The 54,601-nt window shown below is 67.8% G+C and carries 60 protein-coding genes and 2 riboswitches (1 of these 62 only partly in view); of the genes, 31 read left to right on the top strand and 29 right to left on the bottom strand.

Annotated elements, in window-relative coordinates:
• Both AB4070_RS05585 and AB4070_RS05580 read right to left on the bottom strand, forming a co-directional pair.
• Positions 1-856, bottom strand: partial view of a hypothetical protein gene (locus tag AB4070_RS05585; protein WP_441979245.1) — the 5' portion only. 56 nt of this gene lie to the left of the window's left edge; 856 of the gene's 912 nt are visible here — the first part of the coding sequence; the start codon lies at positions 854-856; the stop codon falls past the left edge of the window.
• Positions 853-2,118 carry a winged helix-turn-helix domain-containing protein gene (locus AB4070_RS05580; protein ID WP_441979244.1) on the bottom strand — a complete coding sequence of 422 codons (1,266 nt, stop codon included), beginning with the start codon at positions 2,116-2,118 and terminating at the stop codon, positions 853-855. Before AB4070_RS05580 ends, AB4070_RS05585 begins: the two co-directional genes overlap by 4 nt.
• Positions 2,119-2,205: 87 nt before the next feature.
• On the opposite strand from AB4070_RS05580, the gene AB4070_RS05575 reads away from it, so the two are divergent.
• Positions 2,206-3,402, top strand: coding sequence for an AI-2E family transporter (locus tag AB4070_RS05575; RefSeq protein WP_046749629.1), 1,197 nt, complete (start codon positions 2,206-2,208; stop codon positions 3,400-3,402).
• Positions 3,399-4,628, top strand: coding sequence for a threonine ammonia-lyase (gene ilvA, locus AB4070_RS05570; RefSeq protein WP_046749628.1), 1,230 nt, complete (start codon positions 3,399-3,401; stop codon positions 4,626-4,628). Before AB4070_RS05575 ends, ilvA begins: the two co-directional genes overlap by 4 nt.
• A 70-nt stretch (positions 4,629-4,698) precedes the next feature.
• On the opposite strand, the gene greA is transcribed toward ilvA, so the two are convergent.
• Complete coding sequence (greA, locus tag AB4070_RS05565) at positions 4,699-5,187, bottom strand: transcription elongation factor GreA (RefSeq protein WP_045262727.1); 489 nt, start codon at positions 5,185-5,187, stop codon at positions 4,699-4,701.
• 97 nt (positions 5,188-5,284) lie between these two features.
• Positions 5,285-5,671: a DUF4307 domain-containing protein gene (locus tag AB4070_RS05560; RefSeq protein ID WP_441979243.1), complete on the bottom strand. Its 387-nt coding sequence runs from the start codon at positions 5,669-5,671 to the stop codon at positions 5,285-5,287.
• 67 nt (positions 5,672-5,738) lie between these two features.
• Here AB4070_RS05560 and AB4070_RS05555 point away from each other — a divergent pair, with 67 nt between their 5' ends.
• A complete protein-coding gene (locus tag AB4070_RS05555) occupies positions 5,739-6,032 on the top strand; it encodes a hypothetical protein (RefSeq protein ID WP_441979242.1) in 294 nt (97 codons plus the stop codon).
• A 7-nt stretch (positions 6,033-6,039) separates the two neighbouring features.
• On the opposite strand, the gene trhA is transcribed toward AB4070_RS05555, so the two are convergent.
• Positions 6,040-6,771: a PAQR family membrane homeostasis protein TrhA gene (gene trhA / locus AB4070_RS05550; protein WP_441979241.1), complete on the bottom strand. Its 732-nt coding sequence runs from the start codon at positions 6,769-6,771 to the stop codon at positions 6,040-6,042.
• Between the two features lie 97 nt (positions 6,772-6,868).
• On the opposite strand from trhA, the gene AB4070_RS05545 reads away from it, so the two are divergent.
• From AB4070_RS05545 to AB4070_RS05530, 4 genes are all read left to right on the top strand, one after another.
• Complete coding sequence (locus tag AB4070_RS05545; RefSeq protein ID WP_046749846.1) at positions 6,869-7,648, top strand: isoprenyl transferase; 780 nt, start codon at positions 6,869-6,871, stop codon at positions 7,646-7,648.
• A gap of 41 nt (positions 7,649-7,689) precedes the next feature.
• A complete protein-coding gene (locus tag AB4070_RS05540) occupies positions 7,690-8,820 on the top strand; it encodes an aminotransferase class V-fold PLP-dependent enzyme (protein WP_441979240.1) in 1,131 nt (376 codons plus the stop codon).
• Between the two features lie 158 nt (positions 8,821-8,978).
• Entirely contained in the window at positions 8,979-10,361 is a 1,383-nt protein-coding gene (locus AB4070_RS05535; protein WP_046749845.1) for a PhoH family protein, read from the top strand.
• 488 nt (positions 10,362-10,849) lie between these two features.
• Entirely contained in the window at positions 10,850-11,452 is a 603-nt protein-coding gene (locus tag AB4070_RS05530; protein WP_441979239.1) for a DUF559 domain-containing protein, read from the top strand.
• A 170-nt stretch (positions 11,453-11,622) separates the two neighbouring features.
• On the opposite strand, the gene AB4070_RS05525 is transcribed toward AB4070_RS05530, so the two are convergent.
• From AB4070_RS05525 to xseA, 5 genes are read right to left on the bottom strand one after another with little or no spacing between them, the layout of a single operon-like run.
• On the bottom strand, positions 11,623-13,017 hold the full coding sequence (locus AB4070_RS05525) for a class II fumarate hydratase (RefSeq protein ID WP_441979238.1): 1,395 nt from the start codon (positions 13,015-13,017) through the stop codon (positions 11,623-11,625).
• Positions 13,014-13,700 (bottom strand): carbonic anhydrase, encoded by a 687-nt coding sequence (locus tag AB4070_RS05520; protein ID WP_441979237.1) that lies wholly within the window; start codon positions 13,698-13,700, stop codon positions 13,014-13,016. Before AB4070_RS05520 ends, AB4070_RS05525 begins: the two co-directional genes overlap by 4 nt.
• Complete coding sequence (locus tag AB4070_RS05515) at positions 13,697-14,341, bottom strand: DUF4245 family protein (RefSeq protein WP_441979236.1); 645 nt, start codon at positions 14,339-14,341, stop codon at positions 13,697-13,699. The genes AB4070_RS05520 and AB4070_RS05515 overlap by 4 nt, the downstream gene beginning before the upstream one ends.
• Entirely contained in the window at positions 14,338-14,577 is a 240-nt protein-coding gene (locus AB4070_RS05510; RefSeq protein WP_441979235.1) for an exodeoxyribonuclease VII small subunit, read from the bottom strand. The genes AB4070_RS05515 and AB4070_RS05510 overlap by 4 nt, the downstream gene beginning before the upstream one ends.
• Positions 14,578-14,613: 36 nt before the next feature.
• Complete coding sequence (xseA, locus tag AB4070_RS05505; RefSeq protein ID WP_441979234.1) at positions 14,614-15,891, bottom strand: exodeoxyribonuclease VII large subunit; 1,278 nt, start codon at positions 15,889-15,891, stop codon at positions 14,614-14,616.
• A 93-nt stretch (positions 15,892-15,984) separates the two neighbouring features.
• Here xseA and AB4070_RS05500 point away from each other — a divergent pair, with 93 nt between their 5' ends.
• From AB4070_RS05500 to AB4070_RS05490, 3 genes are all read left to right on the top strand, one after another.
• On the top strand, positions 15,985-17,037 hold the full coding sequence (locus AB4070_RS05500; protein ID WP_441980547.1) for a 4-hydroxy-3-methylbut-2-enyl diphosphate reductase: 1,053 nt from the start codon (positions 15,985-15,987) through the stop codon (positions 17,035-17,037).
• Positions 17,038-17,039: 2 nt separating this feature from the next.
• Complete coding sequence (locus tag AB4070_RS05495) at positions 17,040-17,831, top strand: IclR family transcriptional regulator (RefSeq protein ID WP_441979233.1); 792 nt, start codon at positions 17,040-17,042, stop codon at positions 17,829-17,831.
• A 235-nt stretch (positions 17,832-18,066) separates the two neighbouring features.
• Positions 18,067-18,621 (top strand): DUF6264 family protein, encoded by a 555-nt coding sequence (locus tag AB4070_RS05490; RefSeq protein ID WP_441979232.1) that lies wholly within the window; start codon positions 18,067-18,069, stop codon positions 18,619-18,621.
• 97 nt (positions 18,622-18,718) lie between these two features.
• Here AB4070_RS05490 and fbaA read toward each other — a convergent pair whose 3' ends face one another.
• The gene (gene fbaA / locus AB4070_RS05485) at positions 18,719-19,747 is read right to left on the bottom strand and encodes a class II fructose-bisphosphate aldolase (RefSeq protein ID WP_441979231.1); all 1,029 of its coding nucleotides are present in this window, start codon (positions 19,745-19,747) and stop codon (positions 18,719-18,721) included.
• Positions 19,748-19,932: 185 nt separating this feature from the next.
• Here fbaA and glpX point away from each other — a divergent pair, with 185 nt between their 5' ends.
• Together glpX and AB4070_RS05475 are read left to right on the top strand one after the other, a co-directional pair.
• Positions 19,933-20,919 (top strand): class II fructose-bisphosphatase, encoded by a 987-nt coding sequence (gene glpX, locus AB4070_RS05480; RefSeq protein WP_183152278.1) that lies wholly within the window; start codon positions 19,933-19,935, stop codon positions 20,917-20,919.
• Between the two features lie 180 nt (positions 20,920-21,099).
• Positions 21,100-21,384, top strand: coding sequence for a hypothetical protein (locus AB4070_RS05475; RefSeq protein WP_441979230.1), 285 nt, complete (start codon positions 21,100-21,102; stop codon positions 21,382-21,384).
• 34 nt (positions 21,385-21,418) lie between these two features.
• On the opposite strand, the gene AB4070_RS05470 is transcribed toward AB4070_RS05475, so the two are convergent.
• Positions 21,419-22,708: a DNA recombination protein RmuC gene (locus tag AB4070_RS05470; RefSeq protein WP_441979229.1), complete on the bottom strand. Its 1,290-nt coding sequence runs from the start codon at positions 22,706-22,708 to the stop codon at positions 21,419-21,421.
• Between the two features lie 67 nt (positions 22,709-22,775).
• Complete coding sequence (locus AB4070_RS05465; RefSeq protein ID WP_441979228.1) at positions 22,776-23,378, bottom strand: 3'-5' exonuclease; 603 nt, start codon at positions 23,376-23,378, stop codon at positions 22,776-22,778.
• A gap of 59 nt (positions 23,379-23,437) precedes the next feature.
• Here AB4070_RS05465 and AB4070_RS05460 point away from each other — a divergent pair, with 59 nt between their 5' ends.
• Positions 23,438-24,178: a class I SAM-dependent methyltransferase gene (locus AB4070_RS05460; protein WP_441979227.1), complete on the top strand. Its 741-nt coding sequence runs from the start codon at positions 23,438-23,440 to the stop codon at positions 24,176-24,178.
• A gap of 72 nt (positions 24,179-24,250) precedes the next feature.
• Positions 24,251-25,324, top strand: coding sequence for a redox-regulated ATPase YchF (ychF, locus tag AB4070_RS05455; protein WP_058631893.1), 1,074 nt, complete (start codon positions 24,251-24,253; stop codon positions 25,322-25,324).
• Here the strand turns inward: ychF and AB4070_RS05450 are convergent.
• On the bottom strand, positions 25,321-26,256 hold the full coding sequence (locus AB4070_RS05450) for an NAD-dependent epimerase/dehydratase family protein (RefSeq protein WP_441979226.1): 936 nt from the start codon (positions 26,254-26,256) through the stop codon (positions 25,321-25,323). The genes ychF and AB4070_RS05450 overlap by 4 nt on opposite strands.
• 115 nt (positions 26,257-26,371) lie before the next feature.
• Here AB4070_RS05450 and AB4070_RS05445 point away from each other — a divergent pair, with 115 nt between their 5' ends.
• The gene (locus tag AB4070_RS05445) at positions 26,372-26,989 is read left to right on the top strand and encodes a TetR-like C-terminal domain-containing protein (protein WP_441979225.1); all 618 of its coding nucleotides are present in this window, start codon (positions 26,372-26,374) and stop codon (positions 26,987-26,989) included.
• On the top strand, positions 26,986-27,669 hold the full coding sequence (locus AB4070_RS05440) for a type 1 glutamine amidotransferase domain-containing protein (RefSeq protein WP_441979224.1): 684 nt from the start codon (positions 26,986-26,988) through the stop codon (positions 27,667-27,669). The genes AB4070_RS05445 and AB4070_RS05440 overlap by 4 nt, the downstream gene beginning before the upstream one ends.
• A gap of 32 nt (positions 27,670-27,701) precedes the next feature.
• On the opposite strand, the gene AB4070_RS05435 is transcribed toward AB4070_RS05440, so the two are convergent.
• A complete protein-coding gene (locus tag AB4070_RS05435; RefSeq protein WP_441979223.1) occupies positions 27,702-28,379 on the bottom strand; it encodes a hypothetical protein in 678 nt (225 codons plus the stop codon).
• Positions 28,380-28,475: 96 nt separating this feature from the next.
• Between AB4070_RS05435 and AB4070_RS05430 the strand changes: the two genes are divergently transcribed.
• The 6 genes from AB4070_RS05430 (at position 28,476) to AB4070_RS05405 (ending at position 32,886) form a co-directional block, all read left to right on the top strand.
• Entirely contained in the window at positions 28,476-30,137 is a 1,662-nt protein-coding gene (locus AB4070_RS05430; RefSeq protein ID WP_441979222.1) for an ABC-F family ATP-binding cassette domain-containing protein, read from the top strand.
• A complete protein-coding gene (locus AB4070_RS05425) occupies positions 30,134-30,688 on the top strand; it encodes a GNAT family N-acetyltransferase (protein ID WP_441979221.1) in 555 nt (184 codons plus the stop codon). Before AB4070_RS05430 ends, AB4070_RS05425 begins: the two co-directional genes overlap by 4 nt.
• A 149-nt stretch (positions 30,689-30,837) precedes the next feature.
• A complete protein-coding gene (locus tag AB4070_RS05420) occupies positions 30,838-31,104 on the top strand; it encodes a DUF4190 domain-containing protein (protein ID WP_441979220.1) in 267 nt (88 codons plus the stop codon).
• 74 nt (positions 31,105-31,178) lie between these two features.
• The gene (locus AB4070_RS05415; RefSeq protein ID WP_441979219.1) at positions 31,179-31,700 is read left to right on the top strand and encodes a hypothetical protein; all 522 of its coding nucleotides are present in this window, start codon (positions 31,179-31,181) and stop codon (positions 31,698-31,700) included.
• A 151-nt stretch (positions 31,701-31,851) separates the two neighbouring features.
• Entirely contained in the window at positions 31,852-32,193 is a 342-nt protein-coding gene (locus tag AB4070_RS05410) for a hypothetical protein (protein WP_441979218.1), read from the top strand.
• A gap of 117 nt (positions 32,194-32,310) precedes the next feature.
• A complete protein-coding gene (locus tag AB4070_RS05405) occupies positions 32,311-32,886 on the top strand; it encodes an alpha/beta fold hydrolase (RefSeq protein WP_441979217.1) in 576 nt (191 codons plus the stop codon).
• Positions 32,887-32,900: 14 nt separating this feature from the next.
• On the opposite strand, the gene AB4070_RS05400 is transcribed toward AB4070_RS05405, so the two are convergent.
• From AB4070_RS05400 to AB4070_RS05385, 4 genes are all read right to left on the bottom strand, one after another.
• Positions 32,901-33,245 (bottom strand): helix-turn-helix domain-containing protein, encoded by a 345-nt coding sequence (locus AB4070_RS05400; RefSeq protein WP_046749603.1) that lies wholly within the window; start codon positions 33,243-33,245, stop codon positions 32,901-32,903.
• A gap of 62 nt (positions 33,246-33,307) precedes the next feature.
• The gene (locus AB4070_RS05395; protein WP_441979216.1) at positions 33,308-33,973 is read right to left on the bottom strand and encodes a hypothetical protein; all 666 of its coding nucleotides are present in this window, start codon (positions 33,971-33,973) and stop codon (positions 33,308-33,310) included.
• A 122-nt stretch (positions 33,974-34,095) separates the two neighbouring features.
• Positions 34,096-34,395, bottom strand: coding sequence for a Fe-S cluster assembly protein HesB (locus AB4070_RS05390; RefSeq protein ID WP_045262755.1), 300 nt, complete (start codon positions 34,393-34,395; stop codon positions 34,096-34,098).
• 107 nt (positions 34,396-34,502) lie between these two features.
• Positions 34,503-34,961, bottom strand: coding sequence for a GNAT family N-acetyltransferase (locus AB4070_RS05385; protein WP_441980546.1), 459 nt, complete (start codon positions 34,959-34,961; stop codon positions 34,503-34,505).
• A gap of 154 nt (positions 34,962-35,115) precedes the next feature.
• On the opposite strand from AB4070_RS05385, the gene AB4070_RS05380 reads away from it, so the two are divergent.
• Complete coding sequence (locus AB4070_RS05380; RefSeq protein ID WP_046749600.1) at positions 35,116-35,661, top strand: Dps family protein; 546 nt, start codon at positions 35,116-35,118, stop codon at positions 35,659-35,661.
• A gap of 31 nt (positions 35,662-35,692) precedes the next feature.
• Here AB4070_RS05380 and AB4070_RS05375 read toward each other — a convergent pair whose 3' ends face one another.
• Positions 35,693-36,220, bottom strand: a complete 528-nt coding sequence (locus AB4070_RS05375) for a DUF6328 family protein (protein ID WP_441979215.1) — start codon at positions 36,218-36,220, stop codon at positions 35,693-35,695.
• A 69-nt stretch (positions 36,221-36,289) separates the two neighbouring features.
• Between AB4070_RS05375 and AB4070_RS05370 the strand changes: the two genes are divergently transcribed.
• Positions 36,290-36,493: a hypothetical protein gene (locus AB4070_RS05370; RefSeq protein ID WP_441979214.1), complete on the top strand. Its 204-nt coding sequence runs from the start codon at positions 36,290-36,292 to the stop codon at positions 36,491-36,493.
• A gap of 2 nt (positions 36,494-36,495) precedes the next feature.
• Here AB4070_RS05370 and AB4070_RS05365 read toward each other — a convergent pair whose 3' ends face one another.
• Positions 36,496-37,107: a 1-acyl-sn-glycerol-3-phosphate acyltransferase gene (locus tag AB4070_RS05365; protein WP_441979213.1), complete on the bottom strand. Its 612-nt coding sequence runs from the start codon at positions 37,105-37,107 to the stop codon at positions 36,496-36,498.
• Positions 37,108-37,202: 95 nt separating this feature from the next.
• On the opposite strand from AB4070_RS05365, the gene AB4070_RS05360 reads away from it, so the two are divergent.
• Positions 37,203-37,349: a hypothetical protein gene (locus AB4070_RS05360; RefSeq protein ID WP_170224175.1), complete on the top strand. Its 147-nt coding sequence runs from the start codon at positions 37,203-37,205 to the stop codon at positions 37,347-37,349.
• A 34-nt stretch (positions 37,350-37,383) separates the two neighbouring features.
• On the opposite strand, the gene AB4070_RS05355 is transcribed toward AB4070_RS05360, so the two are convergent.
• Positions 37,384-38,862: an MDR family MFS transporter gene (locus tag AB4070_RS05355; RefSeq protein ID WP_441979212.1), complete on the bottom strand. Its 1,479-nt coding sequence runs from the start codon at positions 38,860-38,862 to the stop codon at positions 37,384-37,386.
• 164 nt (positions 38,863-39,026) lie between these two features.
• On the opposite strand from AB4070_RS05355, the gene AB4070_RS05350 reads away from it, so the two are divergent.
• Entirely contained in the window at positions 39,027-41,084 is a 2,058-nt protein-coding gene (locus AB4070_RS05350; protein ID WP_441980545.1) for an ABC transporter ATP-binding protein, read from the top strand.
• Between the two features lie 59 nt (positions 41,085-41,143).
• Here the strand turns inward: AB4070_RS05350 and AB4070_RS05345 are convergent, their stop codons facing one another.
• From AB4070_RS05345 to AB4070_RS05315, 7 genes are read right to left on the bottom strand one after another with little or no spacing between them, the layout of a single operon-like run.
• On the bottom strand, positions 41,144-41,917 hold the full coding sequence (locus AB4070_RS05345) for an SDR family NAD(P)-dependent oxidoreductase (RefSeq protein WP_441979211.1): 774 nt from the start codon (positions 41,915-41,917) through the stop codon (positions 41,144-41,146).
• Between the two features lie 26 nt (positions 41,918-41,943).
• Positions 41,944-42,891: a glycosyltransferase family 2 protein gene (locus AB4070_RS05340; protein ID WP_441979210.1), complete on the bottom strand. Its 948-nt coding sequence runs from the start codon at positions 42,889-42,891 to the stop codon at positions 41,944-41,946.
• A 22-nt stretch (positions 42,892-42,913) separates the two neighbouring features.
• On the bottom strand, positions 42,914-44,050 hold the full coding sequence (locus tag AB4070_RS05335; protein WP_441979209.1) for a cysteine desulfurase family protein: 1,137 nt from the start codon (positions 44,048-44,050) through the stop codon (positions 42,914-42,916).
• A gap of 5 nt (positions 44,051-44,055) precedes the next feature.
• On the bottom strand, positions 44,056-44,907 hold the full coding sequence (nadC, locus tag AB4070_RS05330) for a carboxylating nicotinate-nucleotide diphosphorylase (RefSeq protein WP_441979208.1): 852 nt from the start codon (positions 44,905-44,907) through the stop codon (positions 44,056-44,058).
• Positions 44,907-46,448 carry an L-aspartate oxidase gene (gene nadB / locus AB4070_RS05325; RefSeq protein WP_441979207.1) on the bottom strand — a complete coding sequence of 514 codons (1,542 nt, stop codon included), beginning with the start codon at positions 46,446-46,448 and terminating at the stop codon, positions 44,907-44,909. Before nadB ends, nadC begins: the two co-directional genes overlap by 1 nt.
• Entirely contained in the window at positions 46,445-47,782 is a 1,338-nt protein-coding gene (gene nadA, locus AB4070_RS05320; RefSeq protein ID WP_441979206.1) for a quinolinate synthase NadA, read from the bottom strand. The genes nadB and nadA overlap by 4 nt, the downstream gene beginning before the upstream one ends.
• The gene (locus AB4070_RS05315; RefSeq protein WP_441979205.1) at positions 47,779-48,495 is read right to left on the bottom strand and encodes an NUDIX hydrolase; all 717 of its coding nucleotides are present in this window, start codon (positions 48,493-48,495) and stop codon (positions 47,779-47,781) included. The genes nadA and AB4070_RS05315 overlap by 4 nt, the downstream gene beginning before the upstream one ends.
• Before the next feature lie 268 nt (positions 48,496-48,763).
• Between AB4070_RS05315 and AB4070_RS05310 the strand changes: the two genes are divergently transcribed.
• Genes AB4070_RS05310 through AB4070_RS05290 form a run of 5 tightly spaced genes read left to right on the top strand, consistent with a single transcriptional unit; the run spans position 48,764 to position 54,177 of the window.
• A complete protein-coding gene (locus tag AB4070_RS05310) occupies positions 48,764-50,452 on the top strand; it encodes an ABC transporter substrate-binding protein (RefSeq protein WP_441979204.1) in 1,689 nt (562 codons plus the stop codon).
• A gap of 42 nt (positions 50,453-50,494) precedes the next feature.
• Positions 50,495-51,490 carry an ABC transporter permease gene (locus tag AB4070_RS05305; protein ID WP_441979203.1) on the top strand — a complete coding sequence of 332 codons (996 nt, stop codon included), beginning with the start codon at positions 50,495-50,497 and terminating at the stop codon, positions 51,488-51,490.
• The gene (locus AB4070_RS05300; protein ID WP_441979202.1) at positions 51,483-52,460 is read left to right on the top strand and encodes an ABC transporter permease; all 978 of its coding nucleotides are present in this window, start codon (positions 51,483-51,485) and stop codon (positions 52,458-52,460) included. The genes AB4070_RS05305 and AB4070_RS05300 overlap by 8 nt, the downstream gene beginning before the upstream one ends.
• Positions 52,457-53,308 (top strand): ABC transporter ATP-binding protein, encoded by an 852-nt coding sequence (locus AB4070_RS05295; protein ID WP_441979201.1) that lies wholly within the window; start codon positions 52,457-52,459, stop codon positions 53,306-53,308. Before AB4070_RS05300 ends, AB4070_RS05295 begins: the two co-directional genes overlap by 4 nt.
• Positions 53,305-54,177 carry an ABC transporter ATP-binding protein gene (locus tag AB4070_RS05290; protein ID WP_441979200.1) on the top strand — a complete coding sequence of 291 codons (873 nt, stop codon included), beginning with the start codon at positions 53,305-53,307 and terminating at the stop codon, positions 54,175-54,177. Before AB4070_RS05295 ends, AB4070_RS05290 begins: the two co-directional genes overlap by 4 nt.
• A gap of 184 nt (positions 54,178-54,361) precedes the next feature.
• Positions 54,362-54,456: riboswitch (glycine riboswitch) on the top strand.
• A 1-nt stretch (position 54,457) separates the two neighbouring features.
• Positions 54,458-54,556: riboswitch (glycine riboswitch) on the top strand.
• Positions 54,557-54,601: the final 45 nt, after the last annotated feature.

Below are 54,601 nucleotides of genomic sequence, written 5' to 3'. Positions count from 1 at the left end.
TCCAGGAGTCCGTGCGGTACGTCGTCGTCCGCTCGGCGCCGTCTGCGCCCGTCCCCGTCACGGTGACCACCAGCACCCCGCCGTCCGCCGTGAAGCCTGTCGGGGTGAGAGTGACGGCGGGAGTCTCCTCGACCCGGTAGCGGAACTCCTCGACGTCACGGAACTCCGTCCCCCACGGGATGCGCAGTCCGCACCCCTCCGGCACCTCGGTCCCGGGAACGGTGCAGGCTTCGACGATGTCGTCCACGTCGTCTTGAGCGACCGCCGTCGCCTCCGGGCGCAGCGTGGCATCGACCACGGTCGTGACCTCGGCGGCGGGCATGACCGTCACCGCGCTCTCGCCTTCGAGCAGCGTCGACGGCGCCGCAGAGACCGGGTACATCGCGGGGAGGAGAGCAACCTCTTGCCCTGTGGGGAGAGCGGCGGTGCCGATCGCGACGGAAGCACCGACGGTCGAGTCGACGGTCACGCTGCCGAGTCCCGAGGAGTCGACACGCCACCGGCCGTCGACCATGTCGAGCGCGAGCACGGCGTCGTGGAGGTCTCCATCGAGCTCGAACGAGACCTCCGCCGCCGCCGCCGTGCTGCCGCTGCCGTGTCGCACACGCGTGACCTCAGGGTCTCGGACCAGCGCGCTCGCGGCGTCGAAGGCGTCGAGTGCGGCCTCCGTGACGACGATCCCGGTGGCCTGCACGGCATCGGCATCGCCGGACTCCAGGGCCCGGAGGTATTCGAGCGCTGCTTCCTCCGGTGTGGTCGACCGCGCGGAGGATTGCCAGAGCCACACCCCTGCGGCGAGGAGGACGACGACGACCGCGGCGCCGCCGATCACCCAGCGCCGCCGGGCCCTGCTCATGCGGGACTCTCTCGGGGATGCAGGTGGCGGCGCACGGCCGGACCTGTTTCCGTGCCCGAGGCCAAGGCCGCGTGAAGCGCCGCGGTGGCGTCACCCCAACCGGACACCGAGATGTGCTCCAGACCCTGCCAGGCGGCGGCGAGTGCGAGTTCACGGGCGATCGGCTCCGCGTCGCCGGGATGGGCCTGCGGCTCCCACCAGGCAGATTGCACCTGCAGCGTCGATGTGGTCCGATCGGCCTTGAGGTCCACCCGCGCGACGATGCGGTCGCCGACGAGTACCGGCAGGGAGTAGTAGCCGAATCGGCGCTTCTCGGCCGGCACGTAGATCTCGATGCGATAGTCGAGGTCGAACGCACGGAGCGCCCTGTCGCGGAACCACACCACCGGGTCGAACGGCGTCAGGATCGCCGCCGTATCGACCCTGCGGGGCAGCACAGCATCCTGATGTCGCCAGGCGGGGAGAGGGCGCCCGCCGCGTTCCCAACCCCGCACCTTCACCGGGATCAGCTCACCCGAATCCACGAGCTCGGCGATCGAGCGGGCGACTGCGGCGCGGTCGCGAATGCGGTAGTAGTCGGCGAGATCCGACTGCGTGGCGACGCCGCTCGACCGCGCCGCGCGCCGGGTCAGCTCGAGGATGGCCTCGGCCCGGGACACCTCTCGTGAGCGGATGGCGTCGGGGATGACATGCTCCGCCAGCGCGTACGTGCGCTCGAATCCGCGCCGCCCGCTGATCGCCACATCGCCGGTGCGCCACAGGTGCTCGAGCGCGAGCTTCACATCGTCCCAGTCCCACCAGGTGCCGCGCTCCCGCGGTGCGTCTTCGCGGAGGTCGGCCGGTCGCAACGGGCCGCGCGCACGCAGTTCGTCCGTCACCCACCGCACGGTGCGGGCGTTGCTGCTCATCCAGGAGTCCTCGCCCGCCCAGCGCCGGCGGAAGTCGTCCATGCGGAAGCGCCACAGCGGCCAGTCCTCGAGCGGGATGAAGGTGGCTTCGTGGGCGAGGTACTCGACGTAGTGCGTCGTGCGGGAGAGGAAGATGCGGTCGAGCAGCGCAGGGTCGTACGCGCCGAGCCGCGAGAACAGCGGGAGGTAGTGCGATCGCGCGAACACGTTCACGGAGTCGATCTGCAGGACTCCAAGCCGGTCCATGACCCGGTGCACATGCCGCCCCGCGACCGTCGACGGTCGTGCGCGGGTGAACCCCTGAGCGGCCAGCGCGATGCGACGTGCCTGGGTCGAGCTGAGGGAGTCTGTCACCTCGCCAGGGTAGCGCCGGGCGCCGACATCGCTCCGCGCGCGGAAAGATGCGTTCGACGGCATACGGCATGACCTTAGACTTGGGCGATGAGCGACGACCAGCGACCCCGGCTGCGTGATCTCTTCCGTCCGCGCCCGGTCTCCACCGACCGCACCGTGACGACCGAGGCCGACGAGACCGTGCCCCTGCCGCTGCGGATCACCGCCAGCTACGCCTGGCGGCTGCTGATCATCGCCGCTGCGATCGGCGTCTTCATCTGGCTCGTGATGCTGCTCAAGCTCCTGGTCATCCCTCTCATGGTCGGCATCCTCATCACGGCGCTGCTGTGGCCCGCGTTCTCGTGGATGCTGCGTCGCGGCCTCCCGCGATGGCTGGCGATCGCCATCTCGCTCATCGGGACGGCCGCCATCGTCACCGGGCTGATGTGGCTCGTCGTCTGGCAGGTGCGCGCACAGCTTCCCGACGTGCAGGAGCGGTCGACCGAGGCGTTCGATCAGTTCCAGGTGTGGCTGCACGACGGGCCGCTCAACCTCTCGGACACGCAGATCGCCGACTACCTGCAGCAGGGTCTGGACCTCATCAGCGAACAGGCGCAGGTGCTCTGGACGGGCGCACTCGCGATCGGCACGACCGTCGGTCACGTCGCCACGGGTGCCCTGCTCGCCCTGTTCATCCTCATCTGCCTGCTGGCCGACGGCGCGGGCATCTGGCGCTGGACCCTCAAGATCTTCCCGCGCCGCGCCCGCCCGGCCGTCGACGGCGCCGCCCGCAACGGCTGGACCACGATCGTCAACTACGCGCGCACGCAGCTGTTCGTGGCCACCATCGACGCGATCGGCATCGGCCTCGGCGCCTTCCTGCTGCAGGTTCCGCTCGCGCTCCCTGTGGCCGTGCTCGTGTTCCTCGGCTCCTTCATCCCGATCGTCGGTGCCGTGGTGACCGGCGCGGTCGCCGTCTTCCTCGCGCTCGTCTACAACGGGCCGTGGATCGCTCTGTGGATGCTCGTCGTGGTGCTGGCGGTCCAGCAGATCGAGGGACACATCCTGCAGCCGATCATGATGGGCTCCGCGGTCAAGGTGCACCCGCTCGCCGTCGTGCTCGTCGTGGCCGGGGGAGCGATGATCGCCGGAATCCCCGGCGCCCTGTTCGCGGTCCCGTTGGCGGCCTTCGTCAACGTCGCCGCCGTGACCATCAGCTCGGGTTCCTGGCGCACCGGCGTCGGACCGAGCGGAGACCTGATCTGGAGCACAGTTCCGCGCGAGCGGAGACGGAGGAATCGATGAGCGCAGTCCCCAGCCTGACCGAGTTCGAGCACGCCGCTCAGAGTCTGGCTGAGGTGATCTCGCACACTCCTTCGCTGCCGTCGCGGGCCCTCTCCGACATCCTCGGGGCTCCCGTCCTGCTCAAGATGGAGAATCTCCAGCGCACGGGCTCCTTCAAGATCCGCGGGGCGGCCTACCGGTTGTCCAAGCTGAGCGCCGAGGAGCGCGCGAGGGGCGTGGTGGCGGCGTCCGCCGGCAACCATGCGCAGGGAGTGGCCCTCGCCGCCCAAGCGCTCGGTATCCCCGCGACGATCTTCATGCCCTTGGGCGTGCCGGTGCCGAAGCTGCTCGCCACTCGCGGCTACGGAGCGGAAGTGGTGCTGGAGGGGGAGACGGTGGCGACCTCGCTGCGTCTCGCCGCCGAGTTCTCCGAGCGCACCGGCGCGGTGCTGATCCATCCGTTCGATCACCGCGACGTGGTGATCGGGCAGGGCACGCTCGGGCTCGAACTCCTGGAGGACGCGCCCGAGGTCGACACCGTCGTGCTCGGCATCGGCGGTGGAGGTCTCATCGCCGGGGTCGCCGCAGCCGTCAAGGCCCGTGCCGCCGAACTCGGACGCTCGGTCAGGATCATCGGCGTGCAGGCGGAGAACGCCGCCGCGGTGCCGCCGTCGCTCGAGGCGGGAGAGCCCGTCGACATCGTGACGAGGCCGACCATCGCCGACGGCATCCTGGTCGCACGTCCCGGCGCGATCCCGTTCGACATCATCAAGGACCTCGTCGACGAGGTGGTAACGGTCTCGGACGATGATCTGGCGCGAGCCATCCTCATCCTCCTCGAGCAGGCGAAGGTCGTGGTCGAGCCCGCAGGTGCCGCGGGCGTCGCAGCCATCCTCGCGGGCAAGGTCACTGCGACGGGGACCACCATGGCCGTGCTGTCCGGCGGCAACATCGACCCGCTCCTGCTGCAGCGGGTCGTCTCGCACGGACTCGCCGCGTCCGGCCGATACCTCACGATCCGCATCCCGCTGCCCGACCGGCCCGGCCAGCTCGCCCGCGTGTCCGAGCTGATCGCGGAGGCCGGAGCGAACGTGATCGAGGCCATGCACACGCGTCACGGCCACGGGCTGCAGATCAGCGAGGTGATCCTGGAGCTCAGCGTCGAGACACGCGGTCCCGAGCACTCCGAGCACACGCTCGACACTCTGCGTCTGGCCGGCTTCGAGCCGATCCTCGTCCCGGATTGAGCACGACCGATCGCGCATACGGAAGCGCCCCCTCATCCGAGCGGAGGAGGGGGCGCTTCCGTATGGCGGTTCAGCCGGTGTAGGTCTCGACGTTCACGATCTCGACGCTGATGTCGCGACCGTTGGGAGCCTCGTAGGAGGACTTCTCGCCGACCTTGAGGCCGAGGATGGCCTGGCCGAGGGGGCTGGCCTCGCTGTACACGTCGAGGTCGCTGCCTGCGGCGATCTCGCGGCTGCCGAGGAGGAAGACCTCTTCGCCGCCGGCGACGAGCGCGGTGACGACGGTTCCGGGCTCGACGATCCCGCGGCTGGCGGGAGCCTCGCCCACCTTGGCGGTCTTCAGCAGACCCTCCAGAGTGCGGATGCGGGCCTCCTGCTTGCCCTGCTCGTCCTTCGCGGCGTGGTACCCGCCGTTCTCCTTGAGGTCGCCCTCTTCGCGGGCCGCCTCGATGCGCTTGGCGATCTCGTCGCGGCCGACAGTGGACAGGTGCTCCAGCTCGGCGACGAGCCGGTCGTACGCTTCCTGCGTGAGGAAGGGAACCTGAGCATCGGTGGACATGACGAAGCTCCTTCTTTCGGGATCCCTCCGGCATGCTGCGGGGGATATGCCAAGACGCCCCGGCACGGTGCCGGGGCGTCGTCTGTCTGGCATGAGTCTAGGCGACCCAGCAGGCGTTCACCAAACCTGTCGTGGCTTCGGCGACGGTCGGGATGGTGACCGAACGCGCCTGCGAGTGGCTGTCTCCTGCTTCGATCTCGACGATCTTCCAGCCGACGACGCCGAACTCCTCGTCCAGCGCTTCGACGGCGCACACGACGTTCTTGCCCTGCACCCCGGTGACCTGGAAGGTGATGTTCACCGAGTGCTCGTCGACGAGCTCGAAGCCCAGATCGTCGGCGTCGACCGATGCCATCGACTGGGCGACGGTCATCCAACCGAACGCGCCGAGCAGGATCAGGGCGACCGCGCCGCCGACGATCCAGGGCGTCCGCCGCCGTCGGGTTCGGCCATAGCGTTCGTCGAGGTCTCGTGCGGTCGTCACAGGGGAGTCTTCCGGTCGTTAGGCTGGTGTTACCAGGTTATGCGACCTGCGTACGAAAGGCCGATTCATGTTCTCTCTGTCCGAGACCCCGATGCCGACGCCGAGCATGACCGTCGACCCGGTGTCGGTCACCCCGGGGTTCGTGGGCTTCGCCGCGATCGTCGTTGTCGTGATCGCGGTCATCCTCTTGATCTGGGACATGAACCGTCGCATCCGCCGTGTCCGGTACCGCGAAGAGGTACGCGACGAGCTGGATGCCGAAGAGGCGGCGCGTCACGCCGACGGCACGGCCGCACCCGGAGCGGAGCCGCCGACCTCGGACGGGCCCGACGCTCCCGAAGGCGACTCGCCCGCGCGCTGATCGCGCGTCACGGCGCACCCAGCGAGGGAGAAAGCGGCGCCAGCGCGATCAGCAGGCACGCCGTCCAGTGGCACAGGAACGCGAGAACCGTGCACACGTGGAAGATCTCGTGGAACCCGAAGTGGCCCGGCCAGGGGTTCGGCTTCTTGAGCGCGTAGACGATCGCGCCGCCCGTGTAGAGCAGACCGCCGACGATCACCAGCACCATCATCGCGACGTTCGCGTTCAACAGATCGACGATGTACATCACGGCAGCCCAGCCCAGCAGCAGGTAAAGGGCGACGTAGAGCCAGCGCGGGGCATTGATCCAGAAGACGCGGAAGAGGATGCCGACGAGGGTGCCGCCCCACACCAGGCAGAGGAGCAGGACGCCCTTCTGCGGTGGCAGCGCCAGCACGGCCAGTGGCGTGTAGGTACCGGCGATGAGCAGCAGGATGTTGGCGTGGTCGATGCGCTTGAGCAGCACCTTCACCTTCGGGCTCCAGTCGATGCGGTGGTAGAGCGCCGAGTTGCCGAAGAGGAGCAGCGACGTGAGCATGAACACGGCGGATGCCCACTTCGCCGCGGCGCCGTCGGCCACGACGATCAGGACGACGCCGGCGATCAGCGCCACGGGGAACGTGCCGGCGTGGATCCACCCTCGCCAGGTCGGTTTCACCTCGGTCGCCGCATCGGCGGCGGCTGCGTCGAGGAGGGGCAGCTGAGGGACGTCGGGACCGGAGTGCTCGGGAGTGCTCACGTGCTCACTCTAGGCGGCCCCGCATACCGTACACGGCACATATATCCAGCGTTCCCACACGGTGCGGAGGGCCGCGGCACGGTAGCGTAGGTGGGTGATTCCACGCGAGAGCCCGGTGCGCGGGCCGCTGTACCGGCTCTACACGAGTCGGCTGCGTCGTCACCTCGATCCTGCTCGTGTGCCGCACCACGTCGCGATGATGATCGACGGCAATCGCCGATGGGCCCGTCAGCTCGGGTTGGACACGCCCGCGGAGGGACACCGAGCGGGCGCGGCGAAGATGCGCGAGTTCCTGGAGTGGTGCGACGAGCTCGGCGTACGGGTCGTCTCGCTCTATCTCCTCTCCAGCGACAATCTGAGGAAACGGGATTCGGCGGAGCTCGCCGACCTCATCGAGATCATCGCGGAGCTGGCGGAGGCGCTGTCCCTGGAGGGGAACTGGCGGGTGAAGCATGTCGGCCGCTCCGACATCCTCCCCGCCGAGCTCGCGCGAGTGCTCTCCGACGCGGAGCAGCGGACGAAGGATCACACCGGGCTGCATGTGAATCTGGCGGTCGGGTACGGCGGACGCAACGAGATCGTCGATGCGGTGCGGAGCATCATCGCGAAGCACGAGGCGTCCGGCGGCACGCTCGAAGACCTCGCAGCCCACCTCACACCCGAGATGATCGGCGAGCACCTGTACACCGGGGGACAGCCCGACCCCGATCTCGTGATCCGTACCAGTGGAGAGCAGCGGCTGAGCGATTTCCTCCTCTGGCAGAGTGCGCACAGCGAGTTCTACTTCGTCGAGGCGCTGGGGCCGGACCTCCGTCAGGTCGACTTCCTGCGTGCGATCCGGGACTATGCCGATCGGGACAGGCGCTTCGGGCGCTGACGCGGCGACGGGTCCGAGCGGAGCCGTGCCACAATGACGCAGTGAGCACTTTCCAGGACTATATCGACTCTTTCGACAATGAGTCCGGCTACCTGAACTGGGCTGCCTTCGGGCCGCTGTCGCCGTCGGTCCGGGAAGAGGTGTTCGCCGATGCCGACCTGCTGGCTAGCGGACGGCCCTCCTCGCTTGCTCTCGTCGGGGAGCGTATCGGCCAAGCCCAGGAACTCGTCGCCGAGCTGCTGGGCGCCGATGCCGCCGACGTCACGCTGCAGCCCTCTTCGACGCACGGGCTCATGCACGCGCTGTTCGGTCTCACCGGGGGAGTGATCGCGAGCACCGCCGAGTTCCCGAGCGTGAGCCTCACGGTGGAGCGCGCGTCGACGGCATCGCAGTGCGCCGTCACGCCGCGCTGGATCACCCCCGATGACGGCCGCGTGACCCCTGACGCGGTGACCGACGCCCTCGATGACGATGTCGTCGCACTCGCCGTGAGCCATGTCGACTTCCGCACCGGCTTCCGCGCCGATCTCGCCGATCTTCGCGAGGCGATCGGTCCCGATCGGCTGCTCATCGTCGATGCCGTCCAGTCCTTCGGCGTGATCGATGCCGACTACTCCGTGGCCGACGTGGTGGTCGGGCACGGCTACAAGTGGTTGCGCGCCGGCCGCGGCAGTGCGTTCGGGTGGTTCTCCCCGCGCGCTCGGGAGCGCATCGCCCCGGTGCTGTCCGGGATCACCGGTACGACGTCTCCCGGACTGTTCGTCGACGAGCTGCCGGCGCCCGCTCCGTCCGCGCGCGCCTTCACCGTCAGTCAGCCGGACACGCTCGCGGCAGGGCGACTCGCCATCGGGGTGCGGGACGTGCGCGACGCCGGTGTCGCCGCCATCGAGGAACGGTTGGCCGAGAACGTCGACACCGTGATCGAGATCGCCGACCGTCACGGGATCGAGGTGAGCTCCCCGCGCGAGCGCCATCAGCGTGCCGGCATCGTGTCTCTCGCTCCGGCGGAACGCGGGCGCCTGGCCGCCGCGCTCGCGAACGCCGGGATCGTCGTGACGGCGCGGGGTGCGGCGGTGCGCATCGCTCCGCACGCGGGCACGGACGCCGCGAGCTTCGAGCTCCTCGACGACACCCTGCGCGCGTTCGGCAACGAGACGTTCATCAGTGCGTAACGAAACGCTGGCGTGTCGAGTCCGGGTTAATCGTCCGCACGGTCGTACGTTCTAGGCATCGGGCAAGGCGCCCGGTCGGGTCGGCCTCAGGTTGACGACTCGTGACCCCCTGGTCGACTCGTTCGAACTACCGGGATTCCCCGGGTCGGGAGTGGGTCGTGACCACACGTACAGCGCAGCAGGCCACCAGCACCGCGCAGCAGTCCACCCGTAAGACGACGAGACGAGCATCCTCCGCCGATCCGGATCAGGATCTGCGCACGTATGTCCTCGACACGTCCGTGCTGCTGAGCGATCCGCAGGCGTTCTTCCGGTTCGCCGAGCACTCGGTCGTCCTCCCCGTCGTCGTGATCACGGAGCTCGAGGGCAAACGCCACGATCCGGAGATCGGCTACTTCGCGCGGCAGGCGCTGCGCCACCTCGACGATCTGCGTATCGAGCACGGACGCCTGGACTTCCCGGTCGAGGTCGGCGAGGGCGGCACCCTCCGCGTCGAACTCGCGAACACCGACTCCTCGGTGCTTCCTGCCGGCATCCGCCTCAGCGACAACGACACCCGCATCCTCTCGGTCGCGATGCACCTGGCGCAGGACGGCCAGGACGTCACGATCGTGTCGAAGGACCTGCCGATGCGCGTCAAGGCCGCCTCTCTCGGTCTGCGTGCCGAGGAGTACCTCGCCGAGCAGGCGGTGGACTCCGGGTGGACCGGGATCTCGACACTCGACCTCTCCGGTGACGACATCAGCGACCTCTACGAGAGCGAGGTCGGCATCAGCGAACAGGCTCGGGGACTTCCGGTGAACACCGGCCTGATCATCCACTCCGAGCGCGGGTCGGCGCTCGGTCGCGTCACGGGAGACGGCGAGTACCGGCTCGTGCGCGGCGACCGCGACATCTTCGGCATGCACGGCCGCTCCGCGGAGCAGCGCATCGCGATCGATCTGCTGCTCGACCAGGAGGTGGGCATCGTCTCGCTCGGCGGGCGTGCGGGCACCGGCAAGTCGGCGCTCGCACTGTGTGCAGGACTCGAAGCGGTGCTGGAACGGCAGCAGCAGAAGAAGATCATCGTGTTCCGGCCGCTGTTCGCGGTCGGTGGACAGGAGCTCGGCTACCTCCCGGGCGATCAGGGCGAGAAGATGGGGCCCTGGGGCCAGGCGGTTTTCGACACACTGGGCTCGGTGGTGTCGGGCAACGTCATCGAGGAGGTCGTCGAGCGCGGACTGCTCGAAGTGCTCCCGCTGACCCACATCCGCGGAAGGTCCCTTCACGACGCGTTCGTGATCGTCGACGAGGCCCAGTCGCTCGAGCGGAACGTGCTCCTGACGGTGCTGAGCCGCATGGGACAGAACTCGCGGGTCATCCTCACCCATGACGTCGGCCAGCGCGACAATCTGCGGGTCGGCCGTCACGATGGCATCGCGAGCGTGATCGAGACCCTGAAGGGGCACGACCTGTTCGGCCACGTGACCCTGACCCGGTCGGAGCGTTCGGCCATCGCAGCCCTCGTCACCGAGCTCCTGGAGGGTGGAGAGCTCAGCTGACGACGGAAACAGCGGATGCCGCGAGGACTCGGTCCTCGCGGCATCCGCTGTTTCGGCTCGGTGCAGCACCCTCCGCTTGCAGGAACACCGTCCGATCGCATGATGATTCGCCGTTCTTGGTCATGCATTCGTCGGAAGATCATGCGTCTGAGACGGGGGAGCAGATCAGTCGGCCTGCACAGCGGCCTGTGCTTCACTCGTGTCCACCGTTTGCGTGAAGGTGGACCATCCGAGCGGGCATGAGCCCCCAGCATCGAACGATGATCGACGTCAATGTGCTCCTCGGACGCCTGGGAGGCGTCGCACGCGGAACCCGGCTTCAGGCCTTCGGATGCTCCCGATCACGGCTGGGAGCGGAGTGCAGGGCGGGCCTTATCGTCCGCGTGCGTTCTGGCGTGTTCGCATCTCGAGGAGCAGCGACCGATGTGGTCGCGGCAGCGGCTCACGGGGGCGCCCTCACGTGCGGGAGCGCCTTGAGGATTAGAGAGGTGTGGACGCTGGAGGCTCCCACGGAGGTGCATGTCTGGATGGGGCTCGGCGGGCGGCGCCATCACCCGAAGCAGTGCGGCTGCGTCGCCCACTTCACCCGCGGACGCATGGATGTCGGCATCGCTCCGATCGAGGTCGCGCTGACACACGCATACGCCTGTTACGGGGAGGAGTTCTTCTTCGCTGCGTACGAGTCGGCCTGGAACAAGCGGATGCTGACTGCTGCGGCGCGTGCGCACGTCCGCTCCGCCCTTCCTGCGACGGCGCGCTGGCTCGTCGACTTCGCACGTCCTGACGCGGAGAGCGGCCTGGAATCCCTGGTGCGGCTGAGGCTCCATCTCATCGGAGTCGCCGTGCGGACTCAGGTGGTCGTCGACGGGGTCGGGCGGGTCGACTTCGTGATCGAGGGTCGCGTCATCCTCGAGGCCGACGGTCGCGACAACCACGAGGGTGCCGAGAAACGGCATCGCGATCTCATGCGAGACGCAATCGCGTCCGGCCTCGGCTTCGAGACGCTCCGTTTCGACTACTCGATGATCTTGTACTCGTGGGATGTGGTCGCGGCAGCGATTCTGGCTGCGTTGGCACGGGCTCGTGCGTGAACTGCTGCACCTGCATGAGGCGATGCCGGATGCCGGTGCCATCCCGCCGAAATGCTCATGCAATCGTCGGGCGGTCATGCGTCTGCACTTCGAACCCGGGACGCGGCGCCCGTAAACAGAGGATGCCGCGAGGACCGAGTCCTCGCGGCATCCGCTTCGTCGTGGGCCGGTCAGCCGGCGTGCGTCATCGACAGGAGGTCGAGCTTCTCGTCCAACTGCTCGAGGGTGAGCTCGCCGCGCTCGACGTAGCCGAGGTCGATCACGGCGTCGCGCACCGTGATGCCCTTGGCGACCGAGTGCTTGGCGATCTTCGCGGCAGCCTCGTAGCCGATCAGCTTGTTCAGCGGCGTCACGATCGACGGGCTCATACCCGCGAAGGCCGCCGCCCGCTCGACGTTCGCCTGCAGGCCGTCGATCGTCTTGTCTGCGAGCACGCGCGAGGCGTTCGACAGCAGACGGATCGACTCGAGCACCGCGGTGCCCATGACCGGGATGGCGACGTTCAGCTCGAAGGAACCGGATGCGCCGGCCCACGCGACCGTGGCGTCGTTGCCGATCACACGCGCGCACACCATGAGCACGGCCTCGGGCACGACGGGGTTGACCTTGCCCGGCATGATCGAGGAACCGGGCTGCAGGTCGGGGATGTGCAGCTCGCCGAGGCCCGTGTTGGGGCCAGAGCCCATCCACCGCAGGTCGTTGTTGATCTTGGTCAGCGAGACCGCGATGGTGCGGAGAGCGCCGGAGGCCTCGACCAGACCGTCGCGGTTGGCCTGTGCCTCGAAGTGGTCCTTGGCCTCGGTGATGGGCAGATCGGTCTCGGCCGCGAGCAGTGCGATGACCTTCTGCGGGAAGCCCAGCGGCGTGTTGATGCCCGTGCCGACGGCGGTGCCGCCCAGCGGGACCTCGGCCACGCGGGGGAGAGCGGACTGCACGCGCTCGATGCCCAGACGGATCTGACGCGCATAGCCGCCGAACTCCTGGCCCAGGGTCACGGGTGTCGCGTCCATGAGGTGGGTGCGACCGGACTTGACCGCGTCCTTCCACAGCTCCGCCTTCGCCTCGAGAGCGACGGCGAGGTGGTCGAGGGCGGGGATCAACGTGTCGATGAGCGCCTGGGTCACCGCGATGTGCACTGAGGTCGGGAACACGTCGTTCGACGACTGCGAGGCGTTCACGTGGTCGTTGGGGTGCACGGTCGATCCGAGGATGCGGCTCGCGAGCGTCGCCAGGACCTCGTTCATGTTCATGTTCGACGAGGTGCCGGAGCCGGTCTGGTAGGTGTCGACCGGGAACTCGCCGTCGTGTGCGCCGGATGCGACCTGGTCGGCGGCCTGCGCGATGGCATCGGCGATGGCGCCGTCGAGGGTGCCAAGCTCCTTGTTGGCCAGGGCGGCGGCCTTCTTGATGCGAGCGAGGGCGGCGATCTGCGTCGACTCCAGTCCCTTGCCCGAGATCGGGAAGTTCTCCACGGCGCGCTGCGTCTGAGCCCCGTAGAGCGCATTCACGGGCACCCGCACCTCGCCCATGGTGTCGTGCTCGATGCGGTAGTCCTGCTCGGTCATTCCGAACCCTCCTTGGTTGCGGGGTCGATCCCCTGGATAGCGTCGTCGGTGTCGATTCCGACCGTGATCACGGGCGCGGCGGTGCCCTCGGCCAGACGGTAGTTGGCGCCGACGATGCCGAGGCGACCGGCCGCGACGGCATCGCTGATGATCTCGGACGACTGCAGCAGATCGTTCACCGTGTTGCGCAGGTGCTCGATGCCGACCAGTTCCGAGTCGATCTCGGCGACGGTGGTGCCTCCGCTCTCCGCCAGCACCTTGCGCGCGGCGGGCACGATCGGGGCGATCAGCTTCCAGATGTGCGGCGGCAGGGGAGCAGCATCGATCGCCGTGCCGTCGATGGCGGCGCGCACCGCACCGCAGGAGTCATGCGCCAGCACCACGATCAGAGGAACTTCGAGCACGGCGACGGCGTACTCCAGGCTCGCGACGATCGATTCTCCGATGACCTGTCCGGCGTTGCGCACCACGAACAGGTCGCCGAGTCCGAGGTCGAAGATGATCTCGGCGGCGAGGCGGGAGTCGGAACAACCGAAGAGCGTGGCGACCGGGTGCTGCGCCGCGGTCAGGTCCTTGCGGCGAGCGACGTCCTGATTCGGGTGACGAGGCTCGTCCTGCACGAAACGGCGGTTGCCGTCCTGCATCTGCGTCCAGGCGGCGGCGGGGGTGAGGGGGTGGGTCATGGGGTCTCCGAGATGGTGCGGATCTGCGGGATGAGGCTCTCGGCGAGTTCGGCGGTGGAATCTGCTGACCGTGAGCCGTAGAGCAAGATGTAGTCGGCGCCGGCCTGCGTGCCGATGGCGTAGGTGACGTTGGCGTTCGACTCCGCGCTACCCGGCTTGTAGACGTCCCAGTCCATCCCGCCGATGCGCACCGTGTCGGTCGGCGCGATGCCGTTCAAGCGCTGCGGAGCCCAGGACGAATCCGCGTCGAAGGCCTGGTCCACCTTGATGAACCCGCGCTCCTTGTCCGACTTGGGGGCGAGGGTGACCTCCCAGACGACGGTCGCGCCGCCCTGCATCTCGGCTCCGTTCGCGCGCCAGAAGTCGCCGAGCTCCGGGATGAGGACGGGGCGGTCCATCGAGGACTCCACCCCTTCGGCTACCGCGGCGACGTCGAGGGGCTTCTGCTCGACGGGCGCGCCGCGGGGAACCGCGAAGATGATGACGGCGACCACGGCGAGTGTCACGAGCAGTGCGGCGACCAGGTTCCGCACCGTCTGACTCGATCGGTACGCCTTGCTCGATGCCGCCTTCCTGGCGGCGGTCTCATCGGGTGTCTCCGGACGGCCGAGCTCGGCGATGATCGGGGGCTGCTTGCTCATGACTCTCCGGCGTGGTCGGCATCGGAAGCCGCGGCACGAGCAGCGTCCAGACGTCGCTTCGCTCCCAGCAGCCACTCCTCGCAGCGTGCGGCCAGCGCCTCTCCGCGCTCCCACAGGGCGAGCGAATGCTCGAGTGTGGGGGATCCCTGTTCGAGCTCCGAGACGACCTTGACGAGCTCGTCACGGGCCGCCTCGAACGACAGCGTGTCCACGGGGGTGTCGTTCAGGGCGCTCACTCCTCCATCTTACGTCGATCGATGCCGACGCTCTGCTCAGTCTCCTTCGGGGATCTCGCCCTCGGAGCGGGCTGCGAGCGATCCACGATCCAACGTGATCGTGAGGGCGCTCCCGGCGGGAGCGTCGGTCGCATCGCGCAGGATCACGCCACCGTCGAGGTGGGCGATCGCGTAGCCCCGAGCCAGGGTCGCCGCGGGGGAGAGGGCTCGCAGAGATGCGCGGAGTTCTCCCGTGCGGCGCCCGGCGTCGTCGAGCTGTCGGTTCACGGCGTCCCGTCCGCGCCCGAGCAGCAGCCACGTCTCCTGGGCGCGGGCGTCGATGATCGGCGCGGGCGAGCGCAGCACCGGTCGCGAGCGCAGCTGCTCCAGCTGGGCGATGTCGTGCGTGAGGCGCTGGGTGAGCCGCGAGGTCGCTCGCGACCGCAGCTGCGCGATGAGGGCTCGCTGTTCTCCCACATCGGGCACGACGCGCTTCGCGGCATCGGTCGGTGTCGAGGCGCGGAGATCGGCGACATCGTCGAGCAGCGGGTGGTCGTTCTCGTGACCGATCGCGCTCACGACGGGCGTCGATGCCGCGGCGACCGCCCGCACGAGCCTCTCGTCGCTGAAGCCCAACAGCGTCTGCGGGTCGCCGCCGCCGCGGGCGATGATGATCACGTCGACCTCGGGGTCGGCGTCGAGCCGAGCGAGCGCGGCGAGGGTGTCCGGGACGCAGCGGTCTCCCTGCACAGCGGCGTACTCGGTGCGGAAGCGCACCTGCGGCCAGCGCAGCTCGGCGTTGCGATGCACATCCTTCTCGGCGTCCGAGCGCTCGCCCGTGATGAGGCCGATCACGTGCGGGAGGAAGGGGAGACGCTTCTTGCGCGAAGGATCGAAGAGACCCTCCTGGCGTAGCTGCACGCGGAGCTTCTCGAGGCGTTCGAGCTGATCGCCGAGCCCGACGTGCTTCATCGCGGAGACGGCGAAGCTGAAGTCGCCCGCCTTGACGAAATAGTCGGCCTTGACCGCGGCGACCACATGGTCGCCGACGCCGATGTCCGAGGGGATGCGCGCACGCACGCTCGACCACACACGGATGGAGATCTGCGCGTCGGACCGGGTGTCCTTCAGACGCGCGAACACGTTGCCGGCACGCACGTTCCACGAGGTGATCTCGCCTTCGACCCAGACGGTGTTCCACCTCGCGATGAAGTCGCGGATCGTCGCGTTGAGGCGGGTGACGGAGGTGGGGGCGTCTGCGGTGGAATCCCGGGGTGCGACTGAGTCGGCCGGCGGCGTCTCGCCCTGGCCCGTCGTCGCTTCGAAGACTGTCATCCGCTCCCGTTCCCTGCCCTCGAACCTCTCCGGCCGTGCACAGCTGCGCGACGGTAGAATTCAAGGGTGACTTCGACTGCCGTTCATCTCCCCGTGCCCCGCCTCCCACGAGTGCGTGCGGCGGCCGGGCGGCTTCAGGATAACCCGGTGGCCGGACACAAGCGTGTTCTGCTCGCCGCCCCGCGCGGTTACTGCGCGGGCGTCGACCGCGCGGTCGTCGCGGTGGAGAAGGCTCTGGAGCGCTACGGCGCCCCCGTGTACGTGCGCAAGCAGATCGTGCACAACATCCACGTCGTCACCGAGCTCGAGGAGAAGGGCGCGATCTTCGTCGAAGAGGTCGACGAGGTCCCCGAGGGCGCGCACATCGTCTTCAGCGCCCACGGCGTCTCGCCCGCGGTCGTGAACGCGGCCTCCGATCGCGGACTCCACGCGATCGATGCCACCTGTCCTCTGGTCACCAAGGTGCACCGCGAGGCCGTGCGCTTCGCGCGCGACGACTTCGAGATCCTGCTCATCGGTCACGACGGACACGAAGAGGTGGAGGGCACGGCCGGAGAGGCGCCGGACCACGTGACCGTCGTGAACTCTCCCGAAGAAGCCGACTCTGTCGTGGTGAAGGATCCGAACAAGGTCGTCTGGCTGTCGCAGACCACGCTGTCGGTGGACGAGACGATGGAGACGGTCAACCGGCTGCGTACGCGATTCCCCGAGCTGCAGAATCCGCCGTCGGATGACATCTGCTACGCCACGCAGAACCGTCAGGTCGCGATCAAGAAGGTCGCCGCCGGGGCAGACCTCGTGATCGTTGTCGGCTCGTCGAATTCGTCCAACAGCGTGCGTCTGGTCGAGGTCGCCCTCGAGTACGGCGCGAAGGCCGCCTACCGCGTCGACTATGCCGAGGAGATCCAACAGGAGTGGCTCGACGGCGTCGAGACGGTCGGTGTGACCAGCGGCGCATCCGTGCCCGAGGTTCTGGTCCGCGAGGTGCTCGATGCGATCGGCGACGCCGGCTACCGCGATGTCGAAGAGGTGAAGACCGCTGAGGAGGATCTGATGTTCTCCCTGCCCAAGGAACTGCGTCAGGACGCTGCAGGTCAGCGGGACGCCCGGGCTCTCGGCGGTCGTGCATCCGGAGGAGGCGCGTAGCGTTGAGCGCCGCGGAGGCGGAGCCCACCCTCATCGGGTCGGTGCAACGCGCTCTGCGACTGGTCGACATCGTCGCGAACTCCCCGCGCCCGCTTCCGCCGAAGATGCTCGCGGCGATCACCGGACTGACGCCGGGGACGACCTATAACCTGGTGCGCACGCTCGTGCATGAGGGGTATCTCTCGTCGGAGCCCGACGGCGTGGTGCTCGGCAGTCGGTTTCCGGCTTTCCAGCAGCAGATCAGTTCCCGGGGCGTGTTCCTCGCTCGTGTGCGCACGGCGCTGCGCGAGGTGACCGAGGAGGTGGGAGCCACGGCCTACCTCTCGCGCTTCGACGACGGGGAGATGCATCTGGTCGACATCGTCGACGCGGTCCGGAACCCTCGGATCGAGCTCTGGGTGGGGTTGCAGTCCAGCGCCCACGCGACCGCGCTGGGCAAGCAGATCCTCGCCGACCTTTCGGAGGAGGACCGCCTGGACTACCTGTCGCGCCATCGGCTTCCCGAGCTCACACCGCGCACGATCACCGATCGCAGGACACTGCTCACACAGCTGGAGCGCTCGCCGGGGTGGGCTGTCGACCACGAGGAGTACGCCATCGGTGCGACCTGCCTCGCTGTGCCCGTCATCGCCCCTGGCGTCACCGCGTCGCTCGCGATCTCGCTGAACGCCGAGCGCGACGTGGTCGACCGGGAGCTGGTGTCGAAGCTGCAGGGCGCCGCGAAGCGCCTCTCGTTGCAACTCGGAGCGGATGCTCTGGACAGCGGGTCATCCGACGGGGATTTCACTATCTGAAGTCAGACCCCTGGCGCGGTGGCATGCGTTTTCCTACTATGGGGGGAGTAGCGGCATACAAGAGCGCTACCGACCGCCCCGAGCGTCCCCAGCGCTGGCGGTCGACCTGGATGAGAAGCGTCCCCAGCGCTTCACGTCCGCGGCCCCGAGAAGTCCCCACTTCTCCGGGGCCGCTATCGTTTTCGGCACGCAGCTGCTGGGAGGCGGCATGAGGTTGTGCCGTTAGCATGGCGAGATGAGCGATCAGCGGCCCCAGTACGGAGAACTCGCGACCCCGGAGGAGCAGCGACGAGCCGCGGGTCTGCCTCCGATCGATGAGCCGGTGATCGCTCCAGCCGCTGCAGCGTCACCACCGCCGGCCATGCCGGGAGCGATCGCGGCGTCGAGCCCCTCGGGCGGTTCCCCCGCGAAGCGGGCACATCCGCTCGATCGCTTCGCCACGATCGCCATGCTGGCGTACGGACTGATCAGCGTCGTCGTCACCGGGATGTCGTACCTGGACCTGCCGAGTGTGATGAATCAGACCATGAAGATCATCGGCATCGAAGGAGAATTCACGAACTTCGCGGCCGGGAGGACATGGGGCACGATCGCCGCGATCCTGCTCGCCGTCGGATGGTCGGTCACCGCCGCGCTCTCGATCCGTCGCCTTCGCCGTGGACGCCTTACGTGGTGGGTCCCGATCGTCGGGGCCATCGTGACCATGGGTGTGGTGTCGGTCTGCATCGCCGTGCCGATGATGGGCGATCCGGCGTTCGTCGCGCACCTCGAGCAGATGACGAGCCCCTGAACCCGCGCCGTGAGGCGTCCGCATCGGCACAGGCTTCACGGGACAACGAGAAGGGGCCCGGCAGGAATGCCGGGCCCCTTCTGTGTCTCGCGGGCGGTCAGCTCTTCGACTGGCCGTACGAGCCGAGCTGACGGGTCGACTCGACCACGCGGGCGGCCATGGCCGTCTCGGCGATCTTGCCCCAGGCGCGCGGGTCGTACTGCTTCTTGTTGCCGACCTCGCCGTCGACCTTCAGCACGCCGTCGTAGTTCTTGAACATGTAGTCGGCGATGGCACGGGTGTAGGCGTACTGGGTGTCGGTGTCGATGTTCATCTTGATGACGCCGTTGGCGACCGCGAGGGCGATCTCCTCATCGGTCGATCCCGAGCCACCGTGGAACACGAGGTCGAGCGGCTTGGGGCCGGTGTTGTACTTTGCGGCGACCTCGGCCTGGATCTCGCCGAGCAGCTCGGGACGCAGCTTCACGCCACCGGGCTTGTAGACACCGTGGACGTTGCCGAAGGTGAGGGCGGCGATGTAACGACCCTGCTCGCCGAGGCCCAGCGCCTGCACGGCCTGGTCGACATCGGCGAAGGTCGTGTAGAGAGCTTCGTTCGACCCCTCATGCTGTACGCCGTCCTCCTCGCCGCCGACGACGCCGATCTCGACCTCGAGGATGGCGTTGATGGCCTTCATGCGGGGGAGCAGATCCTTCGCGATCTCGATGTTCTCCGCGAGGGGAACAGCGGAGCCGTCCCACATGTGGGACTGGAAGATCGGGTTGCGACCGGCCTTGACCTCTTCCTCCGAAGCGGCGATCAGCGGCTCGACGAAGCCCGCGAGTGCGTCCTTGGGGCAGTGGTCGGTGTGCAGGGCGACGGTGATCGGGTAGTTCTTGGCGACCTCGGTGGCGAAGCGCGCGAATGCGAGAGCGCCCGTGGCGCGAGCCTTCACCGTGTGGCCGGCGAAGTAGTCGGCGCCACCGGTGGTGACCTGGATGATGCCGTCGGAGCCGGCCTCGGTCAGGCCCTGGAGGACGGAGTTGATCGTCTGCGAGCTGGAGACGTTGAATGCGGGGTACGCGAAGCCGCCGGCCTTCGCGCGGTCGAGCATTTCGGCGTACTGATCCGGGGTGGCGACGGGCATGAGAACTCCTGCGATAGGGGAAGCCGGGACAGCTGCCACTCTATCGGGGCGCACGCGCTGATACCGCAGTCGCGGCCGGGGGCGAGCGCGTCCGGTTCTGCGTTGCTGTTAAGAACAGCGATTCCTTCGGCGGATCGGGCCCGAAAAGCGGCGGATTCGGAGCGCACGATGGCTAGGCTGACCGCATGGTGAGTCTTACTGCTGATCTGAGCCCGCTTCGTCCCGACCGAAACCTGGCGATGGAGTTGGTGCGATCGACGGAGGCTGCGGCCATCCGCGCTGTGCCGTTCATCGGTCGCGGCGCGAAGGAAGCTGCGGACGGCGCGGCCGTCGACGCCATGCGGGCCTTCCTCGGCACGGTCGACTTCCAGGGACGGGTCGTCATCGGTGAGGGCGAGAAGGACAACGCCCCGATGCTCTTCAACGGCGAGATCGTCGGCACCGGCCGTGGACCGCTGTGCGACATCGCCGTCGACCCCATCGACGGGACCTCGCTGACCGCCGCCGGTCGGCAGAACGCCCTGTCGGTGATCGCCGTCTCCGACCGCGGCACCATGCTCGATGCCTCGAGCGTCTTCTACATGGACAAGCTCGTGACCGGGCCCGCCGGCGTCGGTGTCGTCGACATCCGTCTGCCCATCGGGGAGAACATCCGCAAGCTTGCCGGCGCTCTCGACAAGCCCGTCGACGAGATCGTCGTCTCCGTGCTGAACCGTCCGCGTCACGAGCAGCTCATCCAGGAGATCCGCGACGCCGGCGCCGGCACCCGTCTGATGAGTGACGGAGACGTCGCCGGCGGCATCAATGCGGCACGCCACGACGCCCGCACCGACATGTGCGTCGGCGTCGGAGGCAGCCCTGAGGGCATCGTCACGGCGTGCGCGATCAAGGCGCTCGGCGGCCACATCCAGGGCCGGCTCTGGCCGCGCGACGACGACGAGCGGCAGCGCGGAATCGATGCGGGACTCGACATGGACAAGGTGTACGAGGCCGACGATCTGGTGCAGGGTAACAACACGATCTTCGTCGCGACCGGTGTCACCGACGGCCAGCTCGTCGCGGGTGTCCGGCGCGAGCGCGGCTATGTGTACACCGAGAGCGTCGTGCTCAGAGGGGCATCGGGGACCCTTCGTCGCATCGCTTCAGAGCACCTCGTCTCGAAGTGGCTCTGACGCTTCTCGCCTTCGCCGTCGTGTGATCGTCGGCCCTGATGCTGTCGGCATCGTTATCGAGCCGGTATCGCCTCACACCCCGACGATCCACGGTTCGCCGGGGCCCCGTGTCACAATTGTCACTGGGTTTGTCGCCGTCGACGGAGCCGCCAGGCACCGCAGGCACAGGAGGGCGAACAGATGACAACGCAGCACACGAGCGGCTCGAAAGCCGCCGCAACCAGGATCGTCACGACGAACACAGGGCGCATCCTCCGGGTGAGCGCGGACGCGGAATCCGCTCCGAAGCCCCCGACCGTGGCCCCCGCCGCACCGGTAGCCGACCCGGCCCGACGTGCGGATGTCCTCTTCCGTGTTCGGCGCGATGAGGGGCACGAGCTCAGCGCATGGTGGATGATCGGCGCGTTCCTGACGACCAGCGGCCTGGTGATCCTGCTGCTCAGCGGCGTTCCCGGTATCGCCTGATCGCGGGCTGCCCGCCCGCTCGGTGAGCGCTGGATCAGCGCCCGTCGTCGAGTCTGATCCGCACGTCGCCCACGTCTGCGCGGAGCGCCGAATCGTCGCCCGCCGCTTCAGCCACCGCGTCGCCTGACGCTGGTTCGTGGGTGGTCTCCTCAGCGGCGATCAGCTCCGGTGCCGTGAATCGTCTGGCCGCACCCGTCGTCACCGCGGGGGCCGTCGAGAGCGCCGACGCGTCGACCCCGGGGAACTGGCGAGCCGTCACGAGCACGCGTGTCTCGAGCGACCCGGCGAACCGGTTGTAGCTGTCGACGGTGCGCTCCAGGGCGCGGCGCAGATCATCGGCGTGTCCGGCCAGGGTTCCCAGCCGGTCGTACAGCTGTGTGCCGAGCGCGAGCAGTGTGCGGGCCTCGGTCGAGACCTCCTGCTGTGTCCAGGTGAACGCCACGGTCTTGAGCACTGCCCAGAGGTTGACGGGGGAGGCGAGGGCGACTCGTCGGCCGAACGCGTAGTCGAGCAGGGTCGGGTCCTCGTCGATCGCGGCGGCCAGGAGCGATTCGCTCGGCAGGAAGCAGATCACGAACTCCGGGCTCGCATCGAGACCCGCCCAGTAGGCCTTCTTCGCCAGGGCGTCGATGTGCGCTCGGACTGCTTTCACGTGCTTCTGCATCAATGCTCGCCGCTGAGGCTCCTGGGCGTCGCCGCCCGGAAGGGCAGATGCCTCGAGGTAGGCATCGAGGGGCACCTTGGCGTCGACCGCGATCGAGCTGCCACCTGCGAGCCGGATCACCATGTCGGGACGCCCCTGGCCCCGGTCGCTGGAGATCGTCGCCTGCAGGTCGAAGTCGATGTGCCGCGTGAGGCCTGCGGCTTCGACGACACGGCGCAGCTGCGTCTCGCCCCACACGCCTCTCGTGGCGCTGGAGCGCAGGGCTCCGGCGAGGGACTCGGTGGTCGCCCGGAGTGCCTCATCGGATTCCTGTGCTCGGCGCAGCTGCTCCTCGAGCGTGCCGAACTGAGCGTGCCTCTCCCGCTCGATCGCGGTGACCTTGGTCTGCATCTGCTGCAGACTCTCACGCACGGGCGCGAGCGCGGTGAGCACCGCGTTCTGCTGCTGCACCCGCTGCGCCTCGGCGCGCTGCTCGTTTCGCGCGTGCTCGACGGCATCGCGGTACAGGTCGTACTGACGGTCTCGGTCGTCGCGCGCCGCGGCCAGCTCGGCCTGAGTGCGCGCGAGATCGGCGGCGCCTCGGCCGGCGCGCAGGAACCAGCCGACGGCGATGCCCGCAGCGAGTGCGACGAGCAGGAGAACGACAGCCAGAGCATCCATGTGTTCATGATGGGGCCGGCCTCCGACATTGGGGGGGCCGCCGCGCTCGGAGCGGGGGAGGGGCGGGTCAGGCGACCGCGCGCTCCAGTGCGGGTGCGACAGGAGCAACCGGAGCGGTGACCCGCAGGCTCAGCGCGTCGGCGAGAGCGAAGACGTCGGCCGCACCGGCCCTGTAGGCGGCGTCGATCACGATCTGGGCGCACGCACGGGCATCGGCCAGGGCATCGTGGTGCGAGAACTCCTCGAACCCCGCGGCAGCAGCGGCGACCGGCAGCCGGTACGAGTCGAGCGTGTAGGTCTTGCGGGCGACCTGCAGGCTGCACAGCGATCGGTAGGGCGGGCACAGCTGGCCCGTCGCCTCGGATGCGCGGCGCAGCACATTGAGGTCGAAGCCGGCGTTGTGGGCGACCAGCACATCGGCACCCGCGAAGGCGCACAGGCGGTCGAACTGGTCGACCCAGGTCGCGGCTGACAGCACGTCCTCCGGCTGGATGCCATGGATGCGCACGTTCCACTCCTGGAACTCGTCATGGCCCGGCGGCGGCTGGATCAGCCAACCGGTGGTGGCGACGACCTGGCCGTCGCGGACGCGGACCAGTCCGACCGAGCACGCAGAGGCCGGGCTGGAGTTCGCGGTCTCGAAGTCGATCGCAGTAAAGTCCAGTGGCACATCCCCACCTTCCCCCGGTCCCTCGGGGACGCCTCGGAGACTCGCCGTATGCTGGCGACATGGCTGAGGACATGGCGACGTCGTTCGGAGCGCAGGCGGGGAACTACGAGGTCGGTCGACCGGATTATCCCTTCGAGGCGGTGGCCTGGATGCTGGAGCGCATGCCGCACGGCTCGCGTCGGATCGCCGATGTCGGTGCCGGCACGGGGAAGCTCACCAGGGTGCTCGCGGAGGCGCCGGACGCCGAGGTCGTCGCCGTCGATCCCGACCCCGTGATGCTCGCGACGCTCCGCGGTGCGGTGCCCGGCGTACCGACGTTCCAGGGATCGGCCGAGAAGCTGCCGCTTCCGGACGCGAGCGTCGACGCCGTCGTGCTGGGTCAGGCGTGGCACTGGGTCGATCCGGTGGCCGGCTCAGCCGAGATCGGACGTGCCGTGCGCAGCGGAGGAGTGCTCGGCCTCATCTGGAACATCCGCGACGACCGTGTCGACTGGGTGCGCAGGCTCACCGAGATCATGCACGGCAGCCACGCCGAGAACATGCTCGCCGAGGGTGACCCGGTCGTCTCCGCGCCGTTCAGCGGACTCGAGCAGGAGCGCTGGGAATGGACCCGCCCCGTGACGCGCGACGTGCTGCATCGGATGGCGGCGTCACGCAGCTACATCATCACCGCTTCGGACGAGGAGAAGGCACGCATCGCGCGCGAGCTGGACGCGCTCTTCGACGAGCTCGACCTGCACGGGGACGCCACGATCGACCTTCCGTACGTCACCCGGGCGTATCGAGCCGTTCGCGACTGACACCCATCGTGCGGCTCGCTTGCACAGCGTTCCGCAGGATCGCGGGGCGCCAGCCAGGTAGACTCGTGCCCCGTGGCTCTCACTATCGGTATCGTCGGCCTGCCCAACGTCGGCAAGTCCACCCTCTTCAACGCACTCACCAAGAACGACGTGCTCGCGGCGAACTATCCGTTCGCGACGATCGAGCCGAACGTCGGCGTCGTGAACCTGCCCGATCCTCGCCTCGACAAGCTCGCGGAGATCTTCGGCAGCGAGCGCATCCTGCCCGCAGCGGTGTCGTTCGTCGACATCGCCGGCATCGTGCGCGGGGCGAGCGAGGGTGAGGGGCTGGGCAACAAGTTCCTCGCGAACATCCGTGAGGCCGATGCCATCGCTCAGGTCGTGCGCGGTTTCGCCGACGACGATGTCGTCCACGTCGACGGCACGGTGAACCCTGCCTCCGACATGGAGACGATCAACGCGGAACTCATGCTCGCCGACCTCGAGACCGTCGACAAGGCGATCGCGCGGTACGAGAAGGAAGTGCGCGGCAAGAAGATCGAACCCATTGTGCTCGAGACCGCGAACGCGGCGAAGGATGCTCTCGAGCGCGGTGTGCTGCTGTCGGTCGCCGGCATCGACCTGACGCCGATCCGGGAGCTGGGGCTGCTCACCGCGAAGCCCGTCATCTTCGTCTTCAACGTCGACGAGTCCGTGCTGACCGACGATGCGCGCAAGGCGGAGCTCGCTGCCCTCGTCGCCCCGGCGAAGGCCATCTTCCTCGACGCGAAGATCGAGTCCGAGCTCATCGACCTCGATCCGGAAGACGCAGCTGAGCTCCTCGCCTCGACCGGTCAGGACGAGTCCGGTCTCGACCAGCTCGCCCGCATCGGCTTCGACACCCTCGGCCTGCAGACGTACCTGACCGCCGGTCCGAAGGAAGCCCGCGCCTGGACCATCCCCAAGGGGTCGAAGGCACCACAGGCTGCGGGCGTCATCCACACCGACTTCGAGAAGGGCTTCATCAAGGCCGAGATCGTCTCGTTCGACGACCTGGTCGAGACGGGCTCCGTCGTCGAGGCCCGCGCCAAGGGCAAGGCCCGCCTCGAGGGCAAGGACTACGTCATGCAGGACGGCGACGTCGTGGAGTTCCGCTTCAACAACTAGGCCCGTCGGTCGGCTTCCGCGCGGATGAACTCGAGGCCCTCCCGGTACCGTGTCACGGCGAAGTCGGGGAAACGCTCGTTGAACTTCGTGGAGTCGAAGCGATTGTCGTGCGCGTAGCGGGGGAGCAGTTCTCGAAGCTCTCGTACCTGCGGTGAGAAGAGGCCGGCGGTTCCGAGCACCCAGCGGGGGAGCACGGAGTACCCGGCGTGGCGGTCGAGTATGTCCTCCGCCATCGCGACGAACTCGCGGTAGGTCGGTCGATCGTCGTCGACGGGGAGGTGCCATGTCGTGCCGAAGGCATCGGCAGCGTTGCCTAGTGCAGCAAGGGCGCGGCTCGCATCCGGCGTCCAGATCAGGGTGCGCAGTCGGTCGTCTCGGACGGGAACACGCGCCTTCTTCCCGGCCATGAGGTTGTCGATGATCAGGGTGTTCGTGAAGCTCTGTGTCCGGCCGGGGCCGTAGAACTCGGGTGCGCGGCCGATCAGCACAGGGATGTCGCCACGATGCATCTCCTCCAGCACCATCGTGGCCATCTCCGCACGGACGGCCCCCTTGCGTCCGACCGGTGCGAACGGTGTCTCCTCGGTCTGCAGCCGGTCGTCCTGCGGATACATGTAGGTGTTGTCGAAATAGGCGAACTTTGCCCCTGCCGCCCGAGCAGCATCCAGCGCGTTTCTCAGCATGGAGGGGAATTGCGCTTCCCACAGCGTCGTGTTCGCGGGTAGACCAGCGGTGAAGTAGACCACCTCGCTGCCCTCCACGGCCTTCTTCGTCTGGAGTGCGTCGAGAAGGTCTGCAGCCATCGTCACGTCGGTGTCGTTGACGGGGCGAGGGTTGCGACTCACGAGTCTGAGCTCCGTCGTATGCGCGCCGTTCAGCTCGCGCGCGAGTTCGACGGCGATCTGACCGTTGGCGCCGAGGATCGTCTGCATGTGTGTGCTTTCTCTCTGTGTCGCGCTGTCGTACCGCCGGCAGCGTTGGTTGAATCGGAATCATCCGCACGCTATGTTAGCAGTGTTCACATCGGGAGACGGACGGAGAGTGCAGATGTCGACGGAGCGCGGCTACCATCACGGCGACCTACGTGCGGGGCTCATCGCGGCAGCCATCGCGGGCCTCGAAGCCGGGGAACCGTTCTCGCTCCGAGGCGTCGCGCGTCGCGCTGGAGTGTCGACGGCTGCGCCATACCGTCATTTCCCGGACAGGACGGCCCTGGAGTCTGCGATAGCGGTCGAAGGGTTCAGATCCCTCAGTCAGGAGCTCGCAGAAGCTCTGGCGAGAGTGACGGACTCGGACTCAGCGGCGGACACGATCGCGAGCCTGGGTGTCGCCTATGTCACCTTCGCTCTGCGGAATCGCGCGGTGTTCCAGCTGATGTTCGGCAACGAGTGCGACGACGAGGACAGCGAACGGGTGCAGGCGTCGTCCGAAGTTCGCGGCGCGCTCACGCGGGCGATCGCGAGGCTGTTCCCGGATGCCGACGCCGGCGCCCTGGCGATGGCGATGTGGAGCATGGCACACGGTCTGGCAGTCCTGCATCTCGACGGCAAGTTCCGTCCCGAGCCCGCTGAGACAGTCGCCGAGCGCGTCCGGACCGCGGTGGCCGCCGTCTTCGCCATGAACTCCACCGCGCTCCGCGCTGCAGAAAGGACGGAATTCGCATGACCCGCCGCATCCTCCACGTTGTCACCAACGTCGGCCACTATCAGGACCCGTCTCATCGCACCGGACTCTGGTTATCCGAGCTCGCGCATGCCTGGGAGGTGTTCGAAGCGCAGGGGTATGAGCAGGAGATCGTCAGCCCCGCAGGCGGGCCCTCTCCGCTGGAGCCCCGATCGCTGAAGTTCCCGAATTATGACAGAACCGCCAAAGCATGGCGGAGCGACCCTCAGCGTATGGCGCTGCTGGAGAACACCGCACGCCCGGATCAGATCGATCCGTCCGATCTCGACGCCATCTACTTCACCGGCGGGCACGCCGTCATGTACGACTTCCCCGACAGTGCGGGGCTGCAGGGGATCACGCGACAGATCTGGGAGCAGGGCGGGATCGTGTCTTCGGTCTGCCATGGTTACTGCGGCCTGCTGAACACCCGGCTCTCCGATGGCTCGCTCCTGGTCGCCGGTCGGCGCGTCACTGGCTTCGCTTGGCAGGAGGAAGTGCTCGCACGAGTCGACAAGCTCGTCCCGTACAACGCCGAGGAGGAGATGAAGAAGCGGGGTGCTCTTTACGAGAAGGCGAAGCTGCCTTTCGTCTCCTACGCGATCTCCGATGGGCGACTCGTCACCGGGCAGAACCCGGGCTCGGCCAAGGAGACGGCCCAGAAGGTCGTCGCCCTGCTCTGATACGTCCGCGACGGCGATGCTACTGCCGGAGGTCAACGTCCCGGAAGCGAGGAGAGTTCGGGCAGAGGAAGAGCAGAGAGTTCAGACCGGGTCGGTCGCGGCCAGTCGGGAAGCTCAGCGAGACCGACGCCGAAGGCGATCGCGGTGTGATCCGCCAGATCGCAAGCAGCCTGGAGGAATCCCTCCACTCCCATGATTCGCATCGACTCGCCGCGCTTGATCGTCCAGAGTGCACCGGAAAGGTTGCGAGCGGCGTAGGGGTCACCGCCGTGACTGAGGAGATCGCGCAGCGATTTCAGGTCGCCAAGATACGTGTTGATGGCTCTCACGCCGGAGAAGGTGTGCCACTCGCTGTGGTTCGTTCCGGATACAGGACGCACGCGTGTCCGGCAGGCCCAGGAATTGTTGAAGAGGGTCACCCCATGCGTTTCGTTCGCGAACTGTTGAACGCGGGTGGGGTCGAGCGACAATGTTCGGTTCTTGATCGCGCGATAGCCCAAGAGGGATTCGTAGTACCCCTCGAGAGCGCCGTAGATAAGGAGAAAAGCCCCCCAACGCAACGTGTGCTGCCTGCGACCCCGGAGAGACCCGCCGTCGGGTAGCGTCGCCGTGGACAGATCACGGTGCAGCGAGATCATCTCGCAGGGGATCCGCAACTGCTGGCTCAGATTGTCGGTATGCTCCAGCGCGGTTTCCGAATGATTGGTCACTCTCTCATCCTGGCCGCATTCCGACATCGCCGACAACGCGACTCAGAACTCGCTGACGCGTCTGCCCACCACCCGCACGAGTGACAGGATTGACGGATGACCGCAACTCTCGTGGCCCAAGGGCTGGCCGGCGGGTACGGCCACCGCACCCTCTTCGACTCCCTCGATCTGACCGTCGCGGCAGGCGACGTGGTCGGCCTCGTCGGGGTCAACGGGGCAGGGAAATCGACCCTCCTGAAGCTGCTGGCCGGCGTCGATGAACCGCAGGCCGGGACGATCCGTCTCTCGCCTTCAGACGCCTTCGTCGGCTGGCTTCCGCAGGAGCACGAGCGTGTCCCCGGCGAGAGTGTCGCCGAGTACATCGGCCGCCGTACGGGATGCGCAGCAGCGACCAGGGACATGGATGCCGCTGCCGTTGCTCTCGGCGATCCGAGTCTCGCTGCTCCGGGCACGGACCCCGCCGACACCTACTCGATCGCCCTGGATCGCTGGCTGGCGAGCGGTGCCGCCGACCTCGACGAGCGGCTTCCGGCGGTGCTCGCCGAGCTCGGGCTCGACCTCGGCGACGACCCGGCCGACACGATGATGACGTCGTTGTCGGGTGGGCAGGCCGCGCGGGTCGGACTCGCCGCGCTGCTGCTCTCGCGCTTCGACATCGCGCTGCTGGACGAGCCGACCAACGACCTCGACCTCGACGGCATCGAGCGACTCGAAGCGTTCGTGCAGGGGCTCCGTGGTGGTGCCGTGGTGGTCAGCCATGACCGCGAGTTCCTGGCACGGTGCGTGACCCGTGTGCTGGAGCTCGACGTGGCGCAGGGCAGCAACAGGGTGTTCGGGGGCGGATACGACTCGTACCTGGAGGAGCGGGCCACGCTCCGTCGACACGCGCGCGAGAAGTACGACGAGTTCGCCGACAAGAAGGCCGACCTCGTCTCCCGTGCCCGGACTCAGCGCGAGTGGTCGAGTCAGGGTGTGCGCAACGCGATGAAGAAGGCGCCGGACAACGACAAGATCAAGCGCAAGGCCTCGGCAGAGTCGAGCGAGAAGCAGGCGCAGAAGGTGCGTCAGATGGAGAGCCGGATCGCCAGGCTCGAAGAAGTCGAGGAGCCACGCAAGGAGTGGCAGCTCGAGTTCACGATCGGCTCGGCTCCGCGCTCGAGTTCGGTCGTTTCGACGCTGAGTTCGGCGGTGTTCCGACAAGGGACGTTCCAACTCGGCCCGGTGTCGCTGCAGGTCAACGCGGGGGAGCGGATCGGCATCACCGGACCGAACGGTGCCGGCAAGTCGACGCTCCTTCGCGGGCTGCTCGGACGTCAGCTTCCCGATGAGGGGACGGCGAGCCTCGGCGCGAGCGTGCAGATCGGTGAGATCGACCAAGCCCGTGCGCAACTGACCGGCTCGCAACCGCTCGCGACGGCGTTCGAGGCTCTGGTCCCCGAGATGGCTTCGGGCGAGATCCGCACCCTCCTCGCGAAGTTCGGGCTCAAGGCCGACCACGTCACCCGTGCGGTCGACGAACTCTCGCCCGGGGAGCGCACCCGCGCAGGACTTGCGCTGCTCCAGGCCCGAGGCATCAACCTCCTCGTCCTGGATGAGCCGACTAACCACCTCGACCTGCCCGCGATCGAGCAGCTCGAACAGGCACTCGAGTCGTATGAAGGAACCCTGCTGCTGGTGACCCACGACCGGCGGATGCTCGCGACGGTGAAGACCGACCGCCACTGGCGCGTGGAAGCGGGGCAGGTGTTCGAGGCGTGACGGCCTTCGTCATCGAAACTGTTCCCCATGAGCGTCTGACCGAGGGCGACGTGGCGCGGCTGCGGGAACTGTTCGACGACGAGTACCTCGCGCACTTCGGCGAGTGGGACCCCGATCAGCCCTACGGCTACGCGCCCCATGACCTGCACATCATCGCTCGGCTCGGGCGCGACGTGGTGGGTCACGTCGGCTGGGCACGCCGGACGATCGGCGTCGGCACCGCGGAGGTCGTGATCGCGGGCGTGGGTGGGGTGCTGATCGCTCCGCGTGCACGGGGAGAAGGGGCGGGCGCGGAGCTCATGGCAGCCGCGGCAGCGTCGATGAAGGAGCCCGGGGACATTGGGTTCGGCTACCTCGGGTGCCGCGAAGAGGTCGTCCCGTTCTACGCGTCGTGCGGGTGGCAGCAGGTCGCTGCAGTCGAGAAGTCGATCGATCGCGTGGGGCAACCCGTCACGCAGCCGGCAGGCCCGCCCATCCTGCTGCTGCCGGTGGAGGCGCCTGTGGATTCGTGGCCGGCAGGTGCGATCGATCTTCGCGGACGCGCCTGGTAGCCGATCGAGCGAGTTCGAAGGTGTGGCGGTGTTGCGCCCGATCTTCGCGAGCCGCCAGAATATCGGTCAGGAAGCCGGACGGAGACGTCGTGGAACTCCTCGCCTCGCGCAGCACGCGCTCGGGCGGCCTCTACGACCAGAAGGTCCACATGACATCGCCCATTACCGTGCCGCGAACGAACATGCTCGCGCTCATCGGCTTCATCGCCGCTTTCGTCATGCCCGTCGCGGGCATCATCCTCGGAGTGTTCGCGCTCCGCCAGCTGCGGATACCAGGCAATACGGAATCAGGAGCCGGGCTCGCCCGGTGGGCCCTTGTGATCGGTGTGATCGGCACCGTCCTCACCGCCCTGTTCTTCATCGTATGGGTCACGCTCTTCCTCTCGGCGTGGACCGGTCAGCCCCTGAGCCGCTGATCAGAATCCGGATGTCGTCGAAGGGCGCTCGTGTAAGCCTGCTCCAGGCGATGCACACCAAGACGCTGCTCAGAGTGGAACGGAAGCCTAAGTACGCTGACCCGCTGGAGGGCTTCGTGCTACGGGTCGGGTCGAAGTGGGCGTTGATGGCGCAGACGGTCGACGGCGGCTACTTCGACGGTCTGGTGGCCTTCCGGCTGCGGGATGCGATTCAGATCACACACGATGAATCTGTAGCTGCCGTCTTCGCGATGACCCTTCCCGAGTGGCCGCCTTCGTACGCGCCCGAGATCGACCTCGACACGACGGTGGGGGTGATCACCGGCTTGAGCGGCTCCCACGGTCTCGTCGGCATCCAGAAGGAGACCGAACGCCGAGCGGCCTGGATCGGAACCGTGGACGTCATCGCGGGGCGGTTCGTCTATCTTCACGAGGTTCGCCCGGATGGAAGGTGGCATCCTGCACCTCTCGGTTACAAGCTTCGCGCGGTCACGACGGTAGAAGTCGGCAGAAGGTATCACTCCGCGCTCTCCGCGGTCGCCGGCTCGAAGTCGGAAGACGATCGGGGGCCGATCCGTGCGAAGACAAGGCCTTGAGCCTGAGGAGCCGGGGAAGTCGATCGATGGCCAAGCCGGCGACGCGGTGCTGTCTCGGCGTCGCTGGCGAGCGATTCACAGGCCACCGATTCGTCGCGGTGATCCGATCCTCGAGTTCGCGGAGTGGTCGCTCCCCATCGCTTCCGTCGTCATGCTCCTGGCAAGCTTCGGCATAGCGAAGCGCGGGTTCGTTCCGCGCGAGCTGTCGGCCGTCGTCGTGATCGCGTGCGGATCAGCCATCGTCCTGGTGCTGCTCGTCCTCAGCACTCGACTGTTCCTCAAGCGCGGCGTTCTTCCTTTCTCCCCGCGCGCGGCGATCGCGCTCGTCGGCATCTCGGTCGTCTCGCCCCTCGTGCTATGGGGGCGTTACGAGGGTGTGTTCACGCCATTGGTCTTCGCAATGTGCCTCATCAACGCCCTCTGCGTCGTCGCTGGAGCGCTGGCCATCCTCGCCGCGCGCCGTCACGTCCCGGATGCGGGATCTCCTCACTGACGGCCAGGTCGGGATACGCTGGAGCACGGCGGCTCCGGTCGCGGTCCGGTCGCTGGTGTCCGCCGTGGGCGTTCCGCCTGAGTTCCTGACCCTGACGGCACGAGGAGATTGACGCCGATGACCGAGACCCAGATCTTCGAGCCCGACGGCCGCGCTATCCCCTTCGTCGACGAAGGAGACGGACCCGTCAAGCTGGTCCTGATCCAGGAGCGTGACGTGGCGGCGGACGTGCTCGGCGTCGTGGCGCACTACCTTGCGGAGGAAGCGGGCTTCCACGTGCTGCGGATCGGTCACCGTGCCGAGGACAAGCACGACGAGGTGACGTTGGCTGCGCGGGTGGAAGACGCACTCGCCGTGATCGACCATGTGGGCCTCGGCGACACCTGGATCGGCGGACACGGCTTCGGCGGGACGGTGGCGCGTGCTTTCGCCGTCGCCCACGCCGACCGCGTGAACGGTCTGGCCCTGTTGGCCGTCGAAGACGACGCGACGCCGCTCGCGCCGGTGATGCCCGTCCTCATCATCCAGGGCAGCAAGGACATCGAGACACCCCCGGCGAACGGCGAGCAGCTGCAGTCCACGGCTCCCGAGCGCGCGAGCGTGAAGACCATCGAGGGCGGCGACCACATGTTCCCCATGACGTTCCCCATCGAGACGGCCGTCGTGATCGAGGAATACCTCGACTGGGATTGAGGGCGCGGTCCGCTCTAGCGACCCTGCCGCTTCTTGTACGGCTTCGGCTGACCTTTGACCGCGGGAGCACGCCCCTTGCCCTTCGACGCCTTGGCTTTGCCTCCGGCGGGGGCAGGGGCGCTGCGAACCGGCTCCGGCGCAGCCGCGACTTCGGCACGCGCCTCGACGAGCAGCAGCTCACCGACGGAAGTCAGCCGCGTCGGACCTTCGCGGTGCACGATGGGGTGGCCAACCTCGGCTTCGAGCTTGTCGATCGAGGTGTAGAGCGAAGCCAGCGGAATCCCGAGCTTGTCCGCCGCGCGCGGAAAATGGAGTTCATCCGCCAGGACGACGAAGCGGCGGAGCAGGGAGATCTTCACAGGAGCCTTTCGATAGTCCGCACGGGCTTGCGGACTGCTTCCAGGGTACGTGGTGTCGTCGTTCAGAGGTCGCTGTAGTCGTTCGAGGGGACCTGGATCTGCTTCACCGTATCGCCGTCGAACCAGAAGAGCGTGTAGACGATGCCCGTGGAGCCAGGGTGGCTGAGCGACTCGGTCCCTGGTGCTTCGCGTCCTCCCAGGCCGAGGAACTCGGCGGTGGCGGGATCCTCGGTGTCGTCGAGCGCCCAGGCGCCCGCATCGAGGAGCTCGGCACGCGTGGATCCGACGGCGAGGCCCTCTGCGGTGGTGATCGGAACGCCACCGAGCGACGGTCCGGTGAGCGCCACGGAGGCCGGACCTTCGTGCTCAGTGTCGGTGAACACCCGCAAGCCGTCCCATATGTAGTTCACGAACGAGAAGTCGTAACCCGGGAAGGTCTCCACCTTCTCCGGCTCGGGGAGCTCTCCCGTCGTCTCTTCCAACAGGTCGAGCACTGCCTCGGTGTCGTCGAGCGCGGCGTCGCGCGTGCCGGTCTCGTCGGTGACGGCGATGCTGTCCAGGGACACGACGATCTGTGGCTCGACCGTGGGGGTGGGGGTCGGCGTCGGCGTCGCGGGTGCGGAACTGGGCACGGTGGTGGGCTCGGCTGCGGAGGGAGCTGAGGTGCAGCTGGCGAGAAGGAAAGCCGCGCCGGCGAGAGCCAGCGCAGGCAGAAGAGAACGGCGCATGGTCTCACGGTATCGATACGGGGCGACAGTGCAGCAGCAGGCAGGCCTACCGGGTCGAATCGTGGTGTTCCAGACAGACGGATGCCGCGACCGAGTCGGCCGCGGCATCCGGAATCCTGCGGTCAGGCGACCTGTGGGGTGACGGCGAAGGACACGGAGCCTTCGTCGTCCACGCCGGCGTCGAGGATCTTGTCGTCGAGAGCAGCGACTGCCGACTCATCGAGGAAGAGCCGGGTGCCGGCCACCTCCACGACCTGGTCCTGCGGCTCCGGGTCAGCGGCGACGAGCACGGCGAGGCGCGCACCGCCTTCGGCATTCTGAGGCTCTGTCGAGTGGATGCGGAGCCCGGCATCCGGGGCGTCGGTCTGACGGCTCACGAGAGTCGTCACGATGGCGGAGGCGTTGTCGGTGAGGGTGAGCACGAGACTCTCCTTCCGGTCGGGGCATGTCACGGTCGCGACATGTCCGGGCTACGATGCCGAACCTCGGCGAGGGTCTCAACCCCCTTGCGGGGATTCGGAGGAGGCTCTTACCCTGCTCGCAGGTTCTTGCGCAGAAACACCTGTGCAGTGCCGTCGCCGTCCGGTACACGCTCGTGTTCCTCATATCCGCAGGACTCGTAGAGGCGGATGTTCGCTTCGCTCAGACTCCCGGTGAACAGCTCGGCCACATCCGCGGTCGACGCGCTCTCGGCGCTTTCCAGCAGGAGGCGGCCGATCCCCTCGCCCTGCATGTCCGGTGCGATCGCGATCCTGCCGATCAGCAGCAGCCCGTCCTTCTCGACGTACCGGATCGCACCGACGAGCCGTCCGTCGACGCGCGCTGTCAGCCCGGACTCGGAGCGCAGTTCCGCTTCCAGCTCGGCGAGCGTCTGTGTCAGCGGTGGCATGTCGACGCTCCCGTAGATCGCCGCTTCCGACACGAAGGCCGCCCTTTGCACGGTCAATACCTCGCCGGCGTCGCGGTCGCTGATGGGGGAGATGACCACCTCGCCCGGTGCGGCCTGCTGGTCGGGGCGGTGCTCTTCGTTCACGATGTCTGCGTCACTCACCCGAGTCACATTCCGGGGTGGGTGCCCACGGTGTCAACCCCCTCGCCGTGGATGATCGCCGGGGCTAGCGTCGCGATCAGGAGGTCACACCATGGCTGAAACCACAACCACCAAGAAGACCGGCGGCTCGACGAAGGGCGCGGTCAAGACGACCAGGCAGCAGAACGCGGAAAAGGGCTTCACCGCCTCGACCACGCTCGCGAAGAACCTGCAGGCGGTGCTGGTCGACCTGCTCGATCTCGCGATCCAGGGCAAGCAGGCCCACTGGAACGTCGTGGGACGCAACTTCCGCGACACGCACCGGCAGCTCGACGAGATCATCGACGACGCTCGCACCTTCAGCGACACGATCGCCGAGCGCATGCGTGCCCTGCACGCTGTGCCGGACGGGCGCAGTGCCACCATCGCGAAGACCTCTTCGCTTCCCGAGTTCCCGGCGGGAGAGGTGTCCACCACCGAGACGATCGACCTGGTCACCGAGCGCCTGGAGGCGGCGGTGGCCACCGCTCGCGACGTGCACGATGCCGTCGACGAAGAGGATCCGACCTCGGCGGACCTGCTGCACGCGATCATCGAGCGGCTCGAACAGTTCGCCTGGATGGTCAGCGCGGAGAACCGCAGCCCCGCGGGACGCTGAGCGTCCTCTCACCCGCGGACCACGCTCTCCGTCATTCGGGCCCTGCTCCGCGGGTGGGAGGCCTTCCGCGCATGACTCGGGGAAGAGCGAGCCAGAGGGCTCCGACCAGGACGAGCGCCGCGAAGAGAGCGATGACGCCCGCCGTCCGATTCACCGTGAAGTCGACGATCAGCGTGGTCACCCCGATGGTCAACGCGCCGATCACGACCAGATCGATACGGACGATCCGGGCGGCGATGCGGACGAGATCGGGCTTGCGACGACGTCCGAACAGTGCCCTGTGCATTCCGACCGGGGCAAGGGCCAAGATGGTCGCCACCGCTGCGAGAGCGACGAGGACGACATACAGGTCACGCTGGAGCTCGTCCATGTCGGTGAACCGCGGCTGGAAGGCGACGGCCAGGAGGAAGCCGGTGAGGATCTGGGTGCCGGTCTGCATGACCCGCAGTTCCTGCAGCAACTCGTCCCAGTTGCGGTCCGCCCGCTCGTTGGCGGTCTCGTCGCGTCCGTCGACACGGTCGTCGCGCTCGTGTTCTCCACCCGAAGGGTCTGATGTCATGGTCTCAGTGTGGATTTCCCGCCCTGGCGCTGTCCAGCCGCTTGCATCCCCCGAACGAAGGAGGGCATCATGACGCTCCCACCGATCCGCGACTGGTGGCCTGAGCTCTCGCAGGACGGGCGCCGCGCGGTGCTCGACGGCGACACCTCTCATCTGGACGATGACGTGCGCGAGGAGATCCGGGTGATCACCGGCGCCGTGGTGGGGATGGTGGAGTCCCTCAGCGAATCAGACCTCGCCTACGCGCGAGAGCACAGCGAGGCCGAGGACTGAGGTCAGGGCGCCGGCGCGTCCTGAGGGGCATCGGGTTCGGTGGTCGTGGAGAGTTCTTCGCGCAACCGCGGCTCGGTACGTCGGTCAGGTCGCACTCCCGCCTTGTCGGCATAGAACGCACGGATCCGGTCCATGTCGGCTGCGACGTCTCCGGTGAGATCGATCGTCGGTCCGAGGCCGGTGGTCATGGTCGTCCGATCCACGAAGCCGAGGGTCACCGGCATGCCGGTCTCTCGTGCGATCCGATAGAAACCCGACTTCCAGTACTCGTTGCCACCGCGTGTTCCATCGGGGGTGACCACGAGTCCGAAGACGGTGCCGTCGTGAACCTGTCCCACGACATCCTTGACGACGCGCGCCGGGTCGGTGCGGTCGACGGGGATACCTCCCAGACGCCGCATGATCGGACCCCGCCAACCGCGGAAGAGGCTCTTCTTCCCGAGCCAGTGCACGCTGATGTCGAGCTTCCATGCGATCGCGAGCATCAGCACGAAGTCCCAGTTCGAGGTGTGGGGTGCTCCCACGAGCACCGTCGGGCGCGTCGGCGCCGATTCGCTCACGAGCTTCCATCTGCTGAGTGCCCAGAACACGCGGGCGAGGAGTCGTTTGAGCATGGCTCAACCGTAGGGGAGAACGGCTGTCGATCTGCTGTCGAGGTCCCACGGGCGCCTTCGGTGCCACTCCCTCCAGGCAGGCGTACGATCGAGGGATGAAGAAAACGCAGCAGGACTCCGTGCAGCAGGACGCGCCCGTCGGGCTGCAGCCGCTCCTGGATTCTCTGAACCTGCTCGAGGGTGAAGCGGCCGGCTATTGCAGCAATGGCGTCTGCCACTTCCCCGCCCCGAAGAGCGAGTAAGCAGCAGACGCCATCTCAGGCCGTCCCGGCGCGGTCAGTGTCCGCCGTGGAACCCTTCGCCCGCGTCATCGGCGGGCTTGCGGACGAACGGGCTGAGCGCCACAGTCGCCAGCGAGATGATCGCGGCGATCAGGAATGCCATGCGTGCGCCGGGAGCGCCGGCGACCGCAGTCGTCAGGCCCTCCTGCTCGCCCGCGTGCAAGATCGACGAGTAGGTCACGAGGAGCAGTGCGACACCTGCCGCGCCACCGACCTGCTGCAGTGTGTTCAGCACCGCCGAACCGTGCGAGTACAGCGACCGCGGGAGCGAACCCAGCGATGCCGAGAACAGTGGTGTGAACGACATCGCGAGACCGACGGACATGACAGCCTGCACGATGATGAGCACCCACCACACGGTGTGCTCACCGACGGTCGAGTAGAAGAACAGCGACGCCGACACCATGATCGTGCCGGGGATGAGCAGCGGACGCGTGCCGCGTGCATCGTAGACACGCCCCATGATCGGTCCGAGCAGACCCATCAGCAGCGAACCGGGGAGCAGGATCAGCCCGGACTGGAGCGGGTTGAGCCCCGCCACGTTCTGCAGGTACTGCGGGAGCAGGGTTAGCGTGCCGAACATCGACAGCGCCAGGATCGACATGATGATCACGGACAGCGTGAAGTTGCTCGAGCGGAACACGCGCAGGTCGAGCAGTGCGTCGTCGATACGCTGCAGCACGAGCTGACGCCACACGAAGAGCCCCAGTGAGACGGCGCCGACCGCCAGGGAGATGATCCCTGCGGTCTCGCCGGATCCGCCCTCGCCGCCGAACTGGCTGAGACCGAACACGATCCCGCCGAACCCGAGAGCCGCGAGCGGGATCGAGAGCACGTCGAGCGGCACGGACCGCGTCTCACCCAGGTTCGTCATCCACTTCACACCCATGAAGAGGGCGATGAGCGAGATGGGGAGGATGATGCCGAAGAGCGCGCGCCAGCTGGCGAGCTCGAGCACGGCTCCGGCGAGGGTCGGGCCGATCGCGGGAGCGAGCGAGATGACGAGACCGACGCGACCCATCATGCGACCGCGGGACTGCGGCGGCACGACGTTCATGATCGTGGTCATCAGCAGCGGCATCATGATGCCCGTGCCGGCCGCCTGGATGACGCGACCGACGAGCAGCACGGCGAAGCCGGGGGCGACGAGCGCGACGAGCGTGCCGAGGGAGAACGCGATCATCGCGGCGATGAAGACCTGGCGCGTCGTGAACCGCTGCAGGATGAACCCGGTCGTGGGGATCACCACGGCCATGGTCAGCATGAAGGCGCTGGTGAGCCACTGGCCGAGCTCGGGCGGGATGCCGAGGTCGGTGTTCAGGTGGGGGATCGCGATCCCCATCGTGGTCTCGTTGAGGATGGCGACGAAGGCGGCGACCAGAAGCAGCCAGATCACCCGCATGTCCTTGCGGGAGATCTCGCCCCCTGCCGCGGCGGGAGTCGTCGAGATGGAGCCGGTATCGACGGCAGACATGGGCGGCCTCCAGGGCGAAGAAGAAATGGATATCGCGAGAGTTCGCAAGAGTCATTCAGCGTAACGGCAGCCGCGGACATTTCATTCCGTATTCACAGATATCTGCTGAAGGCGGATGCGCGCGGCCCGATGTCCGCGCGCGTGGGTACGCTGGCGCAATGAGCATGGGCGGCGGCATGGGCGGTGGCCCGCGGGGAGGCGGCTTCCGCGGAGTCGATGAAGACGCGCAGCGGAAGTTGAACGCCGAGGCACCGCGGATCAACGGTCTCGGGGCGCGGGTGGTCTCGCTTTTCCGCCCCTATCGCTGGCGCATCCTCTTCACGGGCATCCTGGTCGTGCTGGGCGCCGCCATCGCGGTCATCCCGCCCCTGATCGTGCAGCGCATCTTCGACGACGCGCTGTTCCCGGTGGACGGCGGAAGCCCGCACCTCGAACTGCTGGCCTGGCTCGTCACGGCGATGGTCGCGCTGTTCCTGGTCTCTGCGGGGCTGGGGGTGGCGCAGACCTGGCTCACCTCGACCGTCGGCAACAGCGTCACCGGCGATCTGCGCGTGAAGCTCTTCGAGCATCTGCAGGCGATGGAGCTCGGATTCTTCACGCGCACCAAGACGGGCGTCATCCAGTCGAGGCTGCAGAACGACGTGGGCGGCGTGTCCGGCGTGCTGACCAACACCGTCACCAGCATCCTCGGCAACGTCGTGACCGTGATCGCCTCGCTCGTCGCGATGATCCTGATCGACTGGCGGCTGACGCTCATCGCCGTCGTCATGATGCCGTTCCTGATCGTCGTGCAGCGCAAGGTGGGCCAGGTGCGCGCCAGGATCGCGGGAGAGACGCAGGAGTCGCTGTCCGAGCTCACCTCGATCACCCAGGAGACCCTGAGCGTGTCGGGCATGCTGCTGTCGAAGGCGTTCAACCGGCAGCGCACCGAGTCGGAGCGGTATCAGGCGGAGAACCGCAACCAGGTCGTGCTCCAGGTGCGGCGTGCGATGAGCGGCCAGGGCTTCTTCGCCGTCGTGCAGGTCATCATGGCGAGTGTGCCCGCCGTGATCTATCTCGTCTCCGGCTATCTGATCGCCGGCGGGACCGGAGCCATCACCGCGGGAACCGTCGTCGCCTTCACCACCGTGCAGGCGCGGCTGCTCATGCCCTTGATGGGCCTCATGAGAGTCTCGCTCGATCTGCAGACCTCGTCCGCGCTGTTCGCGCGCATCTTCGAGTACCTCGACCTCGTGCCGGAGATCCAGGACGCGCCCGACGCGATCACTGTGGAGCAGGCTCCTGGACCCCGCGGGCGCATCGAGTTCGACGAGGTCGTGTTCCGGTACCCCGACGCCTCGGCAGACGCCAGGCCGACTCTCGACGGCGTGTCCTTCGCGGCGGAACCGGGTCAGCACGTCGCGTTCGTCGGCCCGTCAGGCGCGGGCAAGACCACGATCCTGTACCTGGCGCCGCGCCTGTACGAGGCGAAGGGAGGGGCCGTGATGTTCGCGGGCGCCGACGTGCGCACCCTCACGCAGGAGTCGATCATCGACCACGTGGGCATCGTGTCGCAGGAGACGTACCTGTTCCACGCGACCATCCGTGACAACCTCCGCTACGCGAAGCCCGACGCCACCGAGGAAGAGCTGATCGCGGCGTGCACGGCCGCAAACATCCACCACATCATCGCCGGCTTCGAGCAGGGGTACGACACCGTGGTGGGGGAGCGCGGGTATCGGCTCTCCGGTGGGGAGAAGCAGCGCATCGCGATCGCCCGCGTGCTGTTGAAGGACCCGCCGGTGCTGCTTCTCGACGAGGCGACCTCGGCGCTCGACACGGTGTCGGAGCGCGTGGTGCAGGAAGCGCTCGACGAGGCAGCGAAGGGGCGCACGACGCTCTCCATCGCCCACCGGCTCTCGACAGTGATGGGCGCCGACGTGATCCACGTGCTCGAAGCGGGGCGCATCATCGAGTCCGGCACTCACTCCGAGTTGCTGGCGCTCGGCGGACTCTATGCCGAGCTCGCGGCTGAGCAGGTCGCGGCGTCGCGGGTGCTGGACACCGAGGCAGCGGTCGAGGAGGCGGTGACGGGTGGCGCTGCGGCTCCTCTCGCTGAGCGCCGCGCCGACAGAGCACCTGTCGATTCCGCTGGCGAAGACGCCGTCGCGACGATCACCGCCGCTGTGCCGCTGCTGGCCGAGCCGAGACCCGACGAACGGGTCTACCCGCCGGGGTCCTGAGCCGTCTCCGGTCAGTCCCGTCTCCGGTCAGTCCCGTCTCCGGTCAGTCCCGTCTCCGGTCAGTGCACCGACAGCCCGCCGTCGACGAACAGCGAGTGACCGGTGACGTAGGCCGAGCCCGCCCCGGCGAGAAACACGGCCGCACCCGCGAAATCGCTCGGCAGCCCGTTGCGTCCGATCATCGTGCGGGCTGCGAGCTCGGCGACCTTCTCCGGGTCCTGTTGCAGGCGGGCGTTCAACGGCGTGAGCACGAACCCGGGCACCAGCGTGTTGCTCGTGACGCCCGTCCCGCCCCAGGCCTCCGCCTCCGAGCGCATCAGCGCCTCCACGGCACCCTTCGACGCGCCGTACACACCGCTGCCCACGAAGGCCCGGTGCGCCTGCTGGGAGCTGATGTGGATGAGCCGGCCGTATCCGCGTGCGGCCATGCCCTTCGCGAAGTGCTGGCCGAGCAGGAACGGCGCGAGCGCGTTGACCGTCATCGTGGCGTCCCAGTCTTCTTCGGTGATGTCGGGGAAGGGCGGACGGATGTTGATGCCGGCCGAGTTGACCAGGATGTCCGGATCGCCGAACGGCTCCGCGGCTGCCGCCGCGACGGCATGGATTCCCTCCCTCGTGCTGAGATCGCCGACGACGCCGGTCGCCCGGGAGCCGAACGCACGCAGCTCATCGACGGTCTCCCTGATGCGTTCCTCGCCGCGGGCGACCACGACCGTGGCTGCTCCGGCACGAGCGAGCGCGGTGGCGATCCCTCGACCGATGCCGGAGCTGCCGCCGGTCACGACGGCGGTGCGTCCGTCGAGAGAGAACAGCGAGGAGAGGTAGTCGTTCATGGGGGGCGCCGATCGTTCGTGCGGACTCACCAGGCGAGAGCCGCGGCGAGGGTGGGGTCGGGGGCAGCGTCCGCGAACTCGGGGAGTGCCCGGAGCTCGGCGATGAAGGCATCGACCTCGGCTGCGTATGCCGGGTCGGTGTGCTTCTCCGCGATGTCGAGGAGTGAGGGGATGTCCATCGCGAGGATCAGCTCGATCCGCGCCACGACCGAGGCGCGTGCGCCGGCGTCGCGCAGCACGCGGATGCCGCCGCGCAGGGCGGCCACGTAGTCGCGCAGCACGGGGAGCCGACCCTTGCCCTGGGTGATCGAAGTGCCGTCGGCGCGGAGACGCCAGTGCACGACCACATCCGGGATGACGTCGAACGCCCGTGCGCGGGTGTACATCTGCTGGGCGACGATCTGGTCCTCGTAGGCGACGCCTTCTGGGAAGCGGAGATCATGCCAGAAAGGGGTGCGACTCAGCTTCGACCAGGCGACGATGTTCGACACCGCCCGGGGATGTGCGGTGAGCGTGGTGCCCAGCCTTTCCGGGGAGGTGGCCGCGGCTACCCACGGCTGCACGCGACCGGCGAGGTACGCATCTCCCTGAGGGCGTGCGCGCACATAGGCCCCTGCCACGAAATCGCTTCCCGTCCGTTCGAGTGTGCGTGTCATCCGGGCGAGGGCGTCGGGCCGCAGTTCGTCGTCGCCGTCGAGGAAGCCGAGGTAGGGGGTGTCCACCCGGGCGAGACCGACATTGCGTGCGGCGCCGAGGCCACGGGAGGCCTCATGGCGGATCGTCGTGAAACGTCGGTCATCGGAGGCCGCGTCATCGAAGATCGCGCCGGTCTCGTCGGTCGAGCCGTCGTCGATCAGGATCGCCCGCCAGCGGGGTTCGGTCTGTGCGCGGAGCGAGTCGAGCGCAGCGGGGGCGAAGGTGGCGATGTCGCGTCCGGGGACGATCAGCGTCACGATCGGGGCGGAGGCAGTCACGTGCCGAGTCTATGGCCGGGGCTCAGCCCCGGGCCGCGCGCACGGATTCCGCGACGAGCGCCGCCAGACGCTCGGGAGCGTCCGTTGCCGGCTCCTCGCGACCGAACGTGAAGCGCACCGAGGTCTGCGCGACCTCGGGCGCGATTCCGCAGGCGAGCAGCACGTGCGAGGGGTCGTCGCTGCCCGCCGCGCACGCCGATCCGCTCGAGGAGATCACTCCGCGACGCTCGAGTTCGAGCAGCACGGCCTCCCCGCTGGTGCCGGCGAACGTGAAGCTCGCGGTGCCGGGCAGACGATGCACGGGGTCGCCGGTGAGTACTGCTGCAGGCACGGCGGCGAGCACCAGGGCGGCGAAGCGCACGGTCGTGGCCGCCACCCGCGCCGCCACGAGTTCTCGCTCCTGGTCGGCGAGCTCCAGGGCCGTCGCCAACGCCACTGCTCCCGCGACGTTCTCGGTGCCGGATCGTCGGCCGCGTTCCTGACCGCCGCCGTGCAGCAGGGGCTCCACGGGCACCCGTCCGCGGACCGCGAGCGCACCGATGCCCTTGGGAGCACCCAGCTTGTGACCCGCGATCGACAACGCATCTGCACCGAGGTCCCGCAGGGGAAGCCACCCGGCCGACTGCACGGCATCGAGGTGCAGGGGCACCCTCGACGCGCTCGTGACGGCTGCCAGGGCTGTGACGTCCTGTACCGTCCCGATCTCGTTGTTCGCGTGACCGAACGACACCAGCGACGTGTCTTCCCTGATGGCCGCGGCCAGCGCATCCGGGTCGATACGCCCTCGCGAGTCCACCGGGATCATCGTCACCTCGACGCCGTGGAATCGTACGAGATACCCGGCGGACTCGAGGATCGACTCGTGCTCGATGGGGGAGATGACCAGGTGGCGCCGGCCCGCCTCCAGGGCGGCGAGCGCGATCCCCTTGACCGCGAGGTTGTTGGCCTCTGTTCCTCCCGCCGTGAACACGACGTCGTTCGTGCGCATCCCCAGCACGCGGGCGACCCGAGCCCTGGCGTCGTCGAGGGCGCTCGCCGCGGCCTCGCCCGCCGTATGGTGACTCGACGGGTTGCCGAACACTCCGGTGAGGAAGGGACGCATCGCTTCGAGCACCTCCGGACGTACCGGTGACGTCGCCGCGTGATCGAGGTAGAGCATGACCGTCAGTCGATCCGCAGATCCAGGCCCAGGTCGAGCGCGCGGGCGGAATGCGTCAGAGCGCCGACCGAGATCACGTCGACGCCTGTGCGTGCGATATCACCGACCGTGTCGAGGGTGACACCGCCCGAGGCTTCGACGATGGCTCGATCGCCGATGAGGGCCACGCCTCGCTCCAGGTCGTCCAGCGAGAAGTTGTCGAGCAGCACGGTGTCCGCTCCACCGTCGAGGACGGCGTCGATCTGGTCGAGACGGTCGACCTCGACGACGACGTGGGTCGTGTGCGGGAGCTGCGACAGGGCGTCCCGCAGGGCGGCCGCGAGGTCGAGGCCGGAGCGTTTCAGCACCGCGAGGTGGTTGTCCTTCGCCATCACCGCGTCGGACAGGGAATGCCGGTGATTGCGGCCGCCGCCCGACTCGACGGCGTGACGCTCGAAGGCGCGCAGGCCGGGAGTGGTCTTGCGGGTGTCTGCGATCCGTGTCTCGGTGCCGTCGACGGCGGCGACATATGCGGCGGTGAGCGTGGCGATGCCGCTCATCCGCTGCGTGAAGTTCAAGGCGACGCGCTCCGCGGTCAGCACGCTGCGCGCCGCACCGGACACCGAGGCGAGGACGTCTCCTGCAACGAACTCATCACCGTCGCCGACGTGCAGATCCACCTGGACGGACGGGTCGGTGAGACGGAAGGCGGCGGCGAAGACCTCGCCTCCGCTGAACACCCCGGCCTCTCGCGCGACGAGGTCGGCGGTGGCCGTGGCGTCGGCGGGCAGCAGCGTGGTGCTCGTGAGGTCGCCCCACGGAGCGTCTTCCTCCAGTGCGGCGCCGACGACGCGGTGCAGTGTGGCGGGGGTCAGCATCAGACGGTCTCCAGGATCGATGAGGGTGTGGGTGACGAAGACGGGGCACCTGTCGCATCCGTGTCGACACGATGATGTGCTCCGACGGAAACGGTGCGCTTCAGAGCCGCCGCCGCCGTCGCCTGTGCGAGGAGCAGCAGGTTCGCATCCTCGTGCTCCGTCACGGTGGTGGGCGTGGTGGGCGTTGTGGGCGTGGTGGGGGCGGCAGCCCACCCCTGCAGCACGCCGAGCGCACGGGTGAGGCCCTCGCCCGTGCGCAGCAGGCCCACTTCAGCCCACATCAGCCGCTGCAGTGCGGAGCGCGTGAACCCCGGTTCGGGGTCAGCGAGGTTCGCGCCGAGGCTCACCTCGGGAGGGGTGTGCTCCCGTCCCGGAAGAGGCCAGGGCATCGTGAGCGCCGCCGCCGCACGAGCCCCGAAGACCGCGCCCTCGAGCAGGGAGTTCGATGCCAGCCGGTTGGCCCCGTGCACGCCCGTGCGGGCGACCTCTCCCACGGCGAAGAGCCCGGGCACCGTGGCGCGTCCGTCGAGGTCGGTGACGACACCGCCCATCAGGTAGTGCGCCGCCGGGGTCACGGGTATGGGGTTCTTCGCCCAGTCGAGGCCACGCTCTCTCGTGACACGGTCGATGGTCGGGAAGCGGAGCGCGAGCGTCCGGGCTCCGAGCATGGTGGCGTCGAGCCTGACGGGCGCAGCCTGAGTCGCGGCACGTCGTGCGATCGCCCGCGACACCACGTCCCGCGGCGCGAGCTCGCCGTCGGGGTGGCTGTCGAACACGAACCGGCGGCCACGGTCGTCCACGAGAATCGCGCCTTCACCGCGCACTGCCTCGGAGATGAGGAACGCCGGGCCGGAGGCGAGGACCGTGGGATGGAACTGGACGAATTCCAGGTCGGCGACCGCTGCACCTGCTCGAAGCGCGGCGGCGATGCCGTCTCCGGTTGTGCCCCCGGGGTTGGTGGTGTGTGCGTAGAGCTGGCCGGCACCCCCGGTGGCGAGGATCACGGCGTCGGCCTGGAGAATCGAGAGCACGCCGTCGCGACGGATTCGTGCACCGTGGACGACACCGTCGCCCTTCACGAGGTCGACCAGGAAAGCCCCGGTGAGAACAGGGATGCGCGCGCGATGTATGCAGTCGACGAGGGCCGCGGAGATCGCCGCCCCGGTGGCATCGCCGCCCGCATGCACGATGCGGGCGTGGCTGTGCGCCGCCTCGCGTCCGAGTCGTAGTGAGCCGTCGTCGTCTCGGTCGAAGCCGACACCCCGTGCGATCAGCTCGGCGATCCGCTCCGCGCCGCCGGTGACCAGCACTCGCACCGCGTCCGGATCGGACAGCCCGGCGCCCGCGATCTGCGTGTCGGCGGCATGCGACGACGGGGAGTCGCCCGGTCCGTATGCTCCGGCGACACCCCCCTGAGCGAGCTCGGTGCAGCCGTCGCCGAGGTCACCCTTGGTGATGATCGTCACGTCGTGTCCGGACTCGCGCGCGTGCAGCGCCGCGGTGAGCCCCGCGATGCCCGATCCGACGACGATGACCTTCATCGTGTGCCTGCGACCGCCGGGGGCTTCGCCGCGAGCATCCGTTCCAGCGCCACCCGAGCGGGGGCGGCGACATCGTCGGACACCGTGATGCGGTTCGGCGTGCGACCGGCCACCAGTTCCTCCAGCACCCACGCGAGATAGCCGGGATGGATGCGGTACATCGTCGAGCACGGGCACACCACGGGGTCGAGGCAGAAGATCTCGTGCTGCGGATACTGCGCCGCGAGCCGACGGACGAGGTTGATCTCGGTGCCGATCGCGAAGGTGGTCGGCTCGGTCGCCGTGTCGATCGCCCGGCGGATGTACTCGGTCGACCCTGCTTCGTCGGCGGCGTCGACGACCTCCATCGGACACTCGGGGTGCACGATCACGCGGACACCGGGGTGCTCGGCGCGCGCCTGGTCGATCTGGTCGACCGTGAAGCGTCGGTGCACGGAGCAGAACCCGTGCCACAGGATGACACGCGAGTCGAGCAAGTCCTCGGCAGAGGAGCCGCCCAGCGCTCGCCGCGGGTTCCACATGGGCATCTGATCGAGCGGCACTCCCATGGCCTTGGCGGTGTTGCGGCCCAGATGCTGGTCCGGGAAGAACAGGACCCGTCGCCCCCGCTCGAATGCCCACTCCAGCACGGTCAGAGCATTCGACGACGTGCACACGATTCCGCCGTGTCGCCCGACGAAGCCCTTGATCGCCGCCGAGGAGTTCATGTATGTCACGGGGATCACGGGCACGCGGCCGTCGGCGTCCGCGGCCTCGAGGTCTCCGAACACGTCTTCGAGCTGCTCCCAGCACTCCTCGACCTGGTCGATGTCGGCCATGTCGGCCATCGAGCACCCGGCAGCGAGGTTGGGGAGGATCACCGCCTGATCGGGCTGTGAGAGCAGATCGGCGGTCTCGGCCATGAAGTGCACACCGCAGAACACGATCGCCTCGGCATCGGCTCTGCCCTTCGCGGCCGTCGCCAGCTGGAACGAGTCCCCGACGTAGTCCGCGTGCTGCACGACCTCTTCGCGCTGATAGAAGTGCCCGAGGATCAGCACCCGGTCGCCGAGCGTGGCCTTCGCGGCCCGGATCCTCCCGTCGAGCTCCTCCTCCGACGCCTCGCGGTACTCGGAAGGCAGCTCACCCTGTCGCGGGGCACCGGTCGGGATGACGTCTCCCATCGATGAGCCAGGTCCGTATCCGGGCCGCGAGTCGAAGTCCCACGGTCCTGCGGCGAGATCCGTCGTGCACGTGGCGTCCGTGGACGCGCCGGTGACGATCGCCTGGATCGCATGGTCGACGGAGGGGTCCAGCGGCGGTACGGCGGGAGCGGGGACGAAGGTGATGCTCATCGGATGCTCGTTTCCTCTGGTCGGAGCGGGCCGCGATCGGCGAGCTCGATATCGGTGTTGTCGCGGTACAGACGTGCGGGCCGGTGGCTTCCGGTGCGGAACCGGTCGGTCGGGAGCAGATTGCCCGCCGCTTCCACCTGGCGACGGAAGTTGGCGGGGTCGAGGGTGCGTCCGAGGATCGATTCGTAGGCTTCGCGCAGCTCGGCGAGCGTGAACTCGGCGGGGAGGAACCCCTGTGCGACCCGGCTGTACCCCACCTTGTTCCGCAGTCGCCACAACGCGTACTCGACGATCCGGTCATGGTCGAACGCGAGGTCCGGCAGGTCGTCGATGTCGAACCAGCGCACGTTCTCGGGATTGTGCCCGGCTGCGCGGTGTGCGGCGCTCTGCGTGGTCACCTCGTCCTGCCGCAACAGGGCCCAGTACACGATGGAGACCACCCGCGTGGGGGAGCGGTCGACCGCGCCGAAGGCATAGAGCTGCTCGAGGTAGCTCGGGGCGAGTCCCGTCGTCTCGGCGAGGGTGCGGGCCGCGGCGTCGACGGGAGACTCCGTCGAGGTGAGCCAACCTCCGGGGAGTGCCCACTGGCCGGCGAAAGGCTCGCGCGTGCGCAGCACGAGCGGCAGGGAGAGCACCGCCCGTCCGTCGTCGGTCCTGCGCAGCGTCAGGATCACCGTCGAGACGGCGACCCGGATGTCACCGCTTTGAGTCATTCGCACCTTAACCTCCGAGGACGATCTTAGTGTCATCGGGACTCTTAGTGGTCCTCCATGACGAGGATTCCGCCCGAGTCCGAAACGTTATCTGGGGAGCGCGAGGAGGCTTGTCCGCGAGGACGGGGTTTGTTAGGTTACTGTCCTAACAAACCCCTTCGGGAGTGGCCGCCGGTCGTCTCCCCGGGCCCGAGAACCCCACCTCCGGGGTTCTGCTCCATCCGGAGCGATCCCTCCTGCAGTGCAGCACCGAGAGGAAACAAGAGAAATGATCCGTAACGGAAGGCGCAAGATCGCGCTCACCGCGATTGCCGGAGCATCCGTCCTCGCCCTGGGCCTCACCGCCTGTGGCGGCGGTAGCGACAGTGGCAATGCCGATGGCGACAAGGCCCTGCGTGTCTGGGCCGGCAGCCAGACCCCCATCGCCGCGAACTACAACCCGTTCGCACCGACCGTGCTCCACGGCGCGCTCGGACCGATCTACGAGCCGCTGTTCTTCTACAACAAGACCGCGGACTCCGAGCCGGTCGGCTTGATCGGCGACTCGTTCGAATACAACGAGGACGGCACGGTGATCACGGTCACCATCAAGCCCGACCTCAAGTGGAGCGACGGCGAGCCCCTGACCGCCAAGGACGTCGCGTTCTCGTTCAACTACGAGGCCAACAACCCCGAGGGCAACGGTCTGATCTCCGCCGAGGCCACGGACGACACCACCGCCGTGCTGACGTACGCGTCCGCGCAGTACACGACCGAGTTCCAGCGGATGGGGTCGAGCTACATCCTCCCCGAGCACGTCTGGAAGGACGTCAAGGACTTCGCCAACTTCACGAACGAAGAGCCCGTCGGATCCGGCCCCTACGTCGTCGACAAGACCACGAGCGAGTCCTACACCCTCGTCGCGAACAAGAACTACCGCGACGCCGACAAGCTCGGCGTCAAGAAGGTCCAGTACATCGCGGTCGACAACAACCAGACCGCACAGGACCTGCTCGCCGCCGGCAAGCTCGACTGGACCGGCATGTTCATCCCCAACCCGGATGACGTGACCGGCAACGGCAAGATCGACTGGATCAACACCCCGCAGGACCCGACGGTGCTCTACACCTGCTCCAACGCGGAACTGGGCTGCACCGGCCCGCAGACCGACGTCGCGGTGCGTCAGGCGCTCAACGTGGCGATCGACCGCGGGATCATCAAGGACAAGGCGTTCGTCGGCCTCACGGGTGATATCTCGCCGGCATTCACACTGCTGCCGCGCGACGAGAAGTGGCTCGCCGACCCGGCCAACGAGGTCAGCCCGCAGGAGGCGAACGTTGCCGAGGCCGGTTCGATCCTCGAGGCCGCCGGCTACACCAAGGGTTCCAGCGGCATCTACGAGAAGGGCGGGGTTCCGCTCGAGCTCACGCTCACCTCGGTCGACGGCTGGACCGACTACAACGACGCCGCGAAGCTGATCGCCGAGCAGGCCGAGGCCGCAGGCATCAAGGTCACGGCATCGACGGTGCAGTGGCAGGAATTCTCCGACTCCCGTCAGGGTGGCGAGTTCCAGCTCATCATGGGTGGCGTGATCGGCACCTCGGTCGCCGATCCGTTCCAGATCTACCGCGACTGGTTCGGCGGCACCGCCGTCGAGTCGACCAGCCCGGTCGGTACCGAGATCCCCGCGGGCCGCTGGAACTTCAGCCGCTACAGCAACCCGGTCGTCGACACGGCGATCCAGTCGGCGATCAGCACGAACGACGAAGCGACGAAGAAGGAGCTGTACGCGACGATCCAGACCGAGATCGTGCGTGACCTGCCCTACATCCCGCTCGTCATCAATGCGACGCAGACCTTCTACAACACGAAGGACTACACGGGCTGGCCGACGGAGGAAGACCTCTACGCCTTCCCGCCGTCCTGGGGTGCGATCGCGGCAGGCTACGTCCTGACGCAGCTCCAGCCGGTCAAGTAACACGAGAGGAGTCGGGGAAGAAGGAAGTCAGGAATCAGTGACATGAAGTTCTATGCACGAAGAATCGGGTTCTACGCGTTCACGCTCTGGGCCGCGATATCCATCAACTTCTTTCTTCCCCGGCTCATGCCCGGAGACCCCGCCGACATCATGATCGCCAAGATGCAGCGGGCAGGCGGTGACGTCTCAGAGACGACCATCCGCAACATCAGGCTCCTGCTCGGCGGCGACGACTCCTCGCTGTGGGATCAGTACCTCGCGTACTGGGGGCGGATGTTCCAGGGCGATCTCGGTATCTCGGTGACGAAGTTCCCGACTCCGGTGACGGAGCTCATCGCCGGAGCGCTGCCGTGGACGCTCGTCCTGGTCGGCACGGCGACGATCATCTCCTTCGTCCTCGGCGTCGTGCTCGGCGCCTGGGCCGGCTGGAAGCGCGGTACCTGGGTCGACCATCTGATCCCTGCCACGACCGTGCTGCAGTCCATCCCGTACTTCTGGATGGCGCTGATCCTGGTGGCCGTGTTCGCGGTCGGCCTCGGTTGGTTCCCCATCTTCGGCGGCTACGACGTGTTCGACTTCCCCGACGGCCCCGAGCCGACGTGGGCCTTCTTCAGCGATGCCGTCGCTCACGCCATCCTTCCCGCCGTGACGATCGTCATCAGCTCGGTCGGCGGCTGGATGTTCGGCATGCGCAACATGATGGTCTCGACGCTCGCCGAGGACTATGTGCTCACGGCCGAGGCGAAGGGCCTGCGTCCGCGCCGGGTGCTCACCACCTACGCCGCAAGGAACGCCGCGATCCCCTCGATCGCGGGCTTCTCGATCACGCTCGGTTTCGTGGTGGCCGGCTCCATCGTCATGGAGCAGGTGTTCACCTACCCCGGCATCGGCAAGCTGATGTTCCAGGCCGTGACCAACAACGACTACGCGTTGATGCAGGGGCTGTTCCTCGTCATCACGCTCACGGTGCTCGCCGCCAACTTCATCATGGACCTCGTCTATGGCTTCATCGACCCGAGGGCTCGCCAGAATGTCTGACACGAAGAACCCGCTCCTGACACAGGAGCCGCCCGTGACCGCCCCGGCCAGCACGATCTCGCTGGCGACGCAGCAGGGACGCAAGCGCCGCCGCATCCTGCCCAGCACCTCGCCGAAGTTCATCGTGGGTGTGTGCATCGTGCTGGCGATCGTGCTGTTCGCGATCATCGCGCCGATCTTCGCCCAGAACCCGCGGAGCACGGCCAACCCTGCGCTCCAGCCGCCGTCGGCGGAGCACTGGCTCGGCACGACCAAGCTCGGCAACGACATGTTCGCCCAACTCGCGACCGGTGCCCAGGGCTCACTGCTCATCGGCGTGACGGCCGGCAGCATCGCGATCGTCCTCTCCCTCCTGTTCGGCGTGCTCGCCGGCTACCTGGGCGGATGGCGCGAAGACGGGCTCGCCCTGCTCACGAACGTCATGATCGTGATCCCGGGCCTGCCGCTGGTGATGGTCATCGCCTCGTTCGTCCCGCAGCGGAGCTGGCAGCTCGTCGCGTTCGTGCTCGGCATCACCTCCTGGGCCGGGGCGGCGTACGTGCTCCGGCTGCAGACGCGCTCGCTTCGAACACGCGACTACGTCTACGCCTCGAAGGTCGCGGGCGAGCGGTCGTTCCGGGTGATCCTCGTCGAGATCATGCCGAACCTGCTGCCGTTGCTCGCAGCGCAGTTCCTCTTCGCGATCATCTTCGCGATCCTCGGCGAGGCGGGTCTGTCGTACCTGGGTCTCGGACCCAACTCGTCCATCACCTGGGGCTCGATCCTCAACGACGCGCAGTCGGGGCAGGCCCTCGGGCGCGGAGCCTGGTGGTGGTTCGTCCCGCCGGGACTCATGATCGCGCTCCTCGGCGCCGGCCTGTCCCTGATCAACTTCGCCATCGACGAGGTCATCAACCCGAAGCTGCGCAATGCGCCCGAAGCCGCGCGCCGCGTGCGCAAGGCCGCCAAGACCAAGGGAGTCACCGCATGAGCGAGCCGGTCCTGACGGCGCGTAACGTGTCGATCGAGTATGAGGTGGATCCGCCGGTGAAGGCGGTGCGGGACGTCTCCCTGACCCTGAACCGTGGGGAGATCCTGGGTCTCGCCGGGGAGTCCGGCTGCGGGAAGACGACTCTCGCGTACGGGATGAATCGGTTGTTGAAGGCTCCGGCGTTGATGACGGGCGGGGAGATCGTGTTCCATGATCGGGACGGTCATGACATCGACATCGTGGGCCTGGACGGCGAAGGCCTCCGGGCGTTCCGGTGGGACAAGATCTCGATGGTGTTCCAGGGCGCGATGAACTCGTTGAATCCGGTGATCAGTGTGAAGGCGCAGATCTTCGACATCTTCGATACCCATCGTCCCGGCATGAGCAAGAAGGCGAAGACGGCGCGGGCGGAGGAACTGCTCACCCTGGTGGGTGTCGATCCGTCTCGGTTGACGAGTTTCCCGCACGAGCTGTCGGGCGGGATGCGTCAGCGGATGATGATCGCGATGGCTCTCGCGTTGGATCCGCAGGTGATGATCATGGACGAGCCGACCACCGCGTTGGATGTGGTGGTGCAGCGGGGCATCATCCGGGAGATCATGCGGTTGCGGGAGAAGTTGGGCTTCGCGGTGATCTTCATCACGCATGATCTGCCGATGTTGATCGAGATCAGTGATCGGATCGCGATCATGCTGCAGGGGCAGATCGTGGAGGAGGGGACGGCGGAGGAGATCTACCGCTCCCCGCAGCACGAGTACACGAAGCGGTTGTTGTCGAGTTTCCCGTCGTTGAAGGGCGAGCGCGGCGATTTCGTGCGTACCGGTGTGAGCCAGGAGGGCGTCCGATGACGAACACGAACTCGAACTCGAACACTGCCGAGCCGGAGACGGCGAGGCTGGAGGCGCGGAACCTGGTGAAGGACTTCCACCTGCGCTCCGGGTTCAAGACGAGCGTCCTGCATGCGGTGAAGGATGTGTCGTTCACGATCGAGGCCGGGAAGACGGTCGCTCTGGTGGGGGAGTCGGGGTCGGGCAAGTCGACGATCGCGCGGATGCTGATGAAGCTGGAGACCCCCACCAGTGGGGAGATCCTGTTGGACGGGGAGCCCTCCGGGGCGCGGGGGCGGGCGTTGGAGCGCTATCGCGCGGATGTGCAGATGGTGTTCCAGGATCCGTTCGCGTCGTTGAACCCGTTCCACACGATCGTGCATCATCTGGAGCGTCCGATTCGTCTGCATCACCCGAAGCTCTCCAGTGCGCAGGTGCGTGCCAGGGCGGTGGAGTTGTTGGAGCGGGTGCGGTTGAGTCCGGGGGAGTCGTTCGCGGAGCGTCGCCCGCACGAGCTGTCCGGCGGGCAGCGGCAGCGGGTCGCGATCGCACGGGCTCTGGCCCCGGGGGCGCGGTTCATCGTCGCCGACGAGCCGGTATCGATGCTCGACGTGTCGATCCGGTTGGGCGTCCTCAACCTGCTGGCGGATCTGCAGCGGGAGGAGAACCTGGGCGTGTTGTACATCACGCACGACCTGGCCACGGCCCGGCATTTCTCCGATGAGATCATGGTGCTCTACAAGGGTGATGTCGTCGAGCGGGGCCCCGCAGACGAGGTCATCCTCAACCCGCAACACGAATACACCAAGACCCTCCTCGGCGCGGCACCCGAGCCCGAGAACCTCGGCCGCCTCCGCGACGAAGTCCGCACCGAACTCGGCATCGCCTGAACAGACGCACCGCCTGATAGACGCACCGCCTGAGCAACCGCTCGGATCACGCTCCGGTCGCACTCTCTGTCCCCCCGACTCGTTCGAGTCGACAGAAAGTGCGACCGGAGCTTCGTGTTCTCCGGCGGGGCTCGCAGCGCGGACAGCACCGGCTAGACTGAACGCACAACTGAAGACAGGCCGAATGACCCACGCGGGAGAGCCCCGGCGAACGCAGCCGGGCACCGAAGGAGCAAGCCTCCCCGCCAATCTCTCAGGTACGCGTACCGCGCGGTTCCGGCCACTCTGAAAAGCGATCCGTCTCGTGTGCGGGTCCGCCGACGGTGAAAGCCCCGCCTCCGTGCACGGGTGAAGCTCTCAGGCCCATGACAGAGGGGGAGTTCCGAGGAACAGCGATGCCGCCGTTCCGCCCGACACAGCCCGG

Origin of the sequence: Microbacterium sp. 2RAF4 (assembly GCF_052115285.1) — a bacterium.
In the GTDB taxonomy this organism is placed as follows: domain Bacteria; phylum Actinomycetota; class Actinomycetes; order Actinomycetales; family Microbacteriaceae; genus Microbacterium; species Microbacterium oxydans.
The sequence above is the reverse complement of the archived record's forward strand: the minus strand, read 5'-3'. Positions and strand labels throughout refer to the sequence as shown.

What these genes read in the sequence shown, in the direction of transcription:
- AB4070_RS05575 (WP_046749629.1), top strand. Translation starts at nt 2,206, where the DNA reads ATGAGCGACGACCAGCGACCCCGGCTGCGTGATCTCTTCCGTCCGCGC.
- ilvA (WP_046749628.1), top strand. Translation starts at nt 3,399, where the DNA reads ATGAGCGCAGTCCCCAGCCTGACCGAGTTCGAGCACGCCGCTCAGAGT.
- greA (WP_045262727.1), bottom strand. Translation starts at nt 5,187, where the DNA reads ATGTCCACCGATGCTCAGGTTCCCTTCCTCACGCAGGAAGCGTACGAC.
- AB4070_RS05555 (WP_441979242.1), top strand. Translation starts at nt 5,739, where the DNA reads ATGTTCTCTCTGTCCGAGACCCCGATGCCGACGCCGAGCATGACCGTC.
- AB4070_RS05525 (WP_441979238.1), bottom strand. Translation starts at nt 13,017, where the DNA reads ATGACCGAGCAGGACTACCGCATCGAGCACGACACCATGGGCGAGGTG.
- AB4070_RS05520 (WP_441979237.1), bottom strand. Translation starts at nt 13,700, where the DNA reads ATGACCCACCCCCTCACCCCCGCCGCCGCCTGGACGCAGATGCAGGAC.
- AB4070_RS05515 (WP_441979236.1), bottom strand. Translation starts at nt 14,341, where the DNA reads ATGAGCAAGCAGCCCCCGATCATCGCCGAGCTCGGCCGTCCGGAGACA.
- xseA (WP_441979234.1), bottom strand. Translation starts at nt 15,891, where the DNA reads ATGACAGTCTTCGAAGCGACGACGGGCCAGGGCGAGACGCCGCCGGCC.
- AB4070_RS05490 (WP_441979232.1), top strand. Translation starts at nt 18,067, where the DNA reads ATGAGCGATCAGCGGCCCCAGTACGGAGAACTCGCGACCCCGGAGGAG.
- fbaA (WP_441979231.1), bottom strand. Translation starts at nt 19,747, where the DNA reads ATGCCCGTCGCCACCCCGGATCAGTACGCCGAAATGCTCGACCGCGCG.
- glpX (WP_183152278.1), top strand. Translation starts at nt 19,933, where the DNA reads ATGGTGAGTCTTACTGCTGATCTGAGCCCGCTTCGTCCCGACCGAAAC.
- AB4070_RS05475 (WP_441979230.1), top strand. Translation starts at nt 21,100, where the DNA reads ATGACAACGCAGCACACGAGCGGCTCGAAAGCCGCCGCAACCAGGATC.
- AB4070_RS05470 (WP_441979229.1), bottom strand. Translation starts at nt 22,708, where the DNA reads ATGGATGCTCTGGCTGTCGTTCTCCTGCTCGTCGCACTCGCTGCGGGC.
- AB4070_RS05460 (WP_441979227.1), top strand. Translation starts at nt 23,438, where the DNA reads ATGGCTGAGGACATGGCGACGTCGTTCGGAGCGCAGGCGGGGAACTAC.
- AB4070_RS05450 (WP_441979226.1), bottom strand. Translation starts at nt 26,256, where the DNA reads ATGCAGACGATCCTCGGCGCCAACGGTCAGATCGCCGTCGAACTCGCG.
- AB4070_RS05445 (WP_441979225.1), top strand. Translation starts at nt 26,372, where the DNA reads ATGTCGACGGAGCGCGGCTACCATCACGGCGACCTACGTGCGGGGCTC.
- AB4070_RS05440 (WP_441979224.1), top strand. Translation starts at nt 26,986, where the DNA reads ATGACCCGCCGCATCCTCCACGTTGTCACCAACGTCGGCCACTATCAG.
- AB4070_RS05430 (WP_441979222.1), top strand. Translation starts at nt 28,476, where the DNA reads ATGACCGCAACTCTCGTGGCCCAAGGGCTGGCCGGCGGGTACGGCCAC.
- AB4070_RS05420 (WP_441979220.1), top strand. Translation starts at nt 30,838, where the DNA reads ATGACATCGCCCATTACCGTGCCGCGAACGAACATGCTCGCGCTCATC.
- AB4070_RS05410 (WP_441979218.1), top strand. Translation starts at nt 31,852, where the DNA reads ATGCTCCTGGCAAGCTTCGGCATAGCGAAGCGCGGGTTCGTTCCGCGC.
- AB4070_RS05405 (WP_441979217.1), top strand. Translation starts at nt 32,311, where the DNA reads ATGACCGAGACCCAGATCTTCGAGCCCGACGGCCGCGCTATCCCCTTC.
- AB4070_RS05395 (WP_441979216.1), bottom strand. Translation starts at nt 33,973, where the DNA reads ATGCGCCGTTCTCTTCTGCCTGCGCTGGCTCTCGCCGGCGCGGCTTTC.
- AB4070_RS05380 (WP_046749600.1), top strand. Translation starts at nt 35,116, where the DNA reads ATGGCTGAAACCACAACCACCAAGAAGACCGGCGGCTCGACGAAGGGC.
- AB4070_RS05375 (WP_441979215.1), bottom strand. Translation starts at nt 36,220, where the DNA reads ATGACATCAGACCCTTCGGGTGGAGAACACGAGCGCGACGACCGTGTC.
- AB4070_RS05370 (WP_441979214.1), top strand. Translation starts at nt 36,290, where the DNA reads ATGACGCTCCCACCGATCCGCGACTGGTGGCCTGAGCTCTCGCAGGAC.
- AB4070_RS05365 (WP_441979213.1), bottom strand. Translation starts at nt 37,107, where the DNA reads ATGCTCAAACGACTCCTCGCCCGCGTGTTCTGGGCACTCAGCAGATGG.
- AB4070_RS05360 (WP_170224175.1), top strand. Translation starts at nt 37,203, where the DNA reads ATGAAGAAAACGCAGCAGGACTCCGTGCAGCAGGACGCGCCCGTCGGG.
- AB4070_RS05355 (WP_441979212.1), bottom strand. Translation starts at nt 38,862, where the DNA reads ATGTCTGCCGTCGATACCGGCTCCATCTCGACGACTCCCGCCGCGGCA.
- AB4070_RS05350 (WP_441980545.1), top strand. Translation starts at nt 39,027, where the DNA reads ATGGGCGGCGGCATGGGCGGTGGCCCGCGGGGAGGCGGCTTCCGCGGA.
- AB4070_RS05345 (WP_441979211.1), bottom strand. Translation starts at nt 41,917, where the DNA reads ATGAACGACTACCTCTCCTCGCTGTTCTCTCTCGACGGACGCACCGCC.
- AB4070_RS05335 (WP_441979209.1), bottom strand. Translation starts at nt 44,050, where the DNA reads ATGCTCTACCTCGATCACGCGGCGACGTCACCGGTACGTCCGGAGGTG.
- nadC (WP_441979208.1), bottom strand. Translation starts at nt 44,907, where the DNA reads ATGCTGACCCCCGCCACACTGCACCGCGTCGTCGGCGCCGCACTGGAG.
- nadB (WP_441979207.1), bottom strand. Translation starts at nt 46,448, where the DNA reads ATGAAGGTCATCGTCGTCGGATCGGGCATCGCGGGGCTCACCGCGGCG.
- nadA (WP_441979206.1), bottom strand. Translation starts at nt 47,782, where the DNA reads ATGAGCATCACCTTCGTCCCCGCTCCCGCCGTACCGCCGCTGGACCCC.
- AB4070_RS05315 (WP_441979205.1), bottom strand. Translation starts at nt 48,495, where the DNA reads ATGACTCAAAGCGGTGACATCCGGGTCGCCGTCTCGACGGTGATCCTG.
- AB4070_RS05310 (WP_441979204.1), top strand. Translation starts at nt 48,764, where the DNA reads ATGATCCGTAACGGAAGGCGCAAGATCGCGCTCACCGCGATTGCCGGA.
- AB4070_RS05305 (WP_441979203.1), top strand. Translation starts at nt 50,495, where the DNA reads ATGAAGTTCTATGCACGAAGAATCGGGTTCTACGCGTTCACGCTCTGG.
- AB4070_RS05300 (WP_441979202.1), top strand. Translation starts at nt 51,483, where the DNA reads ATGTCTGACACGAAGAACCCGCTCCTGACACAGGAGCCGCCCGTGACC.
- AB4070_RS05295 (WP_441979201.1), top strand. Translation starts at nt 52,457, where the DNA reads ATGAGCGAGCCGGTCCTGACGGCGCGTAACGTGTCGATCGAGTATGAG.
- AB4070_RS05290 (WP_441979200.1), top strand. Translation starts at nt 53,305, where the DNA reads ATGACGAACACGAACTCGAACTCGAACACTGCCGAGCCGGAGACGGCG.